This is a genomic window from Pseudomonas aphyarum (genome assembly GCF_028657055.1).
GTDB classification, from domain to species: Bacteria; Pseudomonadota; Gammaproteobacteria; order Pseudomonadales; family Pseudomonadaceae; genus Aquipseudomonas; species Aquipseudomonas aphyarum.
In genome coordinates this window covers 1-57,671 of the sequence record NZ_JAMDGS010000018.1, presented here as the reverse complement: position 1 = coordinate 57,671, position 57,671 = coordinate 1, and the positions used below count along the sequence as shown (strand labels likewise).

General features: G+C 59.8%; 51 protein-coding genes, 1 tRNA gene and 1 pseudogene (1 of these 53 running past the window's edge). 37 read left to right on the top strand and 16 right to left on the bottom strand.

Going from position 1 to position 57,671, the window contains the following annotated elements:
- On the bottom strand, positions 1 to 903 hold the 5' portion of the coding sequence (prmB, locus tag M5G18_RS26505) for a 50S ribosomal protein L3 N(5)-glutamine methyltransferase (RefSeq protein ID WP_273900164.1). It extends 6 nt beyond the left edge of the window; the window shows 903 of its 909 coding nt (coding positions 1-903); it begins with the start codon at positions 901 to 903; its stop codon lies beyond the left edge, outside the window.
- Between the two features lie 238 nt (positions 904 to 1,141).
- On the opposite strand from prmB, the gene M5G18_RS26500 reads away from it, so the two are divergent.
- From M5G18_RS26500 to M5G18_RS26480, 5 genes are all read left to right on the top strand, one after another.
- Positions 1,142 to 1,732, top strand: a complete 591-nt coding sequence (locus M5G18_RS26500; protein WP_011333204.1) for a cysteine hydrolase family protein — start codon at positions 1,142 to 1,144, stop codon at positions 1,730 to 1,732.
- A 131-nt stretch (positions 1,733 to 1,863) separates the two neighbouring features.
- Complete coding sequence (locus M5G18_RS26495) at positions 1,864 to 2,184, top strand: hypothetical protein (RefSeq protein ID WP_007960009.1); 321 nt, start codon at positions 1,864 to 1,866, stop codon at positions 2,182 to 2,184.
- 73 nt (positions 2,185 to 2,257) lie between these two features.
- Positions 2,258 to 2,815, top strand: coding sequence for a Smr/MutS family protein (locus M5G18_RS26490; RefSeq protein ID WP_273900165.1), 558 nt, complete (start codon positions 2,258 to 2,260; stop codon positions 2,813 to 2,815).
- Between the two features lie 77 nt (positions 2,816 to 2,892).
- A complete protein-coding gene (folE, locus tag M5G18_RS26485) occupies positions 2,893 to 3,438 on the top strand; it encodes a GTP cyclohydrolase I FolE (protein ID WP_003204506.1) in 546 nt (181 codons plus the stop codon).
- A 103-nt stretch (positions 3,439 to 3,541) separates the two neighbouring features.
- Positions 3,542 to 3,913, top strand: coding sequence for a glutathione S-transferase N-terminal domain-containing protein (locus M5G18_RS26480; protein ID WP_007960011.1), 372 nt, complete (start codon positions 3,542 to 3,544; stop codon positions 3,911 to 3,913).
- 31 nt (positions 3,914 to 3,944) lie between these two features.
- On the opposite strand, the gene M5G18_RS26475 is transcribed toward M5G18_RS26480, so the two are convergent.
- Positions 3,945 to 5,111 (bottom strand): aminotransferase-like domain-containing protein, encoded by a 1,167-nt coding sequence (locus M5G18_RS26475; RefSeq protein WP_273900166.1) that lies wholly within the window; start codon positions 5,109 to 5,111, stop codon positions 3,945 to 3,947.
- A gap of 82 nt (positions 5,112 to 5,193) precedes the next feature.
- On the opposite strand from M5G18_RS26475, the gene M5G18_RS26470 reads away from it, so the two are divergent.
- The 6 genes from M5G18_RS26470 (at position 5,194) to M5G18_RS26445 (ending at position 15,104) form a co-directional block, all read left to right on the top strand.
- The gene (locus M5G18_RS26470) at positions 5,194 to 5,637 is read left to right on the top strand and encodes a MarR family winged helix-turn-helix transcriptional regulator (RefSeq protein ID WP_273900167.1); all 444 of its coding nucleotides are present in this window, start codon (positions 5,194 to 5,196) and stop codon (positions 5,635 to 5,637) included.
- 195 nt (positions 5,638 to 5,832) lie between these two features.
- Positions 5,833 to 7,182: an NCS2 family permease gene (locus M5G18_RS26465; protein WP_007960018.1), complete on the top strand. Its 1,350-nt coding sequence runs from the start codon at positions 5,833 to 5,835 to the stop codon at positions 7,180 to 7,182.
- Positions 7,183 to 7,269: 87 nt separating this feature from the next.
- Positions 7,270 to 7,899, top strand: coding sequence for a LysE family translocator (locus M5G18_RS26460; protein ID WP_007960020.1), 630 nt, complete (start codon positions 7,270 to 7,272; stop codon positions 7,897 to 7,899).
- 199 nt (positions 7,900 to 8,098) lie between these two features.
- A complete protein-coding gene (locus tag M5G18_RS26455; protein ID WP_273900168.1) occupies positions 8,099 to 11,779 on the top strand; it encodes a calcium-binding protein in 3,681 nt (1,226 codons plus the stop codon).
- Positions 11,780 to 11,927: 148 nt separating this feature from the next.
- Positions 11,928 to 13,550 carry a hypothetical protein gene (locus M5G18_RS26450; RefSeq protein WP_273900169.1) on the top strand — a complete coding sequence of 541 codons (1,623 nt, stop codon included), beginning with the start codon at positions 11,928 to 11,930 and terminating at the stop codon, positions 13,548 to 13,550.
- A 6-nt stretch (positions 13,551 to 13,556) separates the two neighbouring features.
- Entirely contained in the window at positions 13,557 to 15,104 is a 1,548-nt protein-coding gene (locus M5G18_RS26445; RefSeq protein ID WP_273900170.1) for a hypothetical protein, read from the top strand.
- 107 nt (positions 15,105 to 15,211) lie between these two features.
- Here the strand turns inward: M5G18_RS26445 and uraH are convergent, their stop codons facing one another.
- Positions 15,212 to 15,565, bottom strand: coding sequence for a hydroxyisourate hydrolase (uraH, locus tag M5G18_RS26440; protein ID WP_011333195.1), 354 nt, complete (start codon positions 15,563 to 15,565; stop codon positions 15,212 to 15,214).
- 430 nt (positions 15,566 to 15,995) lie between these two features.
- On the opposite strand from uraH, the gene puuE reads away from it, so the two are divergent.
- The 8 genes from puuE (at position 15,996) to M5G18_RS26400 (ending at position 24,070) form a co-directional block, all read left to right on the top strand.
- Entirely contained in the window at positions 15,996 to 16,922 is a 927-nt protein-coding gene (gene puuE, locus M5G18_RS26435; RefSeq protein ID WP_007960032.1) for an allantoinase PuuE, read from the top strand.
- Positions 16,919 to 17,434, top strand: coding sequence for a 2-oxo-4-hydroxy-4-carboxy-5-ureidoimidazoline decarboxylase (uraD, locus tag M5G18_RS26430; RefSeq protein WP_007960034.1), 516 nt, complete (start codon positions 16,919 to 16,921; stop codon positions 17,432 to 17,434). Before puuE ends, uraD begins: the two co-directional genes overlap by 4 nt.
- 87 nt (positions 17,435 to 17,521) lie before the next feature.
- A complete protein-coding gene (gene alc, locus M5G18_RS26425; protein WP_007960036.1) occupies positions 17,522 to 18,517 on the top strand; it encodes an allantoicase in 996 nt (331 codons plus the stop codon).
- A gap of 127 nt (positions 18,518 to 18,644) precedes the next feature.
- A complete protein-coding gene (locus tag M5G18_RS26420) occupies positions 18,645 to 19,148 on the top strand; it encodes an ureidoglycolate lyase (protein WP_027613342.1) in 504 nt (167 codons plus the stop codon).
- 51 nt (positions 19,149 to 19,199) lie between these two features.
- The gene (locus M5G18_RS26415; protein WP_064378710.1) at positions 19,200 to 20,513 is read left to right on the top strand and encodes a urate hydroxylase PuuD; all 1,314 of its coding nucleotides are present in this window, start codon (positions 19,200 to 19,202) and stop codon (positions 20,511 to 20,513) included.
- Positions 20,514 to 20,681: 168 nt separating this feature from the next.
- Positions 20,682 to 22,040, top strand: coding sequence for a nucleobase:cation symporter-2 family protein (locus tag M5G18_RS26410; protein ID WP_011333188.1), 1,359 nt, complete (start codon positions 20,682 to 20,684; stop codon positions 22,038 to 22,040).
- An 86-nt stretch (positions 22,041 to 22,126) separates the two neighbouring features.
- Entirely contained in the window at positions 22,127 to 22,912 is a 786-nt protein-coding gene (locus tag M5G18_RS26405) for an outer membrane protein OmpK (RefSeq protein WP_007960055.1), read from the top strand.
- Positions 22,913 to 23,284: 372 nt separating this feature from the next.
- Positions 23,285 to 24,070, top strand: a complete 786-nt coding sequence (locus M5G18_RS26400) for an outer membrane protein OmpK (protein WP_102718282.1) — start codon at positions 23,285 to 23,287, stop codon at positions 24,068 to 24,070.
- Between the two features lie 38 nt (positions 24,071 to 24,108).
- On the opposite strand, the gene M5G18_RS26395 is transcribed toward M5G18_RS26400, so the two are convergent.
- Positions 24,109 to 25,281 (bottom strand): patatin-like phospholipase family protein, encoded by a 1,173-nt coding sequence (locus tag M5G18_RS26395; RefSeq protein ID WP_007960059.1) that lies wholly within the window; start codon positions 25,279 to 25,281, stop codon positions 24,109 to 24,111.
- Between the two features lie 35 nt (positions 25,282 to 25,316).
- Positions 25,317 to 26,249: a lipid A biosynthesis lauroyl acyltransferase gene (locus M5G18_RS26390; protein ID WP_007960061.1), complete on the bottom strand. Its 933-nt coding sequence runs from the start codon at positions 26,247 to 26,249 to the stop codon at positions 25,317 to 25,319.
- A 117-nt stretch (positions 26,250 to 26,366) separates the two neighbouring features.
- Between M5G18_RS26390 and minC the strand changes: the two genes are divergently transcribed.
- The 8 genes from minC to M5G18_RS26350 all read left to right on the top strand — a co-directional run bounded on the left by minC (position 26,367) and on the right by M5G18_RS26350 (position 34,094).
- Complete coding sequence (gene minC, locus M5G18_RS26385; protein WP_273900171.1) at positions 26,367 to 27,104, top strand: septum site-determining protein MinC; 738 nt, start codon at positions 26,367 to 26,369, stop codon at positions 27,102 to 27,104.
- A gap of 169 nt (positions 27,105 to 27,273) precedes the next feature.
- On the top strand, positions 27,274 to 28,086 hold the full coding sequence (gene minD, locus M5G18_RS26380) for a septum site-determining protein MinD (RefSeq protein WP_064378705.1): 813 nt from the start codon (positions 27,274 to 27,276) through the stop codon (positions 28,084 to 28,086).
- Positions 28,086 to 28,340 (top strand): cell division topological specificity factor MinE, encoded by a 255-nt coding sequence (gene minE / locus M5G18_RS26375; RefSeq protein ID WP_007960071.1) that lies wholly within the window; start codon positions 28,086 to 28,088, stop codon positions 28,338 to 28,340. Before minD ends, minE begins: the two co-directional genes overlap by 1 nt.
- 91 nt (positions 28,341 to 28,431) lie before the next feature.
- Positions 28,432 to 29,067, top strand: a complete 636-nt coding sequence (locus tag M5G18_RS26370) for an RluA family pseudouridine synthase (protein ID WP_007960072.1) — start codon at positions 28,432 to 28,434, stop codon at positions 29,065 to 29,067.
- Between the two features lie 15 nt (positions 29,068 to 29,082).
- The gene (locus tag M5G18_RS26365; RefSeq protein WP_273900172.1) at positions 29,083 to 30,183 is read left to right on the top strand and encodes a hypothetical protein; all 1,101 of its coding nucleotides are present in this window, start codon (positions 29,083 to 29,085) and stop codon (positions 30,181 to 30,183) included.
- Between the two features lie 76 nt (positions 30,184 to 30,259).
- The gene (locus tag M5G18_RS26360; RefSeq protein WP_273900173.1) at positions 30,260 to 31,549 is read left to right on the top strand and encodes a M18 family aminopeptidase; all 1,290 of its coding nucleotides are present in this window, start codon (positions 30,260 to 30,262) and stop codon (positions 31,547 to 31,549) included.
- Positions 31,550 to 31,681: 132 nt separating this feature from the next.
- Complete coding sequence (locus tag M5G18_RS26355; RefSeq protein WP_007960078.1) at positions 31,682 to 31,858, top strand: hypothetical protein; 177 nt, start codon at positions 31,682 to 31,684, stop codon at positions 31,856 to 31,858.
- Positions 31,859 to 31,934: 76 nt separating this feature from the next.
- Complete coding sequence (locus M5G18_RS26350) at positions 31,935 to 34,094, top strand: mechanosensitive ion channel family protein (protein ID WP_273900174.1); 2,160 nt, start codon at positions 31,935 to 31,937, stop codon at positions 34,092 to 34,094.
- A gap of 386 nt (positions 34,095 to 34,480) precedes the next feature.
- On the opposite strand, the gene M5G18_RS26345 is transcribed toward M5G18_RS26350, so the two are convergent.
- Complete coding sequence (locus tag M5G18_RS26345) at positions 34,481 to 35,194, bottom strand: UTRA domain-containing protein (protein WP_007960207.1); 714 nt, start codon at positions 35,192 to 35,194, stop codon at positions 34,481 to 34,483.
- Positions 35,195 to 35,545: 351 nt separating this feature from the next.
- Here M5G18_RS26345 and M5G18_RS26340 point away from each other — a divergent pair, with 351 nt between their 5' ends.
- The gene (locus M5G18_RS26340; RefSeq protein WP_207985483.1) at positions 35,546 to 36,610 is read left to right on the top strand and encodes an ABC transporter substrate-binding protein; all 1,065 of its coding nucleotides are present in this window, start codon (positions 35,546 to 35,548) and stop codon (positions 36,608 to 36,610) included.
- Between the two features lie 33 nt (positions 36,611 to 36,643).
- Here M5G18_RS26340 and M5G18_RS29060 read toward each other — a convergent pair.
- A pseudogene (locus M5G18_RS29060) lies at positions 36,644 to 36,761 on the bottom strand (metal ABC transporter ATP-binding protein); the annotation flags it as partial.
- A 27-nt stretch (positions 36,762 to 36,788) separates the two neighbouring features.
- Here M5G18_RS29060 and M5G18_RS26335 point away from each other — a divergent pair.
- Genes M5G18_RS26335 through M5G18_RS26315 form a run of 5 tightly spaced genes read left to right on the top strand, consistent with a single transcriptional unit; the run spans position 36,789 to position 40,898 of the window.
- Positions 36,789 to 37,595 (top strand): alkaline phosphatase family protein, encoded by an 807-nt coding sequence (locus M5G18_RS26335; protein WP_273900397.1) that lies wholly within the window; start codon positions 36,789 to 36,791, stop codon positions 37,593 to 37,595.
- A gap of 5 nt (positions 37,596 to 37,600) precedes the next feature.
- Entirely contained in the window at positions 37,601 to 38,437 is an 837-nt protein-coding gene (locus M5G18_RS26330) for an ABC transporter permease (RefSeq protein WP_273900398.1), read from the top strand.
- A complete protein-coding gene (locus M5G18_RS26325; RefSeq protein ID WP_096822924.1) occupies positions 38,424 to 39,224 on the top strand; it encodes an ABC transporter permease in 801 nt (266 codons plus the stop codon). The genes M5G18_RS26330 and M5G18_RS26325 overlap by 14 nt, the downstream gene beginning before the upstream one ends.
- On the top strand, positions 39,221 to 40,210 hold the full coding sequence (locus M5G18_RS26320; RefSeq protein WP_273926214.1) for an ABC transporter ATP-binding protein: 990 nt from the start codon (positions 39,221 to 39,223) through the stop codon (positions 40,208 to 40,210). Before M5G18_RS26325 ends, M5G18_RS26320 begins: the two co-directional genes overlap by 4 nt.
- Before the next feature lie 34 nt (positions 40,211 to 40,244).
- On the top strand, positions 40,245 to 40,898 hold the full coding sequence (locus tag M5G18_RS26315) for an HAD family hydrolase (RefSeq protein WP_127797363.1): 654 nt from the start codon (positions 40,245 to 40,247) through the stop codon (positions 40,896 to 40,898).
- 45 nt (positions 40,899 to 40,943) lie between these two features.
- Here the strand turns inward: M5G18_RS26315 and M5G18_RS26310 are convergent, their stop codons facing one another.
- On the bottom strand, positions 40,944 to 41,906 hold the full coding sequence (locus M5G18_RS26310) for a zinc-binding dehydrogenase (protein WP_221534155.1): 963 nt from the start codon (positions 41,904 to 41,906) through the stop codon (positions 40,944 to 40,946).
- 181 nt (positions 41,907 to 42,087) lie between these two features.
- Here M5G18_RS26310 and M5G18_RS26305 point away from each other — a divergent pair, with 181 nt between their 5' ends.
- Complete coding sequence (locus M5G18_RS26305) at positions 42,088 to 44,172, top strand: carboxy terminal-processing peptidase (protein ID WP_273926211.1); 2,085 nt, start codon at positions 42,088 to 42,090, stop codon at positions 44,170 to 44,172.
- A 134-nt stretch (positions 44,173 to 44,306) separates the two neighbouring features.
- Positions 44,307 to 46,097, top strand: coding sequence for a bifunctional diguanylate cyclase/phosphodiesterase (locus tag M5G18_RS26300; protein WP_273900394.1), 1,791 nt, complete (start codon positions 44,307 to 44,309; stop codon positions 46,095 to 46,097).
- A 32-nt stretch (positions 46,098 to 46,129) separates the two neighbouring features.
- On the opposite strand, the gene M5G18_RS26295 is transcribed toward M5G18_RS26300, so the two are convergent.
- The 7 genes from M5G18_RS26295 to M5G18_RS26265 form a co-directional block, all read right to left on the bottom strand.
- On the bottom strand, positions 46,130 to 46,489 hold the full coding sequence (locus M5G18_RS26295; protein ID WP_273900395.1) for a hypothetical protein: 360 nt from the start codon (positions 46,487 to 46,489) through the stop codon (positions 46,130 to 46,132).
- Positions 46,486 to 51,255 carry an RHS repeat-associated core domain-containing protein gene (locus M5G18_RS26290; protein ID WP_273926209.1) on the bottom strand — a complete coding sequence of 1,590 codons (4,770 nt, stop codon included), beginning with the start codon at positions 51,253 to 51,255 and terminating at the stop codon, positions 46,486 to 46,488. The genes M5G18_RS26295 and M5G18_RS26290 overlap by 4 nt, the downstream gene beginning before the upstream one ends.
- A 225-nt stretch (positions 51,256 to 51,480) precedes the next feature.
- Positions 51,481 to 51,888, bottom strand: a complete 408-nt coding sequence (locus M5G18_RS26285; RefSeq protein ID WP_273900390.1) for an SEL1-like repeat protein — start codon at positions 51,886 to 51,888, stop codon at positions 51,481 to 51,483.
- Positions 51,889 to 52,260, bottom strand: a complete 372-nt coding sequence (locus tag M5G18_RS26280; protein ID WP_003223109.1) for a hypothetical protein — start codon at positions 52,258 to 52,260, stop codon at positions 51,889 to 51,891. It lies immediately after the preceding gene.
- Positions 52,257 to 52,598, bottom strand: coding sequence for a helix-turn-helix domain-containing protein (locus M5G18_RS26275; protein ID WP_007950435.1), 342 nt, complete (start codon positions 52,596 to 52,598; stop codon positions 52,257 to 52,259). The genes M5G18_RS26280 and M5G18_RS26275 overlap by 4 nt, the downstream gene beginning before the upstream one ends.
- Positions 52,599 to 52,712: 114 nt before the next feature.
- Entirely contained in the window at positions 52,713 to 53,168 is a 456-nt protein-coding gene (locus M5G18_RS26270; RefSeq protein ID WP_007950434.1) for a YkvA family protein, read from the bottom strand.
- Positions 53,169 to 53,462: 294 nt separating this feature from the next.
- On the bottom strand, positions 53,463 to 54,179 hold the full coding sequence (locus tag M5G18_RS26265) for a BamJ family beta-barrel-assembly machinery protein (protein WP_007950433.1): 717 nt from the start codon (positions 54,177 to 54,179) through the stop codon (positions 53,463 to 53,465).
- A 270-nt stretch (positions 54,180 to 54,449) separates the two neighbouring features.
- Between M5G18_RS26265 and M5G18_RS26260 the strand changes: the two genes are divergently transcribed.
- Together M5G18_RS26260 and M5G18_RS26255 are read left to right on the top strand one after the other, a co-directional pair.
- Positions 54,450 to 56,258, top strand: coding sequence for a di-heme-cytochrome C peroxidase (locus tag M5G18_RS26260; protein ID WP_273926206.1), 1,809 nt, complete (start codon positions 54,450 to 54,452; stop codon positions 56,256 to 56,258).
- Positions 56,255 to 57,421, top strand: coding sequence for a catalase family protein (locus M5G18_RS26255; RefSeq protein WP_273926204.1), 1,167 nt, complete (start codon positions 56,255 to 56,257; stop codon positions 57,419 to 57,421). The genes M5G18_RS26260 and M5G18_RS26255 overlap by 4 nt, the downstream gene beginning before the upstream one ends.
- A 145-nt stretch (positions 57,422 to 57,566) precedes the next feature.
- Here M5G18_RS26255 and M5G18_RS26250 read toward each other — a convergent pair.
- A tRNA-Asp gene (locus tag M5G18_RS26250) sits at positions 57,567 to 57,643 on the bottom strand.
- Between the last annotated feature and the right edge of the window lie 28 nt (positions 57,644 to 57,671).

Here is a 57,671-nt window from a genome sequence, read left to right as displayed (position 1 = left end):
GCGGGAAGCGAACAGTGCCTGATGGGCGCGGCACTGTTCGGCGGTCAGCATGAACACGCCATGCCCGCCGCGTTCGAATTCCAGCCAGGCAAAATCGACTTCCGGGTACAGCGCCTCGACGTGTACCAGGCTGTTGCCCACCTCGACAATCAGCAAACCCTTCTCGGTCAGATGATCCGCCGCTTCGGCGAGCATCCGGCGTACCAGATTCAAACCGTCGTCGCCGCAGGCCAGGCCCAGTTCCGGCTCGTGCTGGTATTCGTCCGGCATGTCGGCGAAATCTTCCGCATCGACGTAGGGCGGGTTCGACACGATCAGGTCGAAACGTTGACCCGGCAGACCATCAAAACCATCGCCCTGCACAGTGAACACACGCTCATCGACGCCATGACGCTCGATGTTCTGGTTCGCCACTTCCAGCGCTTCGAACGACAGATCCGCCAGCACCACTTCGGCGTTCTGGAACTCGTAGGCGCACGCGATGCCGATGCAGCCGGAGCCGGTGCACAGGTCGAGAATCCGCGCAGGTTCGTCGCCGATCCATGGGGCAAAACGGTTTTCGATCAACTCGCCAATCGGCGAACGCGGGATCAGCACGCGCTCATCGACGATGAACGACATGCCGCAGAACCAGGCTTCGCCCAGCAGGTAAGCGGTTGGAATGCGTTCTTCGATGCGACGCTTGAGCAGGCGTTGAAGGTTGACCAGTTCGTCGTCTTCCAGCGCGCAATCCAGATAGCTGTCGGCGATTTCCCATGGCAGGTGCAAGGCACCGAGCACTAGCTGCCGGGCTTCGTCCCAGGCATTGTCGGTGCCGTGGCCGAAAAACAGATCCTCCCCATGGAAGCGGCTGACGGCCCAACGGATGTGGTCGCGCAGGGTACGAAGTCGGGAAGTGATCACGGGGCAGAACTCCAGAAAAACGACTGGCGATTCTAGCAGCCAAAACGCGCCGCGACGACGCAGGAAAGATTCCGGGGCGACGGTAGGACTCTTCCGATTTTCCACTCGGCTATTGAACAGATCGTGTAACTTGACAAGGCTGCAGGCCAGCAACGACGGTGCCTACGATGGTAGCGATTCACAGAACCGCTCAGCCAGAGGACAATGTCGCAAAAGCCCCACCCGAAGGAGCCCCAGAATGTCCGTTCCAAAAACGATGTTTCAACTCAGCGGTCGCGGTTACGCAGCGGCCACGTTGAGCCATGCCACCGTGGTCATCATCGATGCCCAGAAAGAGTACCTCAGCGGCCCGCTGGCCCTGAGCGGCATGGACGCGGCTGTCGCGAACATCAAACAACTGGTTGCCGCCGCCCGCGCAGCCGGCCGGCCGATCGTGCATGTGCGCCACCTCGGCACCGTCGGCGGTCTGTTCGACCCGCAGGGCGAACGCGGCGAGTTCATCCCCGGCCTGGAACCCCAGGGCGATGAAACCATCATCGGCAAACTGCTGCCGAGCGCCTTTCACGGCACCGAACTCTACGATCGTCTGCAAACCATCGGCTCGCTGGACCTGATCGTCTGCGGCTTCATGAGCCACTCCAGCGTCAGCACCACCGTGCGCGCGGCGAAGAACCTGGGTTTCCGCTGCACCCTCGTCGAAGACGCCTGCGCCACCCGCGATCTGCCGTTCAAGGGCCGGGTGCTCAGCGCCGAACAGGTGCAGGAAGCGGAAATGGCGATCATGGCCGACAACTTCGCCACCCTCGCGCTGACCCAGGATCTGATCTGATCGACCGTAAATGAGCGGCTCAGCCCGCCGCTCATCTGCAAAAACCTCGCATTTGCTTCAATTACCCTAGCCTCAGGAACAACCCGGTCAACTCCCGGTCGAAGGGCCGATACCCATTGAGGAAGGTCGGAATGAAGTTATCCGATGGATTTGACGCACGCCGCTTGCGGCCCAAAGGCCAAAGCAACTGGCGATTTCGATTCGGCGCGGCGATCGCGGCCATTCTGGCCACGTTCGGCGTGCTGCTGGCGATGGCCGGGGCCGCCAGCCTGCTGGGGCGCCCACCGGCGCTCGGCGATCTGAACGCAACACCGCTCGGCTCGGCGATCATTCTGGCGGTCGGCCTGCTGTTCCTGTATTTCGGCGTGGCCCTGTGGCGCCGTTGCCGGCGTCGCGCACGGCAATCGCGGGAGCTGAACATGTCCCCGCACCTGATGAAAAAACACGATTGATCGACGGCCTGGCTTTTTGCCGGGCCGTTTTGTGTCTGTTTGGGTAAACTGGCCGCCCTTCGCGGAGGCTGACATGCAAGACGACGATTTTTCCCTGTTCAAAAGTGCGATCCAAGGCGTCAAGCCGATCAAGCACGACCGCGCCGACACCGGCAAACCCAAGGCTGACCGCGCACAAATTGCCAAGCTGCGCCAATCCGCCACCGTGCGCACCGACACCACTACCGTTGACGGCCTGTCCGATCAGTTCGTGATCGACGTCGGTCCCGAAGACGAGCTGATGTGGGCCCGCGACGGGGTGCAGGAAAGCCAGATGCGCAAGCTCAAGATCGGGCAGATTCCGTTCGAAGGCAGCCTCGACCTGCATGGCATGAGCGTAGAAAAAGCCCGCGAAACCCTTTGGGCCTTTCTGGCCGAAGCCACCAAATTCGAAATCCGCTGCGTGCGCGTCACCCACGGCAAGGCCGTGCGTCTGGACGGCAAGCGGCCGATGATCAAAAGCCACGTCAACACCTGGCTGCGCCAGCATGCGCAAGTACTCGGCTTCTGCTCGTGCCAGGCGAAACATGGCGGCGCCGGCGCCGTGTATGTGATGCTCAAACGCACCATGATGGAAGGCCGCGACGAATAATCCCGTCACACCGAACTTGCAGGGTCGTGTCCGCCACCGTACCCTTGCCCTTTGCGAAAATCCCCACAGGTAGTTTCATGTCCCTGGAACAGAATTACACCGCGATTCTCGGCCAACTGGGCGAGGACGTCTCCCGCGAGGGCCTGCTCGACACGCCAAAGCGTGCCGCCAAAGCCATGCAGTACCTCTGCCGCGGTTATGAACAGACGCTCGAAGAGGTCACCAACGGTGCCCTGTTCAGCTCCGACAACAGCGAAATGGTGCTGGTCAAGGACATCGAGCTCTACTCGTTGTGCGAACACCACCTGCTGCCGTTCATCGGCAAGGCCCACGTCGCGTATATACCGAGCGGCAAAGTGCTGGGCCTGTCGAAGGTCGCGCGGATCGTCGACATGTACGCCCGCCGCCTGCAGATTCAGGAAAACCTCAGCCGCCAGATCGCCGATGCGGTCCAGCAGGTCACCGGCGCGCTGGGCGTGGCCGTGGTGATCGAGGCCAAGCACATGTGCATGATGATGCGCGGTGTGGAGAAACAGAATTCCTCGATGATCACCTCGGTGATGCTCGGTGAGTTCCGTGAAAACGCGGCGACCCGCAGCGAGTTTCTCAGCCTGATCAAGTAACTCGTGACACAAAAAAAACCGGCGTTGATCGCCGGTTTTTTTTCGTCCTTGAAAAATCGGGTAAGCTGCGCGCCTTCTTCAATGTCCCTGTGAGGCTTGTAACGTGTTCGTCAAAGCGCTTCGTGTCGGCCTCGGCCAACTGATCATCTTCGTTGATTTCCTGACCCGCCCGGGCAAGAAACAGCGCCCCGCCGCTGCCCAGGCTCAGGTTGACGCCGCCGCGAAAGACCTGACCCTGTATCAGTTCCACGCCTGCCCGTTCTGCGTGAAGACCCGCCGCAGCCTGCGCCGCCTGAACGTTCCGGTGGCCCTGAAGGATGCGAAGAACAACGAGCAGGATCGTCAGACCCTGCTGGAACAGGGCGGCAAGATCAAAGTGCCGTGCCTGCGCATCGAAGAGAACGGCCAGACCACCTGGATGTATGAGTCCAACACGATCATCGAATATCTGAACAAGCGGTTCGCCGCAGTCTGAATCAAAAAAACCGGCCTGATGGCCGTTTTTTTTATGCCGCCTGCGCGGCCTGTGCCTGGCGCACCACCGCCGCCAGCCGCTTGAGCCCTTCGTCCAGTCGGGTCGGGTCGATGTGACTGAAGTTCAGGCGCAGATGACCGGGATTGCGATCCGGTTCGGGGAAGAACGGTTCGCCCGGCATGAACGCCACATCGTTGGCCAGCGCGGTGTTCAGCAACGTGCGGGTGTCCAGCGGTTGCTTCAGGGTCAGCCAGAAAAACAGCCCGCCCTGCGGCGTGTTCCAGTCCGCCAGATCGCCGAAGTGAGTTTCCAGCGCTGCTTGAAAGGCATCGCGGCGCTGACGGTAGAAGCCACGCAGTTCACTCAAGTGCTGCTGATATTTCTCACTGCCGATCCACTGCAATGCCTGCCACTGACCGATGCGGTTGGTGTGCAGGTCCGCCGACTGCTTGAGTTTGAGCAGGTGCGGAAACAGATCCGGGCTGGCAATCAGGTAACCGACGCGCAGGCCCGGCAGCAGGGTTTTCGACACGGTGCCGGTGTAGATCCAGCTGGATTTTTTCAGGCGTCCGGCAATCGGTTGGGCACTGCCGCCGTCGAAGGTCAGTTCGCGATAGGGTTCGTCTTCGATCAGGGTCACGCCGAATTCGTCGAGCAGTGCCGCAACGGCTTCGCGCTTGGTTTCGCTGTAGCGCACGGCGGACGGGTTCTGGAAGGTCGGAATCAAATAGATGAACGCCGGGCGGTGCTGTTCCAGACGCTGACGCAACTGGGCGAGGTTCGGGCCGTCAGCCTCCAGCGGCACGGTCAGGCAATCGGCGCCGAACAGTTGGAAAATCTGCAAGGCCGCCAGATAGGTCGGCGCTTCAAGCAGGATTTCGGTGCCCTTGTCGATGTACAGCTTGGCCGCCAGGTCGAGGGTTTGCTGGGAGCCACTGACCACCAGCACCTGACTCGCCTCACACGGCAAACCCAGCGCCCTCGCCTCTGCTGCCAGCGCTTCGCGCAGTGCTGGCTCGCCTTCACTCATGCCGTACTGGCCGAGAGACAGCGGCATCTCAGCCCATTCAACTTTCGGCAGCATCGCTTCGGCCGGCAAACCACCGGCGAATGACATGACCTCCGGGCGCTGGGCCGCGGCAAGGATTTCACGGATCAGAGAACTTTTGAGGCGCGAGACACGTTCGGAAAAAGCCATGGAAGTCACCGCTAGCGAGGCATGGGGAAAATGAGTCAAACTTGTTGACTGAAATTACGACACCCTCTCTGGAAACGTCAATATGTTTGACCTTAAAAACTGCGCCAGCCAGCAACAAGCCATGGAAGCGTTTTTCTTCGGTTACCAGGCGTTCACCGCCAAGGCCGATGAAATGCTCGAGCGTCGCGGCTTGTCCCGCGTGCATCAACGCATCGTGTTTTTCATCGCTCGCTACCCGAACTTGAGCGTCAAGGAATTGCTCGCGCTGCTCGGCGTCAGCAAGCAAGCGTTGAACATGCCGTTGCGGCAATTGCAGGAAATGCATCTGGTGGACAGCGTGGCGTCCGAGACTGACAAGCGCAAACGCCTGCTGGAGCTGACCGCTGAAGGCGCGAAACTTGAACAGGCGCTGCGCCGCGAACAGGTGAAATTGCTCGAGCGTGTCTTTGCTGAAGCCGGCGAGACGGCGGTCAACGGCTGGCTGGCGGTGAATCTTGCACTGGGAACACATCGTCCGTACGAGTGATATAGCTTGATCGCCAGTATTTTCGTCTACAAAACCAAAAACAATATTTGCTTTATTTGTACACAAAAGCATAATCCACAGCGTGCGAGTTCCTGACCGCATGGTCAACAAATTCGCGTATGCCTCAAAGGGCCGCTGCCACCCCTCATGGGTCCGGCCCTGAAATAACAATAAAACTCTTGAGGAGTACTCGCTGTGGAAAGCCGCAAATCCGAAGCATCGACGCTGGAACTCTCGCCGCCGTTACGCAATGGCCTGCTTGAGCGCATCTTTAAACTCAGCTTGCATGGCACCACGGTGAAGACCGAGCTGATTGCCGGTCTGACAACCTTCATCACCATGGCCTACATCATTTTCGTCAACCCGAACATCATGGCCGATGCCGGGATCGATCACGGTGCAGCCTTCGTCGCTACCTGTATCGCCGCCGCGCTGGGCTGCCTGCTGATGGGTCTCTACGCCAACTGGCCGGTAGGCCTGGCGCCGGGCATGGGCCTCAACGCGTTCTTCACCTACACCGTGGTCGGCACCATGGGCTACAACTGGGAAACCGCCCTTGGTGCGGTGTTCGTCTCGGGCGTGCTGTTCATGATCCTGACCTTTTCGCGGATTCGCGAATGGCTGCTCAACAGTATTCCGGTCAGCCTGCGCTATGCGATGGGCGCCGGTGTCGGTCTGTTTCTCGGGCTGATCGGCCTGAAAACCGCCGGCATCGTCGTCGATAGCCCGGCCACCCTGATCAAACTCGGCTCGCTGCGTGAACCCGGCCCGCTGCTCGCCGCCATCTGCTTCCTGATGATCGCGATCCTCAGCTACCACAAAGTGTTCGGCGCGATCCTCATCAGCATCATCACCGTGACCCTGGCCGGCTGGGGGATTGGTCTGGTGCACTACGAGGGCATCATGTCCGCCCCGCCAAGCCTGGCGCCAACCTTCATGGCCATGAACGTCGCGGGCGTGTTCAACGTCAGCATGATCAGCGTAGTGCTGGCCTTCCTGTTCGTGCATATGTTCGACACCGCCGGCACCCTGATGGGCGTCGCCCAGCGCGCCAACCTGGTGAACGCTGACGGTCGCATCGAAAACCTGTCCCGCGCCATGAAAGCCGACTCCGCCTCCAGTGTTTTCGGCGCGGTCGTCGGCGTTCCGCCGGTCACCAGCTACGTGGAAAGCGCGGCCGGTGTAGCGGCTGGTGGTCGGACTGGTCTTACCGCAGTCACCGTGGGTGTGCTATTTATAGCCGCGATGTTCTTTGCACCGCTGGCCGGTATGATTCCCGCTTACGCCACCGCCGGCGCGCTGATTTACGTAGCGATGCTGATGATGGGCGGCATGGCGCACATCGAATGGGACGAAGCGACCGACAGCATTCCGGCGATCGTCACCGCGATCATGATGCCGCTGACCTTCTCGGTCGCCGACGGTATCGCGCTGGGCTTCATTACCTATGTCGCGCTGAAGGCCGGCACCGGTAAATACAAAGAGATCTCCGTCAGCCTGTGGGTGCTCTGCGCGATCTTCATCGCCAAGTTCATCTTCCTGTAAGCGCTAAGCGGTTCAAGCTTCAAAACAGCCTCACCCCACCGGGTGGGGCTTTTGCACATTCTTGATAACGATAAAAAGGAGCAAGTGATGAGTCTGGAAACCTGGCTGCTGTTCAGCGGCGCTGCGCTGGTGGTGATCCTGATTCCGGGGCCGCTGTCGTTGCTGATGATCAGCAACAGTCTGAATTACGGTCTGCGTCGTTCGTACCCGGCGTTTCTTGGCGGCGTGTTCGCCTCGATCTGCCTGCTCAGTGCCTCGGCGCTGGGGCTGGGCGCCCTGCTGCTGGCGTCCGAAAAACTGTTCAGCGCCCTGAAGATCGTCGGCGCGATTTACCTGTTCTACCTCGCCTGGCAGAGCTGGCAGCAATCGCGCCAGCCGTCGGTGGGTGCCGAAGTGCCTCAGGCCGCACCGGTTCCGAAATTCCGCGCATTGTTCAGCCGGGCCTTCGTGCTGGGCGCGAGCAATCCTAAAGACATTTTGTTTTTCGCCGCGTTTCTGCCGCAGTTCCTCAGCGCCGAGCAACCGTTCCTGCCCCAACTGCTGGTGATGATCGCCACCTGGACGCTGCTCGATCTGCTGTGCAAATTGACCTACGGCCTCGGTGCCCACGGCGCTGCGCGTTACCTGCGCAGCGGCAAGGGCCAGAGCTGGTTCAACCGCATCAGCGCCGGATTGTTCGGCGGTGCCGGTGCTGCATCGCTGCTCAGCGGGCACTGATACTTGCAGACAATGTTCCGAGCTTTAGATAGTTCATTCTGACTGCCAGTTTCGACACTCGATTCATGCATCGAAACTGGCAGCAACTTCCGCTTCCAAAACGCAACACACCGCAACACCCCGCCGATGTACTTCGTTTGAACCCTCTTCCTAAGATGACGGCACAACGCGACCTCATCTTCAGAACAAGGATGTTCAAATGGCTACCCTTATCCTCCCGTCATCGATCGAACATAACGATGTAGACATTGCCGACATGCAACTTGTCGCCAATGAACGGCAACCTTCAACGATCGACTATGACGACAACTCCCAGCCGTCCTCTCCTGTGCTCAAAAATAAAAGAGCGCAGTTGAAAACCGTGGATCAAGTCTTCGGCCCACTCCAGATAGGCGGATATTCAATCACCCGCAGAGCGCTGGATGCATTGGGCGCTACCGTTGACGGGCTTCCGTTGAATGGCGATAACACGTTTTTCCGCACACCTGGAAAGCGCTTTATCAACGCCTTGCAGTTTGACCCGGCCGCCATTGAAGCGCGGATGAAAACAACATCAGGAGCCGACGATTACTTGCTGCCGGCCCTGCTCTTTGAACTGGCCAGCCGTCGTCCCCTGACAGCGCCCCCGCTGTTGAATGACTCACTCGATACTTTCACCGATCCAGCGGCTTATCAGGCCAAACTGAAAAAACTTCTGAACTCGGCGCAAAAACTCGACATCCGCCATGCCCATATCGAGGAGACACTCCCGAACTGGGTCAAACGCTCAACCAGCCGCACCATGGCCAGCACGGGTATCGGACTTCAGGCGTTCGGGATCTACAGTGGTCTGCGCGGTCTGCAAGATGCAATCAGAGACAAGGATTCGTATGGCATCGTGTTCAACAGTTCGGCGTTCACCGCTGACGTTGCTTCGATAGCGGTTGATCTGGCCGTCGCCCACAAAGCCACACAAATGCTCAAGGCCAGCGAGAGTGCCTTCAAGGGTTTTGCCAAAACCAGTTTCGCCCTCAAGCTGGGGCGCGGCGGTGGCTTGATTGGCGGCGCCCTGACGTTGCCCTTCGATATCATTTCTGCCGTCGATGGTTTCAAGGCGGCAGCCAGGACAACCGGCAAAGAAGCCATCAATCACTATGTAAATGCCGGGTTGAGTGTTACCAGCGCGACCATGACCGTGCTGCTCGGTGCCGCAGCCCTCGCCGGATTTTCCTCGGCGGGCCCGATCGGGCTGGTCGCAGGCTTGCTGCTGGTCGCGGGATCGCGAGTCTGGGCGGCGATCAATGTGGTCGATGACATTGACGATTACATCACGCTGACCACCGAAGAGCGTCTGCGTACAGGCTGGTTTGCGTTCTGGGGCATCAGCCCGGATGAAAGCATTGAGGATCGTCACCTCATTGCCAAATCAGCCGCCCAGCATTCAACACAACTGCAAAACACTGCCCGCAAGTTGCTGGACGAAACGCTGAAAGATCAGACCGAAGCCATCGTCAATGGCAGTTTCCAGGTGGATATCGAATCACTCCAGGTCGCGACTTATGAGTGGACCCGGGAGAATCCGAAGTACAAGACGATCAAGCGTCCACGAATCAGCGATACCAACGACAACATCGACGCGAGTGCAGGCGTCACCAACGACACACCCGGCGCAGTGCTTGGAACTTGCGCTGACGACAAGGACATTCTGTGGTTCATCGGTGGCGGTAACGACGCGATTGTGGGGGTGGAAAAGAAATCCAACAGGTTCTATTACGGCGCCGGCCACAAAAACCTGGTCGGAGGCGATAACGCCGATGAGTTCGTTTTCGAGGGCGCTGCCGATCTGCTGAAAACCGGCACTGACGAAACTCTGATTTGTGAACTGAAAGGTGGCGCGGGTAACGACACATTGAAACTGGCGGGAGACTTCCCCGAAACCAACGACGATCGCTACGGTTTCAGAGTCGATTTGCACAAGGGCGAAATGTCGTTGCTGGTCAAACCGCCAACGCGAAAAGAACGGGCCTACAAGCCGCACACAAATCTGCACGGTATCGAAAACGTCGAGACCCTGGCCGGCGCAACCAACGAAGTCGTCGGCAGCGATGGCCCGAACATTATCAAGTCCCGAGGCAGGGACGACATTGATGCCGGTGCGGGCGAAGATCAGATTTACTTACTCGACCGTTACGCATCGGCCAATGGCGGTGCGGGAAAGGATGCCTACGCGATCGCTCATGTTCCCGGCATCGTATCGATTATTGAAGACGGGACAGACCCGAGCATCATTGCACTGGACTGGCGATCCGACCTGATCGAAAGCTGGAAGATTGAAAACCGGGAACTGGTCATCACCTCGGGATTCGAATTCGACGATACCAGCAAGAAAGTTGTCATTATCAAGAATGTCTATCAGCAAACCGCCGACAAACGAACGTTACGCAATGGAAAGCTGACGTTCATCACCCAGGATGGATTTCACTTTTCGCCAGAACTTCCAGCCAGCATCGAAACAGCGCAACCGGTCGATGTGGAAGTGGTGATCCTGCGACAGGGAATCCGTCATCTGCCCGTTATAGTGTTTGATACCGAGTGCACTGTTCCTCATGACAAAAGCTCAAGCTACTGGGTGTCCCGCAACAAGACCAAGACTGTTTTCCGGTCAGGGCAACCCGGAAAAAAGATTGCCACCTCACTGCACGTCGACCATGCCAGTACCGAACTGACTTGCGTAGAAGCGCACTACAACGCCGACCTTACCTACGGAACTCACTTCAACTACATCATGTTCAAGGAATGCGGGATGACGCTGCATTTCGGCAGCAAACAGATATCGGTCAAAAATCTGGCCTCTTCGATCAGGGCGGGCCTGCGTAACCTCAAGCCCCGGTTAAAAGCACCTGAACTGGCCTTCAATCACTCGTTCATTCTGATCATGAACGACGGCGTGTCTTATCGGCTCGTCCTGCCTCCCGCAGCCGATAATCTCTTTTTGAGCGACACCTTTGAAATAAGCGGCCCGATGCAATGGAGCAGCACCGTACCGTTGCCGCTGTCGCCAAGGGAGGGCGCGCATCAATACCTGCAACCACTCGATAACGAAGCGCATACGCTGGGCAGCCGTGAGAAGTGCGTCAAGCTTAATGCGGCTGCGCAACAGACAGCCGTGGAAAACCTGACAGGTGAAGGTTCGAAGTACCTCGTCCACCTCAGCCCCGGCATGTCGTTGCGTATTTCTACGCCGGACGCACTGGCGACCGCGAGCCGGCAACTGGCATTTTCTTCCACATGGGAATTCGACGCCTCCGGCCTGGGCAGCATCGACATCAGGCTCGTCGACAACCAGTTACAAATCGGCCAGACGATCATTTACCTGCCGGAATACAAGAACGCCAACGACCTTATCGACCAGATTCGCGTGATTACCGCACAAGGCATTGTCTGGGCAGTGGACCTGATCTTCGAGGCGGTTTACATCGATGCGATAGATGCACGGTTCCTTGTACCGGCAACCGATGTATCAACACCATTACCCGCCGAACTGGAGCAATACACGGAGGACCACATATTGGTGCGCAACATTGCCATGAAAGATGGCAGCGTCGGTGCACTGCGGTTTCACTTGACGCAGCGCAAATGGATACTCGACACAGATAAGTCCCGTGACATTGATCGCAAAGACCTGCAGACGGGCAACCACTGTAACCACCAACTGAAGTTGTTCCAGGAAGTGGCACAGATCGCTCTTGCTTACTCGCCTCCCCTCGGCGAACAAGCCTTGAGAACCCTGCGTGATCAATGCGTCAGACTGCTGGGCGACCTCTCACTGGATTACCCCGCGAAACTGTCGAAGGCAAAACGACTTGCCTGGCTTTTATCCGGACAATCGCACTACAACTGATGCCCGGAAAAGTACGGGCTCAGCCGGAAACGCTTTGCATCAGTCACGTGTGCCAATTGATTTATATACCACATGCCGCAAGTCCGGTTTGACGATCATTCAGCCCCCTTTAGCCAGGCTGAATCAGTCGTTTACCGGAGCACTTCAAATGGCCAAGCCACCCAAGCCGATGACTCCAGCGAGTTCGTCGACTCAAAGAACGACAACAGACACGCCCCGTGTCAATGTCGATAACGTCGACAACGTTTCGAACATTCACCCCGGCCTGCATTTGCAGGCCAGGGTGCCAGATGCTTCCGGACCTTCGTCGCAGCGCACGGCGCAGCCTGATGGCTCGCCCCGACAACCCTCTGTCGAAGTCAGCGACATGCTGCCCCGTCAGCCACTACACGCGTCAGTCACTGAGCCGGAAACATCCGCAAGGCCCGCATCGCCGGTGTTCATTGCGGCGCATCTGGCGACCAGGCTGACCCCGGCAACGGACTCTGCGCAAGGCATCCGCCGTGACGGTCGCGAGCGAATCTACGTGGACATGCGTGAAGGCACGGCCATGGTCCATCAACACCCTGACGGGCGCTTTCAGTTGACCTCGGCCAGCGAACTGATTCCATCCGGCTTCCTGGTTGAGCGGATCCGGGATACGTATCTGTGGCAAAAACGACCAGCGATTGCGACACGTCGTCCACATGTCGACGAATCAGACGCCGAAGCCGGTTCAGGCAAACGTTCGCGCCTGGATAACGAGGACCATCCGGCGGATTCGAGCCCGACCACCGAACAGTCTTCACCCCTCCCCCATCAGCCGCTGAATCTGTCCCTTGACCTGTGGCGGAACTGGGGCGAACCGACAAAACCCGCCGGCGGACAATCGATAGAAATAGACGGGCTGCATTATCCGATCGTGTCGCAGATCGTCCGCTCCAATACGCCTGTTGTCTGCATCAAAAATCCGCGCTTCAGCCCGGAACGCTTTGAAGCATTCGAGCAGATGCTCAATGACGATCTTACGCTGCAGCCGCGCTGGGCAGCGCGAGGCCCGGACAACCACTGGACGGTTGTCGAACATCATCTGCCGTTCGAGAAACCGCTGACACAGTACGTCACCGACACTTTCGAGTGCCTGTCCGAGGCATCAGCCAGAGCAGTGGCAAAGACCATGTTCTTCCAGTCCCGTGGTGCGGAAGTGATCAACGGTGAAGGGCTGCAGGCACTGGGCCAGACATTGCGCCACTGGAGAGACAGGTCCATCCCGGCCCCCAGGCACCTCGCAGACCCGTTGCTGTTGTTGCCGGTACAGCCCGTCATCAGCGACGGGACTTTCGGCGGAAGAATCGTGCTGCCTGTAACGTCCGAGCCGCATCTGCAGCGACTGGACTTCGATCCGCAGAAAACCGGCCAGGCATGGCAGGACTATACGTCGGCACCAGGATCTGCGGGCTTGCAAAGACTTTTCCACAGCGTCCTGCTCAAGAGCGGCTATACGGTGAACCCGCCAGATCCCACGCTGCTGGAGAACGCGCTGGTGTTCAATCGGGAAGGGCACGACACACTTTTCATTCTGAAACTCCCTCCCCTGTCCTCGGGCTTTATCTCTCGCTACACCAAACCGGGCTCCGAGCTGATCAGTTCGGCCTCGCTGATGAAACTCGACGACGCCGGGAAACAACGGCTGAACACCATGCTGGCGCAGAACAAAATCAACTATCTGGTGGGCGGCATTCAACAACCGACTCCGGACCGCCCCACCCTATTTATTCTTCGAGAAGGCTGATCGTCAATGAGCCCCAAACGCCCCACCCGACCGAAAACAGATGCACCGGATACCACGCCTGTCGTCCGGAATACCACGCCGGACATTCCAGCCCCCCCGCGTCGGGTGCCTGACAGCCTGATCGATCCGACCCTGACCCACCCGGCCTGGCAATTGCCTGCGCCCCCCGTGCCCCGCCGGCAGATGATCGAAATCTACGAACTCCCCGCCGACACGCATGTTCGCGACAGCACTGCACAAAGGCCGATCGGCAGTTATTTTCTCGCACCCGGACTGGTCAGCAGACTGCCGCCTCCCGACGTGCAAAGCGGCATTCGATCCGCGGGACGCCATGCCTATGTCGATCTTGTCGAAGGCGGGACAGTGCTGACCGGTCCGGATGCACAGAGTGGAACAAGGGCCCGGTTATCGAACGAGCTTCTCGCGTCGGGTCCATTGCTGGAACGGGTTCAAGGTACGCTGATGTGGCGGCCGGTCCCGGCGCAGAACACACCGGATGCCGATACTTCGCGACTGATCATCACGCGCCACCCCTTGCCGGATGATGGACAGTCAGCCGTACCACCCAAACGTCGTCGCCCCGATGAGACGCCTGAACGGTGGAACAGCTGGGGCATCGACCCGCAACACGCCACCACGGGTGACATCCGGGTCGACGGGATTCAGTACAAAGTCATTCCGCGAGGCGATGCGAGCGATCCGATCGTCTACATCAAGAACCCGAATCACATGATTTACGACTTCGACCTGCTGAACCGCACGCTCGGATCGGACCTGCAGCAACAGCCGCGAGGCGCCATTCAGGTTCCACCCGCCCATCACTGGCAAATTGATCCGACGCTGCCGTTCGAACGCCCATTGACGGATTACGTCCGTCAGTACTTTCCGCAGTTATCGGCGACCTCACTGGAGAATGTCGCCTTCCATCAATTTGTAATGGCCAATGGCAGCCACACCGCCACCGGCTCGGGTTTGACCCTTCTGCGACAAACCTTCAATGACTGGAAGGCCGGCAATGTCTATCCGCGCCCGCAACTGGCAGATCCATTGCTGATGCTGCCGATTCTGCCGACGTCGGGCAGTGGGACGACCCGCCTCATCGAATTGCCGACGCCGTCACCGGGCGGTCCGTTGCAGCGACTGGATTTCGATCCAGTGCTTTTCCACCGGGAATGGGACTTTTACACCTCCACCCAATCGGGGGTGGAGATCAAACGATTCATGGCATCGTTGCTCACCCGAAACGGCTACAGCGTGTTCGACCCCAGTCCGTCCAATTCCTACCCGGCCCTGGTGTTCAAGCGCTCGGGACATGACTACGTATTTTTCATCAGTCTGCATCGCATCCGAGGACGAAACATCAAACAGGCGCTCACATCCGATCAGCACAGCGCCAGCCTGCGCCTGCACGTTCAGGTGGGCGCGCCTGCCGCGACGGCGGTCATTGCTGCGCATGCCGAGAACAAGGTCGTGTGGCTGCGGGGTGGCACGCAGATAAGGGCCGGTGCCGACGATACGGTGTTGATCGTGCGTGACGGACAGGCTCAGATCTGATCCTGACCACCCGATGACCGACAAAAAAAAGCCCGCAGTGTGAGCGGGCGAAAGACCAAAGAAGCTATATGCGCAGTCGCTTCCCGGTGGGGGCAGCTGCTTGGGGGTCAGCTGCCCCGATAGGTGGAATAGCTGTAAGGCGAGATCAGCAACGGTACGTGGTAGTGATCCTGTTCGGCAGAGATGCCGAACCGCAGCACGACCACGTCCAGGAATGCCGGCTCCGGCAACTGGACGCCACGGGCGCGGTAGTAATCGCCGGCGTGGAACTGAACCTGATAGACACCGGTACGGTAGTCATCGCCTTGCAGCAGCGGCGCATCGACCCGGCCATCGCTGTTGGTAAGCGCACTGGCGACCAATTCCAGGTGCGAACCTTCAACGCGGTACAGCTCGACCTTGATCGAGCTGCCCGGGCAACCGTGTGCAGCGTCCAAAACGTGTGTTGTCAAACGTCCCATTGATTCTGCGCGCCTGCCTGCGTGGAGCAGTCAGACTTCGCGCCTCCCGAAGTCAGTTGAAAAGGAGACCGCACCGTTTCGGAGCACGAAAAGCTGCGGCGAGCGATTGATTAAGACACTTTTCAAAAAAATTGTACACAATAAAAACGACATTTTTCCTCCTACCCCCGCCATCCTTCGATTTCCCGGTGATTTGCCCCGTCACCTCGCATTCATTGAACCCCCAATCCATTAGCTGACTGGTCAGGCAGGTTTCTTGCAGGTTCACGCCATTAACAGCAAAAGATGACAGCCGGTGAAAAATGCGAAAATTCAGGCTTACAAATTGAGAATAAAGTTGTATACAATCAGCCCATCGCTGTGACGCCAGCCTGCCATCCAAACTTCAGGGCGCCACACAATCTGTCAACGAATAAGAAGGAAGACTGCAGTGAGCGCTGACTACCCACGCGACCTGATCGGTTACGGCAGTAACCCTCCTCACCCACACTGGCCGGGCAATGCCCGGATCGCCCTGTCGTTCGTGCTCAATTACGAAGAAGGCGGCGAGCGCAACATTCTGCACGGCGACAAAGAATCGGAAGCCTTCCTCTCGGAAATGGTCGCGGCCCAGCCTCTGCAAGGCGCGCGCAACATGAGCATGGAATCGCTTTACGAGTATGGCAGCCGTGCTGGCGTCTGGCGGATCCTGAAACTGTTCAAGGAATTCGACATTCCGCTGACCATCTTCGCCGTGGCCATGGCCGCCCAGCGTCACCCGGACGTGATCCGCGCGATGGTCGAAGCCGGTCACGAGATCTGCAGCCACGGCTACCGCTGGATCGACTACCAGTACATGGACGAAGCGCAGGAACGCGAGCACATGCTCGAAGCGATCCGCATCCTCACCGAACTCACTGGCGAGCGCCCGCTGGGCTGGTACACCGGTCGCACCGGCCCGAACACCCGTCGCCTGGTGATGGAAGAAGGCGGTTTCCTCTACGACTGCGACACCTACGACGACGACCTGCCCTACTGGGAACCGAACAACCCGACCGGCAAGCCGCACCTGGTGATCCCGTACACCCTGGACACCAACGACATGCGCTTCACCCAGGTCCAGGGTTTCAACAAGGGCGACGATTTCTTCGAATACCTCAAAGATGCGTTCGACGTGCTTTACGCCGAAGGCGCCGAAGCGCCGAAGATGCTGTCGATCGGCCTGCACTGCCGTCTGGTGGGCCGTCCGGCGCGTCTGGCTTCGCTCAAGCGCTTTATCGAATACGCTAAAAGTCATGAACAGGTGTGGTTCAGCCGCCGCGTCGACATCGCGCGTCACTGGCACGAAACCCACCCGTACCAAGGGGCTGCCAAATGAGCACCTTTCAAACCCTGAAACCGTCGACCCTGAGCCGCGACGCCTTCGTCAAAGCCTTCGCCGACATCTACGAACATTCGCCATGGGTGGCCGAGAAGGCCTTCGACCTGGGCCAGGACGCGTCGATCGACCAGATCGAAACCCTGCACCAGCGCATGAGCGACATCCTGTTGAGCGCCGATCACGCCAGCCAGCTGGCACTGATCAACGCTCACCCGGACCTGGCCGGCAAAGCTGCCGTCCAGGGCGAGTTGACCGAAGCCAGCACCAATGAACAGGCTGGCGCCGGTATTCACCAATGCACGGCCGAAGAGTTCCAGCGCTTCACCGAGCTGAACGACGCCTACAAAGCCAAGTTCAAGTTTCCCTTCATCATGGCGGTAAAAGGCAGCAACCGGCATCAGATCCTCGCGGCGTTCGAAACGCGCATTCACAACCCGGTCGACACCGAGTTCAAATGTGCGCTGGCGGAGATCAACAAGATCGCCCTGTTCCGATTACTGACTCTCTAGCAAGCCTGGCCCGAGTGCATCAAACGCGGAGAGCACCCAGGGCCTCGCAAGCATCCCAAGCCACTTATTTAAAGGCAGACAAGAAGAATGAAAGCTTACGCCGTACCTTTCGAGAAGTTCGTCAACCTGGCCGATGCCCGTCTGGGCACCAAAATCATCTCGGTCACCGATGACTGGTTCGCAGACGCCAATCGTCTGTTTCAGCCGACCCCGGCCGTGTGGAAGGAGGGCGTGTTCGATGACAACGGCAAGTGGATGGACGGCTGGGAGTCCCGCCGCAAGCGCTTCGAAGGCTACGACAGCGCGGTGATCCGCCTGGGCGTACCGGGTTCGATCAAAGGCGTGGACATCGACACTTCATTCTTCACCGGCAACTTCCCGCCATCGGCCTCGCTGGAAGCCTGCTTCCTGGCGTCGGGCGAGCCGGACGAAAACACCCAGTGGACTGAAGTGCTGTCGGCCGTCGAGCTGCAGGGCAACAGCCACCACTACCACGAAATCAGCAACGACAAGGCGTTCAGCCACCTGCGCTTCAACATCTACCCGGATGGCGGCGTGGCTCGTCTGCGCGTGTATGGCATTCCGTTCCGCGACTGGTCGGCTGTTGGCGACAACGAGCAAGTCGACCTGGCCGCAGCCCTCAACGGTGGCCGCGCCCTCGCCTGCTCCGACGAACACTTCGGCCGCATGAGCAACATCCTCAACCCGGGCCGTGGCATCAACATGGGCGACGGCTGGGAAACCGCACGTCGTCGCACCCCGGGCAATGACTGGGTGATCGTCGCGCTGGGCCACCCGGGCGAGATCGAAAAAATCATCGTCGACACCCTGCACTTCAAGGGCAACTACCCGGACACCTGCTCGATCCAGGGCGCGTTCGTCAAGGGCGGCACCGACAGCCAGATCGAAACCCAGTCGCTGTTCTGGCGCGAACTGCTGCCAAGCCAGAAGCTGGAAATGCACGCCGAACACACCTTCGTCGAGCAGATCAAGGCGCTGGGCCCGATCACCCACATCCGTCTGAACGTGTTCCCGGACGGTGGTGTGAGCCGCCTGCGCGTACTGGGCAAGGTCGCTAAATAAGGTTGAACCCAATCGCTGGCAAGCCAGCTCCCACAGGTTTTGTGAACGCCACAGTCCACTGTGGGAGCGGGCTTGCCCGCGATGGCGATAGTTCTAACAACACAGAATTTTGGATAAGAAGAACAGCATGCGCACACTGACGATTGAACCGCTGACCAAAGAAGCCTTCGCCCCTTTCGGTGACGTGATCGAAACCGACGGCAGCGATCACTTCATGATCAACAACGGTTCGACCATGCGCTTCCACAAACTGGCGACGGTCGAAACCGCGACGCCTGAGGACAACGCGATCATCAGCATCTTCCGCGCCGACGCGCAGGACATGCCGCTGACCGTCAGCATGCTGGAACGCCATCCGCTGGGCAGCCAGGCTTTCATTCCGCTGCTCGGCAACCCCTTTCTGATCGTGGTCGCGCCACTTGGCGATGTACCTGTATCAGGCTTGGTCCGCGCCTTCGTCACCAACGGCAGGCAGGGCATCAATTACCATCGCGGCGTCTGGCACCACCCGGTGCTGACGATCGAAAAGCGGGATGACTTCCTGGTGGTTGATCGCAGTGGCACAGGCAATAACTGCGATGAGCATTTTTTCAAAGAGGATGAGCGTTTGATCCTCGCCCCCCACCAATAAGAGAAGGTCCGATCACTCGACAACAAGAGTGACGGGCGAGAGGTAAAGACTGTGGAAGCACATCTGTTGGAATGGCTGAACCTGAGCGTGCGCTGGGTTCACATGATCACTGGCGTGGCCTGGATCGGCGCGTCGTTCTACTTCGTCTGGCTGGAGAACAACCTCAACCGCGTCAACCCGAAAACCGGTCTTGCCGGTGATCTGTGGGCGATCCACGGCGGCGGTATCTATCACCTGGAAAAATACAAACTGGCCCCTCCGTCGATGCCGGAGAACCTGCACTGGTTCAAATGGGAAGCCTATTTCACCTGGATGTCGGGGATCGCGCTGCTGTGCGTGGTGTTCTACTCCAACCCCGTGCTCTACCTCGTGGCACCCGGCAGCGGCCTGACCGGCCCTGAAGGCGTGGCCATCGGCATCGGTTCGCTGATCGCCGGCTGGTTCATCTACGACTTCCTCTGCGATTCGCCTCTGGGCAAGAAACCGGCCCTGCTCGGCTTCATCCTGTTCGTGCTGATCATCGGCGCGGCGTATGGCTTCAGCAAGGTGTTCAGCGGTCGTGGTGCGTACCTGCACGTCGGCGCGATCATCGGCACCATCATGGTCGGCAACGTGTTCCGCATCATCATGCCGGCGCAGCGCGCACTGGTCGCCGCGATTGCCGAGAACCGCACGCCGGATCCGGCGCTGCCGGCCAAAGGCCTGCTGCGTTCGCGTCACAACAACTACTTCACCCTGCCGGTGCTGTTCATCATGATCAGCAACCACTTCCCGAGCACTTACGGCAGCCAGTACAACTGGCTGATCCTGGCCGGGATCGCAGTGTTGGCGGTGTTGGTGCGTCACTACTTCAACACCCGTCACGACAGCCACAAGTTTGCCTGGACCCTGCCGGTTGCAGCGGTAGGCATGATCAGTCTGGCGTACGTCACCGGCCCTGCGCCGATGTCGACCGCTCCGGACGTGGCCAAGGCGCCTGCGAAAATCGAGTACCAGCCGCTGCCGGAAACGGCTTTGGGTGGTGGCGCGAAACCGGCTGAAGCTGCACAACCGGCAGCTCCTGCTGCACCGGCCGCCGCTCCGGCTCAGGCGTCCAACGCCGGCCCTGCGTTCGACAAGGTGCACAACGTGATCCAGGAACGCTGCGCGGTCTGCCATTCGGCCAAACCGACCAGCCCGCTGTTCAGCGCTGCACCGGCCGGTGTGATGTTCGACACCCCCGAGCAGATCCGCCAGAACGCGGCGCGGATCCAGGCGCAAGCCATCACCACGCAGATCATGCCACTGGGCAACATCACACAGATGACCCAGCAGGAACGTGACCTGATTGGTGCATGGATCGCCCAGGGAGCCCAGACCAACTAAGCAGTAAAAGCATCGCTGGCAAGCCAGCTCCCACAGGGTTTTGCACTGCCTGTGTGGGAGCTGGCTTGCCAGCGATTAGCCGCAACGCGGTTTACCTGATGCAAAGAAACAGCTGTGAGCAACCCGGCAGCTGTTAATCACAAGAATAAAAAAGATCCGAGGTGTTGCATGTCCGAGCTGTCCAAAGCGCGCATCCCCGACGCACCCGCCATTCAGCGTTTGCCCCTTTTGCAACTGATCCTGGTCGGTTTGCAACATGTACTGCTGATGTACGGCGGCGCCATCGCGGTACCGCTGATCATTGGACAGGCCGCTGGCCTGAGTCGTGAAGAAATCGCCTTCCTGATCAACGCCGACCTGCTGGTCGCCGGCATCGCCACCATCGTGCAGTCCCTGGGGATCGGCCCGATGGGCATTCGCATGCCGGTGATGATGGGCGCCAGTTTCGCCGCCGTCGGCAGCATGGTCGCCATGGCCGGCATGCCCGGCATCGGTCTGCAGGGAATCTTCGGCGCCACCATCGCCGCCGGGTTCTTCGGCATGATCATCGCGCCGTTCATGTCCAAGGTCGTACGCTTCTTCCCGCCTCTGGTGACCGGCACGGTCATCACCTCGATCGGTTTGTCGCTGTTCCCCGTGGCCGTGAACTGGGCCGGTGGCGGCGCTGGCGCCGCTCAATTCGGTTCACCGATTTATCTGGCCATCGCCGCTTTGGTGCTGGCCACCATTCTGTTGATCCACCGCTTCATGCGCGGCTTCTGGGTCAACATTTCTGTGCTGATCGGCATGTGCCTGGGCTACGTGCTCTGTGGCGCCATCGGCATGGTCGACCTGAGCGGCATGGCCAACGCGCCATGGGTTCAGTTCGTCACCCCGCTGCATTTCGGCATGCCGAAGTTCGAACTGGCACCGATCCTGTCGATGTGTCTGGTGGTGGTGATCATCTTCGTCGAGTCCACCGGGATGTTTCTGGCGCTGGGCAAGATCACCGGCCAGGAAGTCTGCCCGCGCATGCTGCGTCGCGGCCTGCTGTGTGATGCCGGCGCGTCGTTCTTCGCCGGCTTCTTCAACACCTTCACCCACTCCTCCTTCGCGCAGAACATCGGCCTGGTGCAGATGACCGGCGTGCGTTGCCGTTCGGTGACCATCGTTGCCGGCGGCTTGCTGATCGTTCTGAGCCTGCTGCCGAAAGCCGCGTTCCTGGTGGCGTCGATTCCACCGGCGGTGCTCGGTGGCGCGGCGATTGCGATGTTCGGCATGGTGGCGGCGACCGGCATCAAGATCCTGCAGGAAGCCGACATCGGCGACCGTCGCAATCAATTGCTGGTAGCCGTGAGCATCGGCATGGGCCTGATCCCGGTGGTGCGCCCGGAATTCTTCGCCCACCTGCCGTTGTGGATGAGCCCGATCACCCACAGCGGGATCGCCATGGCCACCCTCAGCGCGCTGACGCTGAACCTGTTGTTCAACATTCTCGGTGGCGCCGAACGCGCCGCGATCAACGACTGCCACGCACACCCGCACTGATCCGAAGAGTAAAAAAGGGGGCTCGCCCAAGCCTGCCCCCTCGCGACAGCTTTGCCTCAAACAATAAAAACAAGAGGGAGCAACAGATGATCCGGACTCAAACCAACGTGTTGTTGAGCGGCGGCCTGCTGGCCGCATCGCAAGCCATGGCCGGCGATTTATTGCTGTGGCAGACCAACAGCCTGAGCTACCTGTACGGCAAGAACTTCGCGATCAACCCGTCGATCCAGCAGACGGTGACGTTCGAGCACGCCGACAAGTGGAAGTACGGCGACAACTTCCTGTTCGTCGACAAGATCTTCTACAACGGCCAGGAAGACCGCAACAAAGGGCCCCACGCCTTCTACGGCGAATTCAGCCCGCGCCTGTCGTTCGGCAAGATCTTCGACAAAAAGCTGGAGTTCGGCCCGATCAAGGACGTGCTGCTGGCCATGACCTACGAGTACGGCGAAGGCGACAGCGAGGCCTATCTGATCGGCCCCGGCTTCGACCTCAAGGTGCCGGGCTTCAACTATTTCACCCTGAATTTCTATCGCCGCCAGACCGAAGGCCCGCGCCCCGGCGACGGCGTCTGGCAGATCACCCCCGGTTGGTCCTACAGCATTCCCGTGGGCAATTCCGACCTGCTGATCGACGGCTATCTGGACTGGGTGGTCGACAACGATCAGAACTCGCGCGGCACCTATCACGCTAACCTGCACATCAACCCGCAGATCAAATACGACCTGGGCAAAGCCCTCGGCTGGGGTGAGAAGCAGGTGTACGTCGGCACCGAATACAGCTACTGGAAAAACAAATACGGGGTCGAAAGCACCCACAGTTTCGACACCAACCAGAACACCGCCAGCCTGCTGGTGAAGGTGCACTTCTAAGATGACCCGCAACCGTGCCCCCTACCTGTCGTCGGTGCTCTGTTGCGGGGCACTTGAGGCCTGGCCGTTGAGTCAGTATTCTCCGCGGCCTCCTGAATTCGGTCTAAAAAAAAGCCCGAATTTAATTCCTGACCGAAAAGCCAACTTATCCCGGCCGCGGTCAGTACCGAGGCATCCCGAAAACACGCTCAATCGACTGTTTTTCAGCAGCCGACGGGCGTTTTTTTGCTTTTCGAAAAGCCTTGGCTCAGCTCTTGCTAACAGCACTAAAGCTGACCGGATGGATGACTTTTGCAGCAACGAAAAAAGGCGCCACACCAGAGCGCCGACTCAAAAAAATAAACGTGGAACACCTACTTTGGGAGCAACCGAATGAAACGTATGTGCACCAGCCTGATGCTTGCGGGATCGCTGCTGGCAGGGGGTCAGGCCATGGCCGACGGCCTGCTGCAATGGCAGAACAACAGCCTGACCTACCTCTACGGCAAGGACTTCAAGGTCAACCCGGCCATCCAGCAGACCGTGACCTTCGAGCACGCCGATGCGTGGAAGTACGGGGACAACTTCTTCTTCCTCGACAAGATCTTCTACAACGGTGACAAGGACTTCAACAACGGTCCGAACACCTACTACGGCGAGTTCCAGCCACGCATCTCGCTGGGCAAGGTTCTCGACCAGAAGATCGAGTTCGGCCCGATCAAGGACGTCCTGCTGGCGATGACCTACGAGTTCGGCGAGGGTGACACCGAGTCCTACCTGATCGGCCCGGGCTTCGACCTGGCCATTCCGGGCTTCGACTACTTCCAGCTGAACTTCTACCAGCGTCACACCGAAGGCTCGCGTCCGGGTGACAACGTCTGGCAGATCACGCCGGTCTGGTCCTACACCATTCCGGTGGGCGACTCGAACATCCTGATCGACGGCTACATGGACTGGGTGGTCGACAACGACGTCAACAACAAAGGCGAATACCACGCCAACCTGCACTTCAACCCGCAGGTCAAATACGACCTGGGCAAGGCGCTGAATTTCGGCGAGAAGCAGTTGTACGTCGGTGTTGAATACGACTACTGGAAAGACAAGTACGGTATCGACGACACCAAGGCCTTCACCACCAATCAGAACGTGACCAGCTTCCTGGTGAAGTTCCACTTCTGATGAAGGTTCAGATGGCGCCCGCTCGGGCGCCATCGTTCTCAGGCCGGAACCAGCGCCTCGCCAATCCCGAGAAACCGGCACAGCTCATCGCGCTTGGCCAGTGCATCGCGCCGTCCAAGGTCGATCAATTCGCTGCAATACCCCGCCTCGAACAGCAAGTAACTCAACACCCCTGCCCCGCTCGTCTTGGTCGCTCCCGGCCCACGCAGAAACAACCGCAACGCCGCCGGCAGCTCCTGGCGATGCCGCGCCGCGATTTCATCGATCGGCTGACTCGGCGAAATCACCAGCACCTCCACCGGCGCCACCCCCAGCGCACGAGTCGGCGTGCCTTCGGGCATCAGATGACTGAACTGGTTGAGACGCTGAAGCAGCTCGATGTCGCTTTCCAGGCTATCAATGAACGTACTGTTGAGCATGTGCCCGCCGATCTGCGCCAGCGTCGGCTGCTGCCCGGTGTAGGTGCGCTCCAGCGGTTGCGCCGGATCAAAACCGCGCGGGTTGCCGCTGACGCCCACCACCAGCACCCGGCTCGCGCCCAGATGCAGCGCCGGGCTGATCGGCGCCGACTGTCGCACCGCGCCATCGCCGAAATATTCATCGCCGATCTTCACCGGCGCGAACAACAGCGGGATCGCCGAACTGGCCAGCAAGTGCTCCACCGACAACTGCGTCGGCACACCGATGCGCCGATGACGCAGCCAGGAATCGATGGTGCCGCCGCCCTGATAGAAGGTCACGGCTTGCCCCGACTCGTAACCGAACGCCGTCACCGCCACCGCGTGCAGTTGCTTGCGGGCGATGGACTCGGCGATGCCGGGCATGTGCAGTTTTTCGTTGAGAAGATGACGTAGCGGCGAGCTGTTGAGCAGCGCCACCGGCATTTGCCGGCCCATGCCCAACAGGCTGTGGCTGACGAAACGACTGGCCTGGCGGATCACTCCTGGCCAGTCGCTGCGCAACACGCGATGGCTGCGAAAGCCTTGCCAGAACAGCGTCAGGCGTTCGATGGCGGCGCGAAAATCCGTCGCACCGCTGGCCAGACTGACCGCGTTGATCGCCCCGGCCGAGGTGCCGACGATCACCGGAAACGGATTGTCCGCCCCCAGCGGCAGCAATTCGGCAATCGCCGCCAGCACCCCCACCTGATACGCCGCCCGAGCCCCGCCGCCGGAAAGAATCAAACCTGTGACCGGTTCAGCTGGGCTCATCGCAACGCTCCGTGGTGCTTATGGGGATGGGTCAATCAACCGCGTTTGGCGTACAGCTTCGGCTCGCCCGGTGGCCGGCTCTTGAAGCGTCGGTGTGCCCACAGGTATTGCTCGGGGCACTCACGCAACACGCCTTCGACCCACTGATTGATGCGGATGCAATCTTCTTCTTCGGTCTCGCCCGGAAAACCTTCCAGCGGCGGATGAATCACCAGACGATAACCGCTGCCGTCGGCCAGACGCTCCTGGGTGAACGGCACCACCAATGCCTTGCCCAATCGGGCGAACTTGCTGGTGGCGGTGACGGTCGCAGCCTGAATGCCGAACAGCGGCACGAAGATGCTCTGCTTGGCGCCGTAGTCCTGATCCGGCGCGTACCAGATCGCCCGGCCTGCGCGCAGCAATTTGAGCATGCCGCGCACGTCATCGCGTTCCACCGCCAGCGAATCGAGGTTGTGCCGCTCGCGGCCCTGACGCTGGACGAAGTCGAACAACGGGTTCTTGTGTTCGCGGTACATGCCGTCGATGGTGTGCTGCTGGCCGAGCAGCGCCGCGCCGATTTCCAGGGTGGTGAAATGCACCGCCATCAGAATCACGCCCTTGCCTTCGCGCTGGGCCTTTTGCAGGTGCTCCAGGCCTTCGACGTGAGCCAGTTTCGCCAGGCGCTGACGCGACCACCACCAGCTCATCGCCATTTCAAAGAAGGCGATACCGGTGGAGGCGAAGTTTTCCTTGAGCAGGCGCTTGCGTTCGGCGGCGGATTTTTCCGGGAAACACAGTTCCAGATTGCGCTTGGCGATGCGCCGCCGGTCGCCGGCGAAGCGATACATCAAGGCACCGAGAAAGCGACCGATGGCCAGCAACGCCGGATACGGCAGCTGCACGATCAGCCACAACAGCCCGAGGCCGCACCAGAGCGGCCAGAAGCGTGGGGCAAGAAATGCTTTTCGAAAACGCGGGCGATCCATTAAAGCTTCCGTAAATACAGTGGCCGCGCATTCTACATTGTTCGACCCGGCTTGCGGCCTGCGGGCGTTCTCGTTATAAGTCTCGGCACTTTTAGTGACAAGCCGTTGTATGCCGACATGAGCCAAACCGAACCGAAAGACCAAGATCCCGTGTTCCAGCTGAAGGGCAGCATGCTCGCCATTACAGTGCTGGAGCTGTCCCGCAACGACCTGGACAGCCTCGATCGGCAATTGGCCGCCAAAGTCGCCCAGGCACCGAATTTTTTCAGCAATGCGCCGCTGGTTCTGGCGCTGGACAAACTGCCGCCAAGCGAGGGCGCTGTCGACCTGCCGGGTCTGATGCGCGTGTGCCGCCAGCACGGCCTGCGCACCTTGGCGATCCGTGCCAGCCGCATCGAAGACATCGCCGCTGCCATCGCCATCGACATCCCGGTGCTGCCGCCGTCCGGCGCCCGCGAACGACCGCTGGAAGGCGCCGAACCCGTCGCCCCGAAGAAGCCGGAAAAACCGCCGGAGCCGGCCGTCAAACCGACCCGCGTCATCACCACGCCAGTACGTGGTGGCCAACAGATATATGCGCAAGGTGGCGATCTGGTGGTGGTTTCCTCGGTCAGTCCGGGGGCGGAACTTCTCGCCGATGGCAACATCCATGTATACGGCCCGATGCGCGGTCGTGCGCTGGCCGGGGTCAAGGGCGACACCAAGGCGCGGATTTTCTGTCAGCAATTGAGCGCTGAACTGATCTCCATCGCAGGCCATTACAAGGTTTCCGAGGACCTGCGTCGCGATCCGATGTGGGGTTCGGGCGTACAGGTCAGCCTGTCGGGCGACGTGTTGAACATCATTCGGCTTTAACGGATACTGCCGCATTTTCCAAGCATCTCTAAAACGTAGCGAAAACGGCTCAAACGAAGTAGGAAAAAGGCCAAAAGCCGAATTCCAGCCAAGGCTGTCCGACTGCAGTAGTTTTCTAGAGATGTTTTTCAGGGGCTGAACAGTCCTTCTTCCTTAGGGGTGAAACACCTTGGCCAAGATTCTCGTGGTTACATCCGGCAAGGGTGGTGTGGGTAAGACCACCACCAGCGCCGCTATCGGTACCGGCCTCGCTCTGCGCGGCCACAAAACAGTGATCGTCGACTTCGACGTGGGCTTGCGTAACCTTGACCTGATCATGGGTTGCGAGCGCCGCGTGGTGTATGACTTCGTCAACGTCGTGAACGGCGAAGCCAACCTGCAACAGGCCCTGATCAAAGACAAACGCCTGGAAAACCTCTATGTGCTGGCCGCCAGCCAGACCCGCGACAAAGACGCGCTGACCCAGGAAGGCGTGGAAAAAGTCCTGATGGAGCTCAAGGAACAATTCGAGTTCGTCGTCTGCGACTCCCCGGCGGGTATCGAAAAAGGCGCCCACCTGGCCATGTACTTCGCTGATGAAGCGATCGTCGTGACCAACCCTGAAGTGTCCTCGGTACGTGACTCCGACCGCATGCTCGGCCTGCTGGCCAGCAAGTCCCGTCGCGCCGAACGCGGCGAAGAGCCGATCCAGGAACACCTGCTGATCACCCGCTACCACCCGGAGCGTGTAGAGAAAGGCGAAATGCTGGGCGTCGAAGACGTCAAGGAAATCCTCGCCGTGCGCCTGCTGGGCGTCATTCCGGAATCCCAGGCCGTACTCAAGGCCTCCAACCAGGGCGTGCCTGTGATCCTCGATGATCAGAGCGACGCCGGCCAGGCCTACAGCGATACCGTTGATCGCCTGCTGGGCAAGGAAAAAGAACACCGGTTCCTGAATGTCGAGAAGAAGGGATTCTTCGAGCGTCTGTTTGGAGGTAGGTAATGAACCTTTTTGACTTCTTTCGTGCCAACAAAAAGCCAAGTACCGCCTCGGTCGCGAAAGAGCGTCTACAGATCATCGTGGCGCATGAACGCGGCCAGCGCAGCACCCCTGACTACCTGCCATCCTTGCAGAAGGAACTGGTGGAAGTGATCCGCAAATACGTCAACATCGGCAACGACGACGTACACGTGGCACTGGAGAGCCAGGGCAGCTGCTCGATTCTGGAACTCAACATCACCCTGCCAGACCGCTGAGTCGATCCGGCAGGAACGACGGCGGCTCAGGGCCCTTCCGACACCGGAGGGGCCCTGAGCCGCCGTTGGCATTTGTTACGAGGCTGTTTTAATGCCGCTGTCCAACGTCCAAATCATTCATCAGGACGCCGCCGTTCTGGTGGTGAACAAACCGACCCTGTTGCTCTCCGTGCCCGGCCGGGCCGACGACAACAAGGACTGCCTGATCACCCGCCTGCAGGAAAACGGCTACCCGGAAGCGCGTATCGTCCATCGTCTGGACTGGGAAACTTCAGGGATCATTCTGCTGGCCCGCGACGCCGACACCCACCGCGAACTGTCACGGCAGTTTCACGACCGTGAAACAGAGAAAGCCTACACTGCGCTCTGCTGGGGTCAGCCGGAACTGGACAGCGGCAGCATCGACCTGCCCTTGCGCTACGACCCGCCGACCAAACCGCGCCACGTGGTCGATCACGAACTCGGCAAGCACGCGCTGACCTTCTGGCGCGTGCTGGAGCGTTGCGGCGACTGGTGTCGCGTGGAGCTCACGCCGATCACCGGGCGTTCGCACCAGTTGCGCGTGCACATGCTGTCGATCGGTCACCCGTTGCTCGGTGACGGCCTCTACGCCCACGAGCAAGCCCTGGCGGCCTGGCCACGACTGTGCCTGCATGCGAGCATGCTCAGTTTCACCCATCCACAGTCCGGCGAGCGTTTGCGCTTCGAATGCCCGGCACCGTTTTAAAGGATTCTGTTCAGGATGAGTTGTATCGATACTCTGGTAACACCGGTCAAGAAAGCCCGACATCAGCTGCTTTACCTGATTTATGGCAATCAGGATGTCTACCGGCGCGAAGCCAAGTTCAGCATCCTGACCGTCCTGTCCCAGGCTAAAAACGGCAAACGTCCGGCAATCAGGATCCTCACTGACCGGCCGCAAGACTACGAGGGCTGGCCGGTCGACACCGTGCTGCTCGACGAAGCGACCCTGACCCGCTGGCAAGGACAGAACGGCTATCACCACCGGCGCAAGGCCTGCGCGATTGCCGCCGGCATGCAACTGGCCGAGAAAACCCTGTTCGTCGACACGGATACGCTGTTCACCAGTGACCCGAACAGCCTGTTCAAACACATCGATGTGAATCAGTCGGTGATGGACCGCTTCGAATACGACTGGAAAGACGTTTTCGAACGGCCTGACTACCTGAAGCTCGCCCGTGACCTCAGCGTCCACGGTGTTTCCCCGCAGAACGGTTTCAAGCTCTACAACAGCGGCCTGTGTGGCATCACCGACCGCGACTCGGCATTGTTCGAAGAGTCGATCCGGCTGATCGATGAGTGGACGGCCGACGGGTTCGAGATCCACACCATCGAGCAGATCGCCCTGTCCTACGCGATGCGCGAACGGCCAGTGGTGGAGGCGCGCAAACACGTCTACCACTACTTCGCGGAAAAACGCTTCTTCCACGCGATGCAGGCGTTCTTCTTCTCCCAGCACGGCGAGAAATTCAGCCAGCGACTGGTGGAGCTGTGCACTGACGTGCCTCGGGTCAAACCCTTTCCGTCCGCCTGGCAACGCCTGAAGATCAAGTGGAAACTGCGCAACCAGAGCGGCGCCATGCGCAAGGTCGGCCGGGATCTGTTGTACGGCAGCGCCGCGCCGGATCATCCTTACTACAGCGTCTGTCGTCATGAATGGTGGGAATGCGCCTCGCGGGAAATCCTGCGCTGGGACGAAAGCCGTCAGAAGAAGCTTCTGGAACAGAGCCGCTGGCCAAAGCAACTGCCTCGCCCGGACAAGCCTGAAGACGAAAAAGTGATCATGAACTACCTGAAAAAACGCGTGGAAGCCGCTCGCTGACCCGAGCGCAACATGTCATGTCCCAAGCATCAGGCCGATGCGTTAAACTCCCGCCCATTGCTGTCTGGAGCTTCTTATGCGCGAAGAGTTGAACCAAGGCCTGATCGACTTCCTCAAGGCCTCCCCTACCCCGTTCCACGCCACCGCCAGCCTTGTTCAACGCCTGGAGGCCGCCGGTTATGTGCGCCTCGACGAGCGCGAAACCTGGCACACCGAAGCCAATGGTCGTTACTACGTCACCCGTAACGATTCCTCGATCGTCGCGATCAAGATGGGCCGCAACTCGCCGCTGCACGACGGCATCCGTCTGGTCGGCGCCCACACCGACAGCCCGTGCCTGCGGGTCAAGCCGCAGCCTGAATTGCAGCGCCAGGGCTTCTGGCAACTGGGTGTCGAAGTCTACGGCGGCGCACTGCTGGCGCCATGGTTCGACCGCGACCTGTCGCTGGCTGGCCGCGTCACCTTCCGCCGCGACGGCAAGGTCGAAAGCCAACTGATCGACTTCAATGCCCCGATCGCGATCATTCCCAACCTGGCGATTCACCTCAATCGTGAAGCCAACCAGGGCTGGGCCATCAACGCCCAGACCGAACTGCCGCCGATTCTCGCGCAGTTCGCCGGTGACGAGCGCGTTGACTTCCGCGCGGTGCTCACCGATCAACTGGCTCGCGAACACGGCCTCAACGCCGACGTGGTGCTCGATTACGAGCTGAGTTTCTACGACACCCAGAGCGCTGCCGTCATCGGCCTGCATGGCGACTTCATCGCCGGCGCGCGCCTCGACAACCTGCTGTCGTGCTATGCCGGCCTGCAAGCCCTGCTTACCGCCGACACCGAAGAAACATGCGTGCTGGTGTGCAACGACCACGAAGAAGTCGGCTCCTGCTCGGCGTGCGGCGCCGACGGCCCGATGCTCGAGCAGACCCTGCGCCGTCTGCTCCCGGAAGGTGACGAATTCGTACGCACCATCCAGAAATCCCTGCTGGTCTCGGCCGACAACGCCCACGGCGTGCATCCGAACTACGCCGACAAGCACGACGCCAATCACGGCCCGAAACTCAACGCCGGACCGGTGATCAAGGTCAACAGCAACCAGCGCTACGCCACCAACAGCGAAACCGCCGGTTTCTTCCGTCATCTGTGCATGGCCGAAGAAGTGCCGGTGCAAAGCTTCGTGGTGCGCAGCGACATGGGCTGCGGCTCGACCATCGGCCCGATCACCGCCAGCCACCTGGGCGTGCGCACGGTCGACATCGGCCTGCCAACGTTCGCCATGCACTCGATCCGCGAACTGTGCGGCAGCCATGACCTGGCCCACCTGGTCAAAGTGCTGAGCGCGTTCTACGCCAGTCGCGAATTGCCGTAGGAAACAGCCGGGATCGCAGCGTGGAGCTGCGATCCTCCGGCCTGTAGAACCGGCTCATTTCTGATACACATCAGCACCGTCCATCGAAAACCCACCTAGACTTGAATCATTCCCTTCGACAAGGCTGTCGCCATGATCTCGATGTCTGCGTTCCACTCCATGCTCATTCCCATCCTGTGCGGAATGATTCTGCTGGCCATCGGCTTCAACTTCCGTGACAAGAATGCCGGAGTGTTCGCCATGTGGATCGGCATGCTGATGATCCTGGCCACCGTGGTCTACAAGATCCTCGCCAAACTCAACGAATAAATCCGCGCCCGGCTCGCATTGAATCTGGCGGGCTCGTACACTCGCCCGATCCGCCCCTTGCGAGGTTGACCGCCTAGTGTTCGCTCGTCTTTTTGCCCTGCCCTGCCTGTTTCTCGTCTGCCTGATGACCCTGATGTCGCCGGCACCTGCCGACGCCGCCGGTCTGCCGGGACTGCTCACGGGCTCCGGCAAGGCTCAGCCCGAGGCTCAGGAACCGCTCGGCCAGTCGCTGGACGAAGTCATCAAGTCGCTGGAAAACGACAAGCAACGCGCCCAGTTGCTGACCGACCTGAAAAAACTCCGCGACGCCACGAAAAAAGCCCAGGTCAGCCCCGAAGAAGGTGTGCTGGGACTGATCGGCGGCACCCTCGCCACTTTCGAAAAACAGTTCACCGGCGCCGACAGCCCGCTCAATCGCTGGTCCGCCGAATTCGACATGGCCCAGGACGAATTGAAAGGCCTGATGCTGCCGGCCAGCGAATGGCTGCCGATCATCTTCGCCTTCGCCGTGATCCTCGCGGTCTGGAGCCTGCTCGCAGCCGCGCTGATCTGGCTCGGCCACCGGGTACGCATGCGCTTCGGCCTGACCGAAGAACTGCCGCAAAACCCCCGAGCCCTCGACATGTTGCGCTTCGCCCTGCGCAAGCTCGGCCCCTGGCTGATCGCGTTGGTAATCACCGTCTACATGAGTTATGCACTGCCCTCGTCGCTGGGCAAAAGCCTGGCGATGGTGCTGGCTTACGCGCTGGTGGTGGGCACCTGCTTCTCGGCGATCTGCGTGATCGCCTTCTCCGTACTCGACGGCCCGCACCGCCATCGCGCGTTGTACATCCTGCGTCACCAGGCCTTCCGCCCGTTGTGGCTGATCGGCAGCTTCGCCGCCTTCGGTGAAGCCCTGAGCGATCCGCGACTGGTGGCCGGCCTCGGCGTGCACCTGGCCCATACCGCCGCGACCGTCGCCAACGTCCTCGCGGCGCTGTCGACCGGCCTGTTCATCCTGCGCTTCCGCCGGCCGATCGCCCACCTGATCCGCAACCAGCCGCTGTCCCGCCGCCTGACCCGCCGCGCCCTCAGCGACACCATCGAAATCCTCGGCACCTTCTGGTACGTCCCGGCACTGGTGCTGGTGGGCATCTCCCTGTTCGCCACCTTCGTCTCCGCCGGCGACACCAGCACCGCCCTGCGACAGTCGCTGATCTGCACCGTGCTGCTGGTGTTGTGCATGGTCATCAACGGCCTCGTCCGCCGCCACGCCCTCAAACCCCAACGCGGGCCGAAACGCCACGCGCTGTATTCCGAACGCCTGAAAAGCTTCTTCTACACCCTCGCCCATTTGCTGGTGTGGCTGGCCTTCATCGAACTCGGCCTGCGGGTTTGGGGCATGTCCCTGATCGGCTTCACCGAAGGCGAAGGCCACGACGTCAGCGTCAAAATATTCAGCCTGATCGGCACCTTGATCTTCGCCTGGTTGATCTGGATCCTCAGCGACACCGCCGTCCACCACGCCCTCACCCGCTCCCGCAAAGGCCTGGCCAACGCGCGCGCGCAAACCATGATGCCGCTGATCCGCAACGTGCTGTTCGTGGCGATCTTCATCATCGCCCTGATCGTCGCGCTGGCGAACATGGGCATGAACGTCACGCCCCTGCTGGCCGGTGCCGGCGTGATCGGCCTGGCCATCGGCTTCGGCGCCCAGTCACTCGTAGCAGACCTGATCACCGGCCTGTTCATCATCATCGAAGACTCCCTGGCCATCGACGACTACGTCGACGTCGGGGGCCACCTGGGCACCGTCGAAGGCCTGACCATCCGCACCGTCCGCCTGCGGGACATTGACGGCATCGTCCACACCATCCCGTTCAGCGAAATCAAAAGCATCAAAAACTACTCCCGCGAATTCGGCTACGCGATCTTCCGCGTGGCCGTGCCGTTCAACATGAGCATCGACGAAGCCATCAAACTGATGCGCGACGTCGGCCAGAAAATGCGCACAGACCCTCTGCAACGCCGCAACATCTGGTCGCCACTGGAATTTCAGGGCGTGGAAAGCTTTGAATCCGGCAACGCGATATTGCGCGCAAGATTCAAGACCGCACCGATCAAACAGTGGGAAGTTTCACGGGCGTTCAATTTGTCGCTCAAACGGCATCTGGATGAGGCAGGCCTGGACCTGGCGACGCCGAGGATGAACGTGCAGGTGATCACAGCAGGCGGTGGTGGCCAAACTCAAGAATAGATCCGGAGAATCTGACCGACTTCAGGCCGCCATCGCTGGCAAGCCAACTCCCACCACTCACCACTCACCACGATGAGCGTTAGCTCGAGTAAAGCTTTTGATCTTTTGGCCCCATCGGAAGGCTGAGTGGAGGGATTTATCCGGGGGTGGGAGCGCAGCGACCGTGCGGCGCAGCCGCATGCATCGAGAGGAGGTGCAGCGAAGCAAACCGTAGGCGATGCCCCCGGATGAATCCCGTAACGAAGGAACACCGAGCCTCAGCGAGGGGCCGAACGCAGGGGCTCAGACCTTTTGGTTACTTTTGGGGCGTTTGCCAAAAGTGACCCGCCGTAAGGGCGGAACCATAATCCGCAACACCCGAAGCAACGGATATTCACGCAAAGCGATCAAACCACATCAACCCCTACGTGAATCGCATCATGCCGCCAAAACTCCAGATCACAATCAATCAACCGCCCAAACTGATCATAATTGACCCGAGCAATCCTCAACCCCGGACTCCCCACCGAAACCCGTAACCCCGCCGCCGCCTCCACCGACAACGACGTCGGAACAATCTCGAACCGTACCCGCCCATAATGCAAATCGTAATGCCGCGCATAAAGCTCGGTAATCGACTGATTCAAATCAAACTCCAGAATCCCCGGAAAAAACTGCGGATTCAGATAATGCTCCACATACAACACCAGCCGCCCATCGATCCGCCGCGACCGGCAAATCTGAATCACGCTCGACAACGCCGGCAACTGCAACCACGCACACACCGCCGCTGACGCCGGCTGCAACCGCGCCGAAATCACCTCGGTCGACGGCACCCGCCCCTGCGCACTGACCATCGCGTGAAAATGACTGCGCTGCATCAGGTTGTAAGCCAGACGCGGCGGCGACACGAACCAGCCCCGCCGCTCCTCGCGATAAATCTGCCCTTGCGCCTCCAGCTGCAACAAGGCTTCCCGTACCGTAATCCGCGTCGTGCCGAACAACTCACTGAGCTTGCGCTCGGCCGGCAACTTGCTCCCCGCCGCCAGCAATCCATGGTCGAGCTGCTCCTGAAGGATCTGGCCAATCGCTGTCACCGCTTTTGTTGCCTCATCGCGCATCAACGTTACCTATCTGGACTAGACCAGCACTGTTTCGGGGCAAAACCGCACAGCTATTGCGCCGTTTGGTGGTGTTGCAAGCCTAGGCAGTGCAGATGACCGAGAGATGACAAAACTACCGAACGGTCGCCCTGACAACTTGCAATACATCGGCCAAGTCCCTTGCCCACCGGGACTTTGCGGGTGGTCTACGCTTAGCGGGCAGCCGTCGATACCGGAGAAATAAAACGCGGGTCGGGTATCCGCCGACATCAAAGTGTCATCCAGCCCCCCTACATTGGCTCAGGTATTGCTGACCTAGACCAACACAAACCGCAATCGCAGCGTTGAACACGACCAAGGAGCTTCGGAATGAAACAGCTTTTCCTGGCAACACTGTTAGGCTCGACCATTGCCATGTGCACCGCCGCCATGGCGGCTGATGATCTGAAAACCCTCGAAGCCGCTGCGAAAGCGGAAGGCGCCGTCAACAGCGTCGGCATGCCCGATGACTGGGCCAACTGGAAAGGCACCTGGGAAGACCTGGCCAAGAACTACGGCCTGAAACACATCGACACCGACATGAGCTCGGCCCAGGAAATCGCCAAGTTCGCCGCTGAAAAAGACAACGCCACCGCCGACATCGGCGACGTTGGCGCGGCCTTCGGCCCGATCGCGGTCAAGCAAGGCGTGGTTCAACCGTACAAGCCGACCACCTGGGATCAAGTGCCTGCATGGGCCAAAGACAAGGACGGCAACTGGGCACTGGCCTACACCGGCACCATCGCCTTTATCGTCAACAAGAAGCTGCTGCACGGCTCCGAAGTACCGACCAAATGGGCTGACCTCAAGGGCGGCAAATACAAGGTTTCCATCGGTGATGTGAGCACCGCTGCACAAGCAGCAAACGGCGTGCTCGCCGCTGCACTGGCCAACGGCGGCGACGAGAAAAACATCCAGCCTGCCCTGCTGCTGTTCGCAGACATCGCCAAGCAGGGTCGCCTGTCGATGGCCAACCCGACCATCGCCACCATGGAAAAAGGCGAGATCGAAGTCGGCGTGGTCTGGGACTTCAACGGCCTGAGCTACAAGGCCAAGATGGCCAACCCGGATGACTATGTGGTGCTGATCCCGTCCGACGGCTCGGTGATTTCCGGCTACACCACCATCATCAACAAATACGCGAAGAACCCGAACGCCGCCAAGCTGACCCGCGAATACATCTTCAGCGACGCCGGCCAGACCAACCTCGCCCGTGGCAACGCTCGCCCGATCCGCGCCGAGCACCTGCAACTGCCGGAAGACGTGAAAGCCAAGCTGCTGCCGAACGAACAGTACAAGAAGGTCACGCCGATCAAGGACGCCGATGCGTGGGAAAAAACCTCCAAGGCCCTGCCGCAGAAGTGGAACGAAGAAGTCATCGTCGAGATGAAGTAAGCCCGTAAGTCCCGCTTCCGGGATTGCTGGAGATCCCTGTGGGAGCGAGCTTGCTCGCGAATGCGGTCTTTCATTCAACATTGATGTTGGCTGACACGACGCCTTCGCGAGCAAGCTCGCTCCCACAAGGGCTCCCGACTGAATCTGAAATTTTCTGTTTCGCGGAGTTTTTGCCCCTATGAAGCACACCGTCATCCTTGTCGTGCTCGACGGCCTCAATTACGAGGTCGCGCGTCACGCCATGGGGCATCTGCAGGCTTACGTTGGCGCAGGACGCGCCGCGCTCTACCAGTTGGAGTGCGAGCTGCCGGCCCTGTCCCGACCGCTTTACGAATGTATCCTCACGGGCGTACCGCCGATCGACAGCGGCATCGTCCACAACAACGTCTCGCGCCTGTCCAACCAGCGCAGCATCTATCACTACGCCCGCGATGCCGGTCTGAAAACCGCCGCTGCGGCGTACCACTGGGTCAGCGAGCTCTACAACCGCTCCCCATTCGTGGCGGCACGGGATCGGCATACCGATGACCCGGCGCTACCGATTCAGCACGGCCACTTCTACTGGAACGATCACTACCCGGACTCGCACCTGTTCGCCGACGCGGAAAACCTGCGCCTGGGCCACGCCCCGGATTTTCTGCTGATCCACCCGATGAACATCGACGACGCCGGCCACAAACACGGCCTCGACACTCCGCAATACCGCAACAGCGCGCGCAGCGCCGACATCATCCTCGCCGACTACCTGCAAGGCTGGCTCGACGCCGGTTGCCAGGTGCTGGTGACCGCCGACCACGGCATGAACAACGACCGCTCGCACAACGGCCTGCTGCCGGAAGAACGCCAGGTGCCGCTGTTCGTGCTCGGTGACGCCTTCAGCCTGAACGCCGACGCCACACCGAAGCAGACCGACATCTGCGGCACCGTCTGCGAACTGCTCGGCGTGCCCCACGACAAACCTGTGTGCCGGGAGTTGCTCAAGTGAACTCAATGACTCGCGGCAAATGGCTGGCGGCCCTGTGCCTGGTGCCATTCGCGCTGTTCTTTATCGTGTTCGAAATCGCACCGTTGATCTGGGTGATGATCAACAGCCTGCAATCGGAAGAATTCGGTTGGGGCTTCGCCAACTTCAGCAAAATCTTCAGTTCGAAGTTCTATCTGCAGGCGATCCAGTACAGCCTCGAAATCAGTTTCTGGTCGAGTGTGTTCGGCATCATCATCGCGGTGCTGGGCGCCTACTCCCTGCGCCGGGTCGATTCGAAGCTGCGCAACTTCGTCAACGCCTTCGCCAACATGACCAGCAACTTCGCCGGCGTGCCCCTGGCGTTTGCGTTCATCATCCTGCTCGGCTTCAACGGCAGCATCACCATCATGCTGAAGCAGGCCGGGATCATCGAGGACTTCAACCTGTACTCGAAATCCGGGTTGATCATCCTCTACACCTACTTCCAGATTCCCCTCGGCGTCCTGCTGCTGTATCCGGCATTCGACGCCCTGCGCGAAGACTGGCGCGAGTCCGCCGCATTGCTCGGCGCTGACGGCTGGCAGTTCTGGCGCCACATCGGTCTGCCGGTGTTGACCCCGGCCCTGCTCGGCACCTTCGTGATCCTGCTGGCCAACGCCCTCGGCGCCTACGCCACGGTCTACGCGCTGACGACCGGCAACTTCAACGTGCTGCCGATCCGGATTGCGGCGATGGTCTCTGGCGACATTTCTCTCGATCCAAACCTGGCCAGTGCCCTGGCCGTGGTGCTGGTGGCGCTGATGACCCTGGTGACCGTCGTGCATCAACTGCTGCTGAAGAGGAGCTACCATGTCTCGCGCTGAATCCGGCCCGGCCGGCGTCTACCACCGCGTCGTGGTCTATCTGCTGTTCGCCATCCTGCTGCTGCCGCTGGTGGGCACGCTGGTCTACTCGATCGCCAGCAGTTGGTCCGCCACCATCCTGCCCAGCGGTTTCACCTTCAAGTGGTACATCCAGTTATGGAGCGATCCACGCTTTCTGCACGCCTTCGGTCAGTCGTTGCTGGTGTGCGTCGGCGCGCTGATCCTGTCGGTGGTGCTGATCCTGCCTCTGCTGTTCGTGGTGCATTACCACTTCCCGAAACTCGATGCGCTGATGAACATCCTGATCCTGCTGCCCTTCGCCGTACCGCCGGTGGTGTCATCGGTGGGCCTGTTGCAGCTCTACGGTTCCGGGCCGTTCGCGATGGTCGGCACGCCATGGATCCTGATCGGTTGCTACTTCACCGTGGCGCTGCCGTTCATGTACCGGGCGATCACCAACAACCTGCAAGCCATCAACCTGCGCGACCTGATGGACGCCGCCCAACTGCTCGGCGCCAGCACCTTTCAGGCAGCCTTCCTGGTAGTGCTGCCAAACCTGCGCAAAGGCCTGATGGTCGCGTTGCTGCTGTCGTTCTCGTTCCTGTTCGGTGAGTTCGTGTTCGCCAACATCCTGGTCGGCACCCGCTACGAAACCCTGCAGGTTTATCTGAACAACATGCGCAATAGCAGCGGCCACTTCACCAGTGCGCTGGTGATTTCCTACTTCTTTTTCGTGCTGGTCCTGACCTGGGTCGCCAACATCTTGAACAAGGACAAAAGCGAATGAGCTATGTCAGCGTCCAACACCTTCAGAAAAACTACGCGGGCACCACGGTGTTCAGCGACATCAACTGCGAAATCCAGAAGGGTGAATTCGTCACCCTGCTCGGCCCGTCGGGTTGCGGCAAATCCACCCTGCTGCGTTGCATCGCCGGGCTGACGCCGGTGGATGGCGGCAAGATTCTGCTCGATGGCGTCGACATCGTGCCGCTCACCCCACAGAAACGCGGGATCGGCATGGTGTTCCAGAGCTACGCGCTATTCCCCAACATGACCGTCGAGCAAAACGTCGCCTTCGGCCTACGCATGCAAAAGGTCAATGCCGACGACAGCCACAAACGGGTTGCCGAAGTGTTGAAGCTGGTTGAACTCAACGATTTCGCCAGTCGCTTTCCACATCAGCTGTCCGGTGGTCAATGCCAGCGTGTTGCCCTCGCCCGTTCGCTGGTGACCCGCCCGCGCCTGTTGCTGCTGGATGAACCGCTGTCGGCCCTTGATGCGCGGATTCGCAAACACCTGCGTGAACAGATCCGTCAGATCCAGCGCGAACTCGGACTGACCACGATCTTCGTCACACACGATCAGGAAGAAGCCCTGACCATGTCCGACCGGATTTTCCTGATGAATCAGGGAAAGATCGTACAAAGCGGCGACGCCGAAACCCTCTACACCGCACCGGTCGACGTGTTCGCCGCCGGTTTCATCGGCAACTACAACCTGCTGGATGCCGACAGTGCCTCGAAGCTGTTGCAGCGGCCGATCAACCATCGCATCGCCATTCGCCCGGAGGCCATCGAACTCAGCCTGGACGGCGAACTCGATGCGCAGATTCGCAGCCACAGCCTGCTGGGCAACGTGATCCGCTACCGCATCGAAGCCCGGGGCGTGGAACTGGTGGTGGATGTGCTCAACCGTTCGGCGGCGGACCTGCATCCCGACGGTCAGCGCCTGTCACTTTCCATCGATCCCACCGCCCTGTGTGAGGTAGCCTGATGACTTTGCTGACACCCAAGGGGGAACTGAACTGATGGCCCTGGCAATTTTTGATCTGGACGAAACCCTGATCCACGGCGACTGCGCCACCCTCTGGAGCGAGCAGATGGGGCGCCTGGGCTGGGTCGATCCCGAGTCGTTCATGCGCAGGAACAACGAGCTGATGGACGCCTACAGCCATGGCAAGTTGCGCATGGAAGACTACATGGACTTCAGCCTCGAACCGCTGATCGGCCGCACCCCGGAAGAAGTCGAGCATCTGGTCGGCCCATGGGTTGAAGACTTCATCGAGCCGATCATCTTCAGCGACGCCACCAAGACCATCGCCGCCCACCGCAAGGCCGGCGACCGGATTCTGGTGATCTCGGCCTCGGGCACACACCTGGTCAAACCGATTGCCGAACGGTTGGGCATTGATGAGGTGCTGGGGATCGAACTGGAAGTGGCGCATGGCGTGTACAGCGGCCACACCGTGGGCACCCTGACCTACCGCGAAGGCAAGATCACCCGCTTGCTGGAATGGCTAGATGCCGAAGAGGAAAACCTTGAGGGCGCGAGTTTCTATTCCGACTCACGCAATGATCTGCCGCTGCTGCTGAAAGTGGATTACCCGCATGTGGTCAATCCGGATCCGGTGTTGCTTGCAGAGGCCGAGAAATCCGGCTGGCCGATTCATCTCTGGAAATAAGCGATGGTCTTGTGGGAGCAGGCCTGCTCCCACAAGCATCGATGATCAGCTCAGGCTTTCGTCGATCACCAGCACCAGCTTCCCGGCCACGGTGTTGCTCGCAAGCTCCGCAAACGCAGCCTCGGCATCCTTGATCGGGAACGCCTTGGCCAGTTGCGGCTTCAGTCGCCCCTCGGAAAACAGCGGCCACACGTGCTGGCTCAGATCGCTGAACAGATCGGCCTTGAACTGATCATCACGGCTGCGCAGGGTCGAACCCAGCAGTTGCACGCGCTTGGCCAATACCTGGGCCAGATCCAGTTTCGCCTCGCGCCCGCCCATCAGCCCGATCAGCACCCAACGTCCGTCCTGAGCCATCAGCTTGAGGTTGAGAGCCGAATAGTTGCCGCCCACCGGATCCAGAATCACATCGAACGGCCCGAAATCCCGCAGGCTATCCAGATCGTCGGTGCGAACCACCCCGCCCTGGGCACCCAGCGATTCGCAGTAGGCCAACCGCTCAGCCGAGCCGACGCTGACCCAGCACGGATTGCCGAACGCCTTGCACAGTTGAATGGCGGCTGAACCGATGCCACTGGCCCCGGCGTGCAGAAGAACTTTCTCACCCGGTTTGAGCGCCGCAAGTTGAAACACATTCAGCCAGACGGTCGCGTACACCTCGGGCAAGGCCGCGGCTTCGATCAGCGATACACCTTCTGGAACCGGCAGCACATGCCGTCCGTCGACGACCACCTCTTGCGCCATCCCGCCCCCGGCCAGCAAGGCGCAGACCCGGTCACCGACCTGCCAGGACGAACCTGCGCCGACCTCACTGATCACCCCGGAACACTCAAGACCCAGCACCTGGCTGGCACCCGGAGGGGGTGGATAAAGTCCGGCTTTCTGTAATAAATCCGCGCGATTGAGGCCCGCTGCCGCCACCCGGATGCGAACTTGTCCTACATCACATGTAGGACTTGGTTCATCAACCCATGCCACTTGACCTTCAACGCCTTGCAATGCCTTCACAGTGCCTCCATAGTGAGTCTGGACTGAGCCCGAAGCTATAGCGCCGGGCTTTTTGCATTATGCGACCGGCCCTGGGGTCTGAACGAACGCTGAACAGCAGTTATCGTACAGAGCGTAGAGGTACCGGCGACTTCAAAGACGGCCTAATATGCGTTATCAATTGTCCCCGCGTCGAATCAGCATGAAGCATCTGCTCCCCAGCACCGCCCTCGCTCTTTTCATCGGTATCGGTCTGTTGCCGGTGTCGGGCACCACATTCGCAGCCAACAGCTGGGACAAGTTGCAGCCTGATCGCGACGAAGTGATCGCCAGTCTGAACGTCGTCGAGTTGCTCAAGCGTCACCACTACAGCAAGCCGCCGCTCGACGATGCGCGCTCGGTGATCATCTACGACAGCTACATCAAGCTGCTCGACCCGTCGCGCAGCTATTTCATGGCCAGCGACATCGCCGAATTCGACAAGTGGAAGACCCAGTTCGACGACTTCCTCAAGAGCGGCGACCTCAACGCCGGGTTCACCATCTACAAGCGCTACCTGGACCGCGTGAAGGCGCGTCTGGACTTCGCCCTTGCCGAGCTGAACAAAGGCGTCGACAAGATGGACTTCACCACCAAGGAAACCTTGCTGATCGATCGCAAGGACGCTCCGTGGCTCAAGTCCACCGCCGAACTCGACGACCTGTGGCGCAAACGCGTCAAGGACGAAGTGCTGCGGCAGAAGATCGCCGGCAAAGAGCCGAAGCAGATCCAGGAAACCCTGACCAAGCGCTACAAGAATCAACTGGCGCGTCTGGACCAGACCCGCGCCGAAGACATTTTCCAGGCGTACATCAACACCTTCGCCATGTCTTACGATCCGCACACCAACTATCTGTCGCCGGATAACGCGGAGAACTTCGACATCAACATGAGCCTGTCCCTCGAGGGCATCGGCGCCGTGTTGCAGAGCGACAACGACCAGGTGAAAGTCGTGCGTCTGGTGCCGGCAGGCCCGGCCGACAAGACCAAACTGGTTGCTCCGGCCGACAAGATCATCGGCGTTGCCCAGGGCAACAAAGAGATGGTCGATGTGGTCGGCTGGCGTCTGGATGAAGTGGTCAAGCTGATCCGTGGTCCGAAAGGCACCGTGGTGCGCCTGGAAGTCATCCCGGCCAGCAATGCGCCGAACGACCAGACCAGCAAGATCGTGCCGATCACCCGTGAAGCGGTGAAGCTCGAAGACCAGGCCGTGAAGAAGTCCGTGCTGAACCTGAAACAGGACGGCCGCGACTACAAGCTCGGCGTGATCGAGATTCCGGCGTTCTACCTCGACTTCAAGGCCTTCCGTGCCGGCGATCCGGACTACAAGAGCACCACTCGCGACGTCAAGAAACTGCTGACCGAACTGCAGAAAGAGAAAGTCGACGGCGTGGTCATCGACCTGCGCAACAACGGCGGCGGTTCCCTGCAGGAAGCCACCGAGCTGACCAGCCTGTTCATCGACAAGGGCCCTACCGTACTCGTGCGTAACGCCGATGGCCGGGTCGATGTACTTGAAGATGAAAACCCGGGCGCGTTCTACAAAGGCCCGATGGCGCTGCTGGTCAACCGCCTGTCCGCCTCGGCTTCGGAGATCTTCGCCGGCGCCATGCAGGACTACCACCGTGCGCTGATCATCGGTGGCCAGACCTTCGGCAAAGGCACCGTGCAGACCATTCAGCCGCTGAACCATGGCGAACTGAAACTGACCCTGGCCAAGTTCTACCGGGTTTCTGGTCAGAGCACCCAGCATCAGGGCGTACTGCCGGACATCGATTACCCGTCGATCATCGACACCAAGGAAATCGGCGAAAGCGCCCTGCCGGAAGCCATGCCGTGGGACACCATCCGCGCGGCGATCAAACCGGCGAGCGATCCATTCAAGCCGTACCTGGCCCAGCTGAAATCCGAGCATGACAGCCGCTCCGCCAAGGACGCGGAGTTCGTGTTCATCCGTGACAAGCTGGCCCTGGCGCAGAAGCTGCTGGAAGAAAAAACCGTCAGCCTCAATGAAGCCGAACGTCGCGCCCAGCACGCCGACATCGACGCCAAGCAACTGGCGATGGAAAACATCCGTCGCAAGGCCAAAGGCGAAGAACCGCTCAAAGAGCTGAAGAAAGAAGACGAAGACGCCCTGGCAGCCGCCGAGCCGGACAAGGTCAAACCGGAAGACGACGCCTACCTGAGCGAGACCGGGCGCGTACTGTTGGATTACCTGAAGCTGAGCAACCAGGTCGCAAAGAAGTAAGGTGATGGCAATTTAATGCTGACGATCCCCGGATCGTCATCAAACAGTCATCATTCTGTCGTGCAATAAAGGACTGGGAGCTGTTCTCTTGATCGAGAACGCTCCCAGTCCTTTTTTTATCGCCAGAGATTGCCATGACCACGACCGAACAGCTGAGTGCCTTGAGCTCGATCCTGACTCAAAGCGGTTTACACAGCCTGTTCCAGCCGATCATTTGCCTCTCCGAACGGCGCATTCTCGGCTATGAAGCCCTGACCCGCGGCCCGTCCAACAGCCCGCTGCACTCCCCCATCGCCCTGTTCGCCGTGGCCCGCCAGGCGGGGCGCTTGAGCGAACTGGAAATCGCCTGCCGGCAAAGCGCCTGTCGTCGTTTCAACGAACAGCAATTGCCGGGCAAGTTGTTTCTCAACGTCTCTCCGGAATCCTTGCTCGAAGCCGCGCACCAGCCGGGGCGAACGCTGCAGCTGCTGCAGGATTTTGGTATTCCGCCGAGCCAGGTGGTGATCGAACTCACCGAACAGACGCCGATCGATGATTTCCAGTTGCTGCAAACAGCACTGCATCACTATCGGGCCATGGGATTTTCAATTGCCCTCGATGATCTTGGGGCCGGTTATTCGAGCCTGCGCTTGTGGTCGGAGTTGCGGCCGGATTATGTGAAAATCGACCGGCACTTTATCGACGGCATTCATCAGGATGCGTTGAAGCGCGAGTTTGTGGGATCGATCCTGCAAATCGCCAAGGCCTCAAGGGCGCAGGTGATTGCCGAAGGCATCGAATTGCCAGAAGAACTGGCAGTGCTGACCGAGATGGGTGTCGATCTGGTGCAGGGCTACCTGCTCGGCCGCCCTCAGGAACACCCGCCGCGCGATGCCCGCGCCCTGATGCCCAAGCACGACAGCAGCGCCGTTGCACTGAACGATGAAGGCAGCGATCTCAGCGCCCTGCTCAACGATCAACCGGCCGTGAATCGCGACACACCGACCGCTACCGTACTGGAAGCCTTCCGCCGTCAGGCCAACCTGAACTCGCTGGCGGTGCTCGACGAACAGGGTCAGCCCTGCGGCATCGTTCATCGTCACTCGCTATCCGATGCGCTGCTCAAACCCTTTGCCACTGACCTGTTCGCCCGCAAACCGATCAGCCGTCTGATGAACGACGACTTCCTCGCCGTCGAAATGAGCCAGTCGCTGCAACAGGTCAGCCGCCTGATCACCAGCCGCGCCCGGCAACGTATCGAAGAGGACTTCATCATCACCCTCAACGGCAGCTACCTGGGCCTGGGCCGCGTGATTGACGTGCTCAAACTGATTACCGAACTGAAGATCCAGCAGGCTCGCTATGCCAATCCGCTGACCTTGCTGCCGGGGAATGTGCCGATTCAGCAATGTTTGACTCGCCTGCTGCAACAGGGGCGCGAGTCGGTCATTTGTTATGTCGACATCGACAGCTTCAAGCCGTTTAACGATATCTATGGGTATGGGCGTGGGGATGAGGTGTTGCTGTGTCTGGCGCAATGCCTCAACGAACGCGTCGACCCGTCCCGCGATTTCGTTGGCCACATCGGTGGTGACGATTTTCTGTTGGTGCTCGGCCCGGAGGATTGGCGCAAACGGCTGAACCAATTGCTTGATGACTTCCAGAGCCAATGCCGGCGTTTCTACCGTCCTGAGCATCTTGAAGCTGGGTGTTTTGTTGCGCCGAATCGCCAAGGGATTCGTCAGGAGTTTCCGCTGCTGTCACTGTCCATTGGCGTGGTGCATTTGCATCCTGAAGCGTGTGCGCAACTGGATGCGAGTCAGTTGGCGGAGATGGCTTCGCAGGCGAAGCATCATGCGAAGAATGTTCCGGGGTATAGCGTGCATTTGATTGATAGTCTTACGGCTCCTGACCTTGATAAACCGCAAGTTATTGGCCAACGCTGACTGTCAAAGTACGGCCATTCCCTTTGCCATCCTTAACTCTCTGTTGAGTCATCGATGTGATACCTCAACAAGCAACTTAACAAAACCTGCATAAACTGACGTTGATCCTCTACATCGTCATCAAAATAGGTTGTGATTTTTGTGAATACGGCATCAAAGCTGTCACCAGCTTCCAAGTAGTGCTTCAGCGTATCAATACACCACTCGCGCTCATAAAAAGTGTAAGAAAGAAACTCAGGCTTCATAAGAATATCAAACAGCTCAGCAAGCTCCTTCTTGTCATTAACATTCTTTGAAACAATGATCTTTTCACGTGCATCATCATGAGTGTTTTCTATATCAAACAGAAAAAGAAGACCACGCAAAACAAAATATTCAGGCTTACGTTTCATTCCATAAATTCCGTATAAGAGGTTATCGGCATACCTGCTCTATCAAGGATGACTACCGCATGTGTTTGCTGTCCGTAAATTACTCCACCTCTTTTGTACCCTTCACCAACTACCTTGCCCATATTCATCGGTTCCTTAGACGCCATTTGCCCATTTCGCCTGAAAATAAGCTGAGCACGATGTATCGCGTTCAATTGGTCTCGATAGCTAAAAAAATGAGTGGCAGCACTGGGTATTTTTGGCTGACCTGCTCGTCTCCCGTTGGTGTAAACCTCGATGACTCCAGTTGTTGGATTTCTACCCGTCATCGAACGTTCCTGCTGAGAAGCCAGTGTGGTCTGTTTGCCATGTTTCTCTAAGGAGTGTGCGTCTCGCGTAGCTTTCTCCATTTCATCCAAACGCCGATAAGCATTCGCCTCTGCCAACTCATCAATCTTCGCCCGCCGTTCCTGCGCTGTCATGCGCGGCAGCTGCGGCTCGCCCTCATCAACAACCGAACCACCCACCCCATCCGGCACCGAACAACCCGGCTTATTCGGCAGCGGACAATTGGACGTCAACCCCAACGGATCCACCCACCCCGTCGGATTCGGCACATACCGGTACTGGTTCAGCCCACCCGCCAGTTTCACCGGATCTGGCGTCAGATAGCGTCCAACGTCCGGGTCGTAATACCGGTGCCGGTTGTAATGCAGCCCGCTTTCGTCATCGAAGTACTGCCCCTGAAAGCGCAGCGGCTGGTTCAGGTAGTCCTCGGTCGCCAGCTCCAGCGAGGTGACCTTGCCGTAGGCGCTGTATTTGGCGGACCAGACGATGTCGCCGCTGTAGTCGGTCAACTCCTGCGGGGTGCCGAGGTGGTCGAGTTGGTAGTAGAACGGGCAGGCGCGTTTCGGGCCTTTGCCGTCGAGCATTGCCAGCGGGCGAAAGGTGCCGGGTTCGTAGATAAAGCTGCGGTGTTGTTCCTGGCTGCTTTCGGCGATCAGGTGGTCGCCTTGCCAGAAGAAATCGGTGGTCTGGCCGTCGACGATTTTGCGGATGCGCCGGCCGAAGGCGTCGTATTGGTAGGTGGCGGTTTTGCCATCCGGGCGGGTCAGGCCGATCAGGCGGTGCTGGCTGTCGTAGCGGTATTCGGTGACCAGTTGTTGCGCGCGGCCGCGGCGTTCGCGGATCAGGTTGCCGAAGGCGTCGTAGTCGTAGTGGCGGTCGCCCTGCATCTGCAGGCGGTTGCCTTTGATCTGTGTCGGGCCGGGGCGGTCCTGCATCAGCAAGTTGCCGGCCGGGTCGTGAGCGAAGTTTTCCGGCACATCGTCGCGGGTGTGGCGTACGCGGATCAGCCGGTCGAGGGCGTCGTACGTATAGCTGCGCTGGCCGTGGCGGGTGTCGGCGATGTGTTCGAGGTTGCCGTTGGCGCTGTAGGCAAAGTCGCGGCGGTACAGCGAGTTGCGCTGATGGCCTACGGCGTGGGCGCTTAACCGGCCCTGTTCGTCGTAGGCGTATTCGCTGAGCAGCAGGCCTTGCTGGCGTTGCTGTTCGCGGCCGTTCTGGTAGACGTGACGGGTGAGCAAGGCGCCGTTGAGGTCGATCGCGGTCAGCGCGCCGCCCTTGGCGTAGTGGTAGTCGAGCTTGCTGTTGTCCGGCAGACGCATGCGAGTGAGCTGGCCGCAGGCATCGTAGGTGTAACGCAAGGTGCCCCAGCCCTGGTGCTCGCGCACCAGCCGGTCCTGCAGGTCGTATTCGAAGGCCAGCGGGTGATCCTGGCCGTCATCGACGCCGACCAAACGGCCTAAACGGTCATAGCGGTAGCTGACTTCGACCCCGTCGGGCAGGGTCTTGAGCAGCAGACGCCCAGCATTATCGCGTTGGTAAGCAGTGACCAGCGTCGAGCCGTCATCGCCGAACTCGGTCTTTTCCAGCAGGTGGCCGTTGTGGTCGTAGGCGTAGGCGGTGCGCCGGCCATCGAAGCCGGTTTCCTGTCGGATCAATCCGGTCGGCGTGTAGTCCAGAAGGTACTTTTCGCCGGACTCGTTCTCGATTTCCGTGAGCAGCAGCTGCGCATGGTCGTAGCGGTATTGCAGTCGCGTGCCGTCGGGATTGATTCGGCGACTGACCAGGTGCAGATCGTCGTCATATTCGTAGCGGGTGATCCGCCCCAGTTCATCGCGCTCGGCGGTAATCTGGCCGTAGGCGCTGTAACTGAATGCCCGTGTGGCCCCGGTAGGCAGCGTTGTTTGGATCAGCCGGCCAACGGCGTCCCACGCCTGGCGAGTGACCGCACCGTGTTCATCTTGCGCAGTAATCCGCCGCCCCAAAGCGTCGTAGGAAAACTTGCGAACCCCACCGTCCGGCAGGCTTTCTTCGACCAGTTGCCCGAGGTCGTTCCACACGAACACATGCCGGCCCGAATCCGGATAACGGATCGACAGCAACCGCCCCTGTGCATCGCGGTGGTAGTGGGTGACATGGCCGTCGGGATCGACCGCCTCGGTGATATCCCCCTGCGAATTACGCCGGTACGTCCACACCGCATCGCCACGCGAACGGCTGTGCAGGAAACCATTGCGGTACTCGTAGGACGTCGGCGCATCGTCCGGCGGAATCAGCGCGATCAGCCGACCGGCGTCGTCATAGCGGTACTCGGTAACCGCCCCCAGCGCATCCTGCTCGGCGACCAGCCGGCCCGCCGAATCGTAGGCCTTGAGCTGTTCGCCACCGTCCGCCGACACCTGACGCACCAGTCGCGCCGTGTCGTCGTGGACATAAACCTCTTCGCGACCGTCGACGTACTGCACCCGAACAGAGCCGGCGTCGTCCCAGGCATAACGCGTATCCATCTGCGAAAACGACGCCCAGTGCCGCACACAGCGCGCCGCCTTGCCGGTACGCTCCCACTCCCAGAAGAAGCTCGCACCGCCGGCCAACTGCCGTTGCAGGATGACGTGCTGGTCGTCGTAGTCGTAACGCTCCGTCTCGCCGACCGCGTTGGATGCCTCGATCAATCGATGGCGAGCATCAAAGCGGTAGCTGACCAGCGTCTGCTCGGTGCGCCAGGCCGCATCGCGCCAAACCTGATAATCGACCGCGACCAGATGCGCCCGCTCGTAGCGCAGCAACAAGGAACGACCAGCGCCGTTGTCGAGGCGCTCAACGCGATCCAGACGATCCCGCGTAATACGTAACCGGTTACCGTAGGCATCGCTGACAGCAGTCAGACGCCCAGCCCGAAAGTGATAAAACCGCGCCGCGTCCCCCGCCAGCGCAACAATCAACTCCTCCGGCTCATCCCCGAGAAAGATCGCCGCCCGCGACAAACTGTTGTGAATCGCCGGCCGCTCAACGCTCGGCAACGGAAACCGCGTGCGCCGGTTCTCATGGTCAACCCAGACCACGCCATCGCCATCAACCTCCAGCCGATGCGCCAGCGAATGACTCCAGCCAAACCCCAATCCAACATCAATCTCGGCCGCACTGGTGCGGTACAACCGACTGAATTCGAACGGCAGCAGTCCATCAAGCACACCGTCAGTCAGCGTCAACAATTCTTCGCCAGTGACCATCGACACCGGACACCCATTGGTGCAGGTCAGCGGCGCACAATCGGCGCTGTCGCCGTTGGGGTTCTTTGCCTGATCCGGCGTGTCGTCATGGGGCTCGTCTTTTTTCAGGGAAGCATTACGCCGGGCATCCCAGCGCAATTGCATACGGCCCTTTTTCACCCCGGCGGCGATTCCCCGTGCGGCGACGGCTTTGTACTGGTTCACGTAGCCGATGAAGGTGCTGACGATGCCGAACATCGCCTTCACCAGTCGCGCCACCGCCGACAGCAACTGAGCGCCACGCTCCGCCAGCCGCAAGGTCAGATACGCAATCCCCGCCCCGGCGCCGACAAAGGTCAGCACAACGCCGATCAACACATCGATCAGCAGGTGCACCACAACCATCGAGACCGCCTCGGCGGTTTTCCCGGCAATTTCATTGGGTGGCAGCATCTCCAGCCAGAGGCTGGCAGTACGCAACAACAGGCACAGCGCCGCCTCGTCACTGACCAATAACTGAAGCTTCTCCATCATTTCAGGCGCTGTTTCTGCCAGCGCGATCAGCTGCGCGGCGCCACTGCCCAACCGCCCGGAAAACTTTCCGGGTTCCTGGAGAATCTCCGACAACAACCCGATGCTGTCCCACACCCCCTCGATCGCCGCCCAGCTCCCGGCCAGCATGCCGTTCCCGGCTGCTGTGGCCACCGACTGCGACCACTGCGGCTTGAAACCCTGCCACTCGCTGCGCAGCCAGCCATCCAGCTGCCGAGTCAGGCCATCGTAGGACTCGAACAGCGCATCAACCTGCTTCTCGCTGGCGCCGCCGTGCACCACCACCCGGTAGAACTTGCCCGCCTCGCCGGTGAACTCCCCTTTGCCCTGAGCATCGAGGGTGACCGACTTGACTGCACCGCCCTCCACCGCCACCACATCGACAACGATGTCGCCCAACGGGATGTCGTACGCCGACTCGAACTTGCTCTCGATCTCCATCGGCCCGGATTCCGGGCATTGCACGACCGCAGAAGTAAAACGGCCGTCGTCAATCGCAACCGCCGTGCTGTGCTCGCCGAAACGGATGATCCGCTCCATCCCCATCAGCGACGGCAGGTCGGCCGCATGACTGACGCTGTCTGCCGAGCGACTGAGCCAGTGCTTGAGCTGTTCGCGATAGAGATCAAGGGTGCGGGGAAAGCTGTCGAGTTCTTGCTCGATGCGGGTGACGGCATCCATCAGCGCATTTCCATGCGCATGGCGAAACGAAAAACCGGGTCAAACATGTGCGTTCCCTCGCGCAAAAATCAGGCGAGGGACTTTGCGGGGGATCAATCAGAAAAGAAGTCAGGTAAGTAGGCAGAGGATGTAGGACAAGTCTGTAACTGATTTTTATCGAATTGCAGACGCAAAAACGGGGCGGGAGGTTTCCCTCGCGCCCCGTTCACGGAACAGATGACTTGCTTATTGAGAGGAGTCTCGGCCGGCCAGCTCTTTCAACTTGAGTTCGGCCAACGGATGCCCGGCCTTCGCGGCCATGGTCCACCAGCGAGCGGCCTCCGAAGGATCTGGCGCTTTGCTCGGCGTACCTGCAAGACTGATGACACCGACTTGATACGCCGCCTTGCCATCCCCGGCCAGCGCCGCCAGTCGCAACAAGCGCACACCTTCTTCACGTGCGCCCAGGCCAACCCCGCGAAACGTCAGGATGTGCCCGTAAAAGCTTTGCGCGCCGACATCGCCCAAATTGGCCATGCGCGCAAACTGTCCTTCGAGCCAGCGCCAGCCGCGGGGCTGACGGACAAACCACGACCAGTGAAACAGCCTACGGGCCAGCCAGTAACTTGCCCGCGCCTTGAGTCGTAAAAACACTCAGGCCTCCGCCGATTCCGGGTACTCGTACTCAAAGACCCGCACCACTTCCGAGGCATGCCAGGAGGCGGCGGCGACACCGTCGGACGGCCCGGAAAAACGCCCCAGACGCTCGACACATTCAAAGAAACCGGTGCGTGGCAGGCGGCTTGCACCCTGGCTGATCACCAGCGAGCTGCGCAACGGTTGTTCGGCTTTCGCGTCCAGTGCGGCGAGATGCTCCAGTGCAGCGGTCAATGTCTGCATGGCCGGCGTGGGCAGTTGCAGGCGTTCAAGCAAGGCTCGATAAGTCAAAAGATGGCGCTGCCTGCGCGCCTGATCCAGCTCCCCCAGCAATCCGTCCCAATGTTGACGACTGATGCGTACGCTCACGATTGTTCCCTCCACCCTGGCACCGTCAACTCCCAGGCCAGGCTGCGGCGAATCGCGGCGTCGGGCAGACGCTCGCCACTTTCAATCATGGCCAGGTAAGACGGGCTGATGCCTACCGTGCGGGCCAGCGCCTCGATGGCGATGCCCTTCCCTTCGCGCAAACTGCGTAACTGATCCAGACCTGGAAGAATCGGGTCCGGGGTTGCCGCAAGTGGCGCTGGAGCCGGTTGCGACGGTGCTTCGTTGATGCCTGCTGCTTTCAGTAGAGCCTGATACTGAGCCCATGGCAGAACCGCATATTCGGGTTCGCCATCGCGTGCAATTATCTGAATATCCATGACTACCCCGTAGGACAACAACACTTAGCGAGTCGGCACTTTTCCCTAGAAGTGTAATCCTAACAGCGGCCAAGGTCGTGGGGGGTATCTATCTGTGTAAGAGGCTGTCGTGATTCAGGACTTTTTCGGCCCCTGAAGCTGAAGTTGTTCGGGCGTATCGGGCAAACGCTCGACCACTCTGAGCTTTTCCGGCGCCTGACGCTGACGCCACAGGCGGAAGGCATTCAGTTCATCGTCGAGGGTTTTCATCAGCCAGGCGAGGACGGCGATGTCATCGAGCATGCCGAACATGGGAATGAAATCCGGGATCGCATCCACCGGGCTGAGGAAGTACATCAGACCGGCCACTACCGAAACGATCGCCTTGGCGCTGATCGCACGGTACTCGCCGCGCCAGTACGCCAGACACAGTGCCTGTAACAGACGCAGATCGTCCTTCAGTTTGCCGAGGCGATTGCCTTGGGCGGCGCCTTTGCTGGCCACGGCGAACAACAAAGTCGGCAAGCGGCCTCGAGCCAGCAAGCGTCCGGCCAAAGGCAGGAATCGGGCGAAATTCCACGGCGCTTTCATTTATTTCTCCCGTTGAAATGTTATCCACACAAATTGTGGATAACCTTGTGAACAGAGCTGCATTTCAGCGCTGAGAGCCCCGTTTCATAAGGGCTGCGCTCAGATCGGGCGTTTTTTACTCACATAAAAAAACCCAATATTTCATTGACTTGGCGGCTCCGGGCGTCTAGCGCGGGCAACCTTAAAGTCTAGGACTGCCATGACCGGCGTCGGTTCGGTCTGTTTACGCCGACCATCGTCCAGATGCAACAACGCCCCGCATAAGCGAGGCGTTGTTGTTGAAACCGGCGCAGATTACTTGGCGGCGGCGTCTTCTTTGGCTGGATCCTTGATGGCCAGCAGTTCCAGGTCGAAAACCAGAACCGAGTTGGCCGGGATTGCCGGGCTTGGCGATTGCGCGCCGTAAGCCAGATCGCTAGGGATGTACAGCTTGTACTTCTCGCCAACGTGCATCAGTTGCAGGCCTTCGACCCAACCCGGGATCACACCGCTGACCGGCAGATCGATCGGGCTGCCGCGCTCGACGGAGCTGTCGAATACGGTGCCGTTAGTCAGCTTGCCGGTGTAGTGAACGGTCACGACGTCGGTAGGCTTAGGCTGTGGGCCGTCGGCTTTCTTGACCACTTCGTACTGCAGACCGGAAGCGGTGGTGGTCACGCCAGCTTTCTTGCCGTTTTCTTCGAGGAATTTCTTGCCGGCGGCTGCCGACTCTTCGCTCATCTTGGCCATGCGCTCTTCGGCACGCTTTTGCAGCGCGGCGAAAGCTTCGACCAGTTCTTCATCTTTCAGCTTCTGTTCTTTCTTGCCGACGGCATCTTCGATGCCCTGGGCTACCGCTTTGGAGTCCAGATCATCCATGCCTTCCTGAGCAAGGCTCTTGCCCATGTTCAGGCCGATACCGTAGGAAGCTTTTTGCGCCGGGGTTTTCAGCTCTACGCTGGTCTGCGAGTCACAACCCGCGAGTACCAGGCTAACCAGGGCAACCGCCGCCGCCAACCGATGCTGTTTCATGCTATTTCCTTGTTCATGCGCCGAAAGGGCAATCGAGTAAAGCCGCGAGCTTATCAGGCCGCCACGACCAATGGCTACCGGCATGAGAGCAGGAATCTTCCGATAAGTTCAGGGATTAAAAAGCATTTGGCGAAAGGCACGATGAAGCTTCTGTCATCTTTCGCCGACAGCGATTGATGCCGCTTCCCACAACACTTGGCGTAATGGCCACTTGCCGCACATGGCTTGGCTCAGGCATAACAGCGCAACAACTCGACAAGGATGTTCATCTTGCGCCTCTTATACCGTGTGTTGACGCTGATCGTGGTGCTGCTGGGACTGGTTCTGGCGGTGGTTCTTTACTATGTCGCCAATCCGAGATTGCCCTTCCCCGCGCCCGCAAAACAGGTGCATTACCTGAACCAGTGGACTGAGCAAGAGCGCCAGACCTACTACTTCACTCCGCAGGGAACGCAGGTCAAAGGCCTTCGTTACGAATGGTTTCAGGCGCTGGAGCTGCCGTTTTCGCAGCAACGCTTTGCCTCCCCGGAATACCTCGCGCGCTTCGGCTTTCTGATCGATCCGCAGCAAAAAGCCACGCCGGACAACCCAGGCAATCTGCCGGTAGGTTTCGCCCGGCACCAGAATCCCGGCAGCTCCGAGCAATATCTCGACATCACGTGTGCGGCCTGCCACACCGGTGAACTGCACTTCAATGGCCAGGCAATACGCATCGACGGCGGCTCGGCCCAGCATGTGTTGCCCTCCAGCGTTCCTACATTGCGCGGCGGCAGTTTCGGACAGGCATTGGTCGCCAGTCTCACCTCGACTTACTACAACCCGTGGAAATTCGAGCGCTTCGCCCGCCACGTGCTGGGCAACGACTACGACGCACGCCACGAACAACTGCGCAAAGACTTCAAAAGCTCACTCAACACCTTCATCAAAGTGGCCTGGAACGACACCCATCGCGGCCTCTACCCCACCGAAGAAGGCCCTGGCCGAACCGATGCATTCGGGCGTATCGCCAACGCGACCTTCGGCGATGCGATCTCCCCAAGCAATTACCGCGTGGCCAACGCCCCGGTGGATTACCCGCAGCTTTGGGACATGTGGACATTCGACTGGGTGCAGTGGAACGGTTCGGCGCAACAACCGATGGCGCGCAATATCGGCGAGGCTTTGGGCGTCGGCGCCACTCTGAATTTCTTCGACGCCAACGGCCAGCCGTTGCAGGGCGATGAGCGCTATGCCTCCAGCGTACGTGTGCGTGATCTGCACAAGATCGAAGAAACCCTGCAAAAACTGCGATCGCCGGCATGGCCTGAAGAGGTGCTCGGCGTGATCGACAAACCGTTGGCAGCCAAGGGGCGAGCCCTGTTCGCCGAGAATTGCGCCGGGTGCCACGTACCGCGCCAGACCCAGGACGGCGAGCGTTGGGTGCAACATCTGCACATGCTCCCGGTGGACGTCATCGGCACCGATCCGAATGCCGCCAACAACATTGCCAATCACCGTTTCGACCTGACCGCCCTGCAATGGAACCCGGCGGAGCTTGAACAAATGGACGTGAAGTTGCACCCCAAGCCCAAGGAACCGCTGGATCTCAGCCAGCTGTCAGTGGCCAAGGGGCTGGCTTACGTCACCGCCTTCGTGGAAAACCGTGCGTACCGTGAAGCGGGCGTCACCGCTGCCGAGAAACCACAGCTCGACGGCTTCGGTCTGCCGATCGGCGTTCGCGAAAAAGTCGCCTACAAGGCGCGTCCGCTTGCCGGCGTATGGGCCACGGCCCCGTTCCTGCACAACGGCTCGGTGCCGAGCCTTTATCAGTTGCTGTCACCTCAGGACGAGCGCGCCACCACCTTCTATAAAGGCACCTTCGAATACGACCCGCGCCATCTGGGCTACCGCACCGAAGCCTTCACCAACGGTTTCCTGTTCGACACCCGCATCACCGGCAACCACAACAGCGGCCACGAATTCCGCGCCGGCGAACGCGGCAACGGCGTCATCGGCCGACTGCTGCAGCCAGAAGAGCGCTGGGCGCTGCTCGAATACCTGAAAGTGCTGGGCGGCCCGCTGGAGGCACAATTGCCATGATCTTCAATTCCTTCAAAAGACCTTCGATGCTGGCGCGTTTCTGGCACTGGCTGGGACGGTTACTGGGCAAAACCCTGCTGATTCTGCTGGTGATCGGTCTGATCGGCTGGGCCCTGACCACCGCGTGGTTCGCCTGGCAGCACCGTGGTCCGGTGTCGGCGCTGGAGCAGACTCCGGACGGCGAAGCCGCCATGACCCAGGACGTGATTCAGACCGCCGTGCGCATCGTCGATCAGCACCGCGAAAGCACCCGCTACCTGCGCGACGCGCATGCCAAGGCCCATGGCTGCGTGAAGGCCGATGTTCAGGTGATGCCGGATCTGGCTCAGGAATTGCGCCAGGGCGTCTTCAGCGAACCGGGCAAGCTGTGGAAAGCGACAATGCGCCTGTCCAACGGCAACGCCTATCCGCAATTCGACAGCATCCGCGATGCCCGGGGCATGGCGCTCAAATTGCTCGATGTGCCGGGCAAATCTTTGCTGGCCGACCGTCAGGGGCTGCACGAGCAGGATTTCGTGATGTTCAGTCACCCGAACTTCTTTGTCAGCGATGTCGCCGAGTACCGTCAGAATGTGGCGGCGCAGGCTGACGGCAAGAAGGTCATGGCGTTTTTTCCGGGGTGGGATCCGCGTAACTGGCAGATCCGACATCTGTTCATTGCATTGGCGACCCTATCGCCACCGCCGGAGAGCCCGACCCGCACGACCTATTTCTCGGTATCCCCCTACAAGTTCGGCGAGGCCAATGCCAAATTCCGGGTGATGCCGGATCCGGAGCGCTGCCCGGCTTATACCTTGCCGAAACAGAACCAGGATCTGCCGAACTTCCTGCGCAATGCATTGAATCAACAGCTGTCGACCGACCGGATTCCGGCGTGTTTCGTGTTACAGATCCAGCGGCAGGACGCGAACAAGTACATGCCGATCGAAGACACCAGTATCGAATGGCGCGAGCAGGACAGCCCATTCCAGACAGTGGCGAGGATCACCCTGCCCCCGCAGGACTTCGACACCCCGGCGCTGAACCTGCAATGCGACAACCTGTCGTTCAATCCCTGGTTCGGCATCGACGCTCATCGCCCGATTGGCGGGATCAACCGGTTGCGTAAAGCGGTGTATGAAGCGGTCAGCGATTACCGGCACAACCGCAACTCGGCGCAATAGCAGCGCCAGAAACGAAAAAAGCGACCGTCAACGGTCGCTTTCTCATGTTTAGGCCCGGCAAAAGCCAAATCCCGGACAGCAAAAAGCCCGCACAAGGCGGGCTTTCTGTGGTGATCTGGCGTTCAGTGTTCCAGATTACCGAATATGGCGCAGCGGACGGGACTCGAACCCGCGACCCCCGGCGTGACAGGCCGGTATTCTAACCGACTGAACTACCGCTGCGCGAAACGCTTGAAACGAATGGTGGGTG

What these genes read in the sequence shown, in the direction of transcription:
- M5G18_RS26410 (WP_011333188.1), top strand. Translation starts at nt 20,682, where the DNA reads ATGTCCGAGCTGTCCAAAGCGCGCATCCCCGACGCACCCGCCATTCAG.
- M5G18_RS26450 (WP_273900169.1), top strand. Translation starts at nt 11,928, where the DNA reads ATGGCCAAGCCACCCAAGCCGATGACTCCAGCGAGTTCGTCGACTCAA.
- M5G18_RS26490 (WP_273900165.1), top strand. Translation starts at nt 2,258, where the DNA reads ATGCAAGACGACGATTTTTCCCTGTTCAAAAGTGCGATCCAAGGCGTC.
- M5G18_RS26295 (WP_273900395.1), bottom strand. Translation starts at nt 46,489, where the DNA reads ATGAAACGTAAGCCTGAATATTTTGTTTTGCGTGGTCTTCTTTTTCTG.
- M5G18_RS26360 (WP_273900173.1), top strand. Translation starts at nt 30,260, where the DNA reads ATGCGCGAAGAGTTGAACCAAGGCCTGATCGACTTCCTCAAGGCCTCC.
- M5G18_RS26405 (WP_007960055.1), top strand. Translation starts at nt 22,127, where the DNA reads ATGATCCGGACTCAAACCAACGTGTTGTTGAGCGGCGGCCTGCTGGCC.
- M5G18_RS26495 (WP_007960009.1), top strand. Translation starts at nt 1,864, where the DNA reads ATGAAGTTATCCGATGGATTTGACGCACGCCGCTTGCGGCCCAAAGGC.
- M5G18_RS26345 (WP_007960207.1), bottom strand. Translation starts at nt 35,194, where the DNA reads ATGCGCGATGAGGCAACAAAAGCGGTGACAGCGATTGGCCAGATCCTT.
- M5G18_RS26315 (WP_127797363.1), top strand. Translation starts at nt 40,245, where the DNA reads ATGGCCCTGGCAATTTTTGATCTGGACGAAACCCTGATCCACGGCGAC.
- M5G18_RS26270 (WP_007950434.1), bottom strand. Translation starts at nt 53,168, where the DNA reads ATGAAAGCGCCGTGGAATTTCGCCCGATTCCTGCCTTTGGCCGGACGC.
- M5G18_RS26460 (WP_007960020.1), top strand. Translation starts at nt 7,270, where the DNA reads ATGAGTCTGGAAACCTGGCTGCTGTTCAGCGGCGCTGCGCTGGTGGTG.
- M5G18_RS26305 (WP_273926211.1), top strand. Translation starts at nt 42,088, where the DNA reads ATGAAGCATCTGCTCCCCAGCACCGCCCTCGCTCTTTTCATCGGTATC.
- M5G18_RS26275 (WP_007950435.1), bottom strand. Translation starts at nt 52,598, where the DNA reads ATGGATATTCAGATAATTGCACGCGATGGCGAACCCGAATATGCGGTT.
- M5G18_RS26290 (WP_273926209.1), bottom strand. Translation starts at nt 51,255, where the DNA reads ATGGATGCCGTCACCCGCATCGAGCAAGAACTCGACAGCTTTCCCCGC.
- alc (WP_007960036.1), top strand. Translation starts at nt 17,522, where the DNA reads ATGAAAGCTTACGCCGTACCTTTCGAGAAGTTCGTCAACCTGGCCGAT.
- uraD (WP_007960034.1), top strand. Translation starts at nt 16,919, where the DNA reads ATGAGCACCTTTCAAACCCTGAAACCGTCGACCCTGAGCCGCGACGCC.
- M5G18_RS26265 (WP_007950433.1), bottom strand. Translation starts at nt 54,179, where the DNA reads ATGAAACAGCATCGGTTGGCGGCGGCGGTTGCCCTGGTTAGCCTGGTA.
- M5G18_RS26365 (WP_273900172.1), top strand. Translation starts at nt 29,083, where the DNA reads ATGAGTTGTATCGATACTCTGGTAACACCGGTCAAGAAAGCCCGACAT.
- M5G18_RS26445 (WP_273900170.1), top strand. Translation starts at nt 13,557, where the DNA reads ATGAGCCCCAAACGCCCCACCCGACCGAAAACAGATGCACCGGATACC.
- M5G18_RS26325 (WP_096822924.1), top strand. Translation starts at nt 38,424, where the DNA reads ATGTCTCGCGCTGAATCCGGCCCGGCCGGCGTCTACCACCGCGTCGTG.
- M5G18_RS26335 (WP_273900397.1), top strand. Translation starts at nt 36,789, where the DNA reads ATGAAGCACACCGTCATCCTTGTCGTGCTCGACGGCCTCAATTACGAG.
- M5G18_RS26395 (WP_007960059.1), bottom strand. Translation starts at nt 25,281, where the DNA reads ATGAGCCCAGCTGAACCGGTCACAGGTTTGATTCTTTCCGGCGGCGGG.
- M5G18_RS26370 (WP_007960072.1), top strand. Translation starts at nt 28,432, where the DNA reads ATGCCGCTGTCCAACGTCCAAATCATTCATCAGGACGCCGCCGTTCTG.
- M5G18_RS26320 (WP_273926214.1), top strand. Translation starts at nt 39,221, where the DNA reads ATGAGCTATGTCAGCGTCCAACACCTTCAGAAAAACTACGCGGGCACC.
- M5G18_RS26390 (WP_007960061.1), bottom strand. Translation starts at nt 26,249, where the DNA reads ATGGATCGCCCGCGTTTTCGAAAAGCATTTCTTGCCCCACGCTTCTGG.
- M5G18_RS26475 (WP_273900166.1), bottom strand. Translation starts at nt 5,111, where the DNA reads ATGGCTTTTTCCGAACGTGTCTCGCGCCTCAAAAGTTCTCTGATCCGT.
- M5G18_RS26355 (WP_007960078.1), top strand. Translation starts at nt 31,682, where the DNA reads ATGATCTCGATGTCTGCGTTCCACTCCATGCTCATTCCCATCCTGTGC.
- M5G18_RS26330 (WP_273900398.1), top strand. Translation starts at nt 37,601, where the DNA reads ATGACTCGCGGCAAATGGCTGGCGGCCCTGTGCCTGGTGCCATTCGCG.
- M5G18_RS26400 (WP_102718282.1), top strand. Translation starts at nt 23,285, where the DNA reads ATGAAACGTATGTGCACCAGCCTGATGCTTGCGGGATCGCTGCTGGCA.
- M5G18_RS26470 (WP_273900167.1), top strand. Translation starts at nt 5,194, where the DNA reads ATGTTTGACCTTAAAAACTGCGCCAGCCAGCAACAAGCCATGGAAGCG.
- minE (WP_007960071.1), top strand. Translation starts at nt 28,086, where the DNA reads ATGAACCTTTTTGACTTCTTTCGTGCCAACAAAAAGCCAAGTACCGCC.
- M5G18_RS26455 (WP_273900168.1), top strand. Translation starts at nt 8,099, where the DNA reads ATGGCTACCCTTATCCTCCCGTCATCGATCGAACATAACGATGTAGAC.
- uraH (WP_011333195.1), bottom strand. Translation starts at nt 15,565, where the DNA reads ATGGGACGTTTGACAACACACGTTTTGGACGCTGCACACGGTTGCCCG.
- folE (WP_003204506.1), top strand. Translation starts at nt 2,893, where the DNA reads ATGTCCCTGGAACAGAATTACACCGCGATTCTCGGCCAACTGGGCGAG.
- M5G18_RS26300 (WP_273900394.1), top strand. Translation starts at nt 44,307, where the DNA reads ATGACCACGACCGAACAGCTGAGTGCCTTGAGCTCGATCCTGACTCAA.
- M5G18_RS26420 (WP_027613342.1), top strand. Translation starts at nt 18,645, where the DNA reads ATGCGCACACTGACGATTGAACCGCTGACCAAAGAAGCCTTCGCCCCT.
- M5G18_RS26500 (WP_011333204.1), top strand. Translation starts at nt 1,142, where the DNA reads ATGTCCGTTCCAAAAACGATGTTTCAACTCAGCGGTCGCGGTTACGCA.
- minC (WP_273900171.1), top strand. Translation starts at nt 26,367, where the DNA reads ATGAGCCAAACCGAACCGAAAGACCAAGATCCCGTGTTCCAGCTGAAG.
- M5G18_RS26255 (WP_273926204.1), top strand. Translation starts at nt 56,255, where the DNA reads ATGATCTTCAATTCCTTCAAAAGACCTTCGATGCTGGCGCGTTTCTGG.
- M5G18_RS26340 (WP_207985483.1), top strand. Translation starts at nt 35,546, where the DNA reads ATGAAACAGCTTTTCCTGGCAACACTGTTAGGCTCGACCATTGCCATG.